Consider the following 55,644-nt stretch of genomic DNA (forward strand, 5'->3'; position numbering starts at 1 on the left):
AGGAACTGCTGGCCGGCAGCGGGCCGGAACTGGTGCCGATCCGGCCGCTCGTACTCGCCAACAACGCCCGGAACTGGGCGTGGTCGATCAGAACCGAACGGGTTGTCCGGCTCGTCCATCCCAGGTCCGTGTCCGCGCCGATCCACGAACGCGACATCGCGGAGGTCGCGCTCGCGGCACTGTCCGGGGCCGATCCGCGGGAGGTTTCCGCGCTGCTCACGGGAGCGGAGCCGCTGACGCTGCGCGACCAGGTCGGGCTGATCGCCGCGGCGGTCGGGGAGCCGATCGCCGTCGAGGAGATCGACGAAGCGCGGGCCCGGGAGATGTTCGGGGTGGGGGAGCCCGAGACCGTCGACGCGATCCTGCACTTCGTCCGCCGCGGCACCGAGGAGGGCGGCTGGTACCGGACCGGCACGGCGGAGCGGGTCCTCGGGAGGGCGCCGGTACCGTTCGCGGCGTGGGCGCGGGACCACGCCGCGGACTTCCGCTGATCGGGCGGTCGGGGTGAACAGACGGTCACCACCGACCGTGACGCCACTCTGACCGGGCTGTGACCAACGCCCCGGGGCGGGGATTTGGAATCTCGGACGTCGAACCGTCAGAATGGTTGCGGAGAAGGGGAGTATTCCTTCGCGGCGGCATCGTCATCACGGTCAGGGTTCGTCCCACGGCCCGGTGCCCCCGGTCTCACCGATCACACACGGTGAGGCGGAAGAGACCTTCGGAGTGGATGTTTCGTCTGAGCTCCGGAGGATTCTTGTGCACGTAGCTGACTATGTCTGGTACATCACCGTCGGCCTGCTGCTCGCGCTGCTGGCATTCGACGTGTTCATCATCGGCCGCCGGCCGCACGAGCCGAGCACCCGCGAGTCCGCGACCGCGATCGCGTTCTATATCGGTCTCGCGGTGGTGTTCGGGCTCGGCGTCTGGTGGTTCTCCGGCGGGCAGTACGCGGGGGAGTTCTTCGCCGGGTGGCTGACGGAGTACAGCCTGAGCGTCGACAACCTGTTCATCTTCCTGATCATCATGGCCAGGTTCCAGGTGCCACGGAAGTACCAGCAGACCGCGTTGCTGGTCGGGATCATCCTGGCGCTGGTGTTCCGCGGGGTGTTCATCGCGGTCGGCGCGGCGGCGATCAACCAGTTCTCGTGGATCTTCTACATCTTCGGCGCGTTCCTGGTCTACACCGCGCTCCACCTCGCGAAGCAGGGTGAGAACGACGACGAGGACTTCAAGGAGAACGCGGTCATCCGGTTCGCGAAGAAGCGGCTGAACGCGACCGACGAGTACAACGGCGTCAAGCTGACGCTGGTGAAGAACGGCAAGCGGTTCGTCACCCCGATGGCGATCGTGATCATCGCGCTCGGTACGACGGACCTGCTGTTCGCGCTGGACTCGATCCCGGCGATCTACGGGCTGACGCAGGAGCCGTTCCTGGTGTTCACCGCGAACGTGTTCGCGCTGATGGGGCTACGGCAGCTGTACTTCCTCCTCGGCGACCTGCTGAGGCGGCTGGTCTACCTGTCGCTCGGCCTGTCGGTGGTGCTGGCGTTCATCGGCGTGAAGCTGGTCCTGCACGCGATGCACGTGAACGAACTCCCGTTCATCAACGGAGGCCACCACATCACCTGGGCCCCGGAAATCCCCATCTGGTTCTCCCTCGGCTTCATCATCATCACCCTGGGCATCACCACCGTCGCCAGCCTCGCCAAGTCCCGCAAAACCCCCACAGACCACCCGGAACTCCACCCCAAGGAGTCCTGACTAAAAAGCCCGCCCCTCGCTCCGCTCGGGGCGGGGAAGGAAGCGGTGCCCCACACCTAGCTCGGGTGGGACAACCACCCACGTTCGGCGTGGGGCTGCCACCCGCCTGCTAGCTTCTCGGGGCGGGGAGGTGGTGTGGTCCGGCGGCGGGTTCGGGTGTGGACCGGCGCTCACGAGGGCGTCGCGCACTCTCCTCCGCACGGGGTGTCCCGCGCTCTCCTCCGCGCGGGGGTGTTCTGCCCTCTCCTTCGGTTGGGGTGGGTGGGAGGGCGGGGTGTCGCGCGCTCGGTGTGGGGTTAGAAGCGGGCGGCGGTGACGAGGGTGGAGCGGCGGTCTTCGGTGAGGGGGGCGTTTTCGAGGAGTTTGCCGGTTTCGGAGGCGTGGAGCATGCCGGTGGGGGAGACGAAACCTACGTGGTGGATGGGGTTGTTGTTGCGGGCGAAGAAGTACAAGTCGCCGGGGTGGGCCTCGTCGAGCGGGATGTTGGGGAGGTCGGCGGCCTGGTCGTGGGCGTCGCGGGGGGTGCGGAGGCCGAGGACGCGGCTGACCGCGTGCACCAGACCGGAGCAGTCCAGCCCGTACGCCGACGTACCGCCCCACAGGTACTCCAGCCCGAGGAACTGCTCGCCCAGCCGCAACCGCTCGTCCATGTCCGACGGCTCCGACACAGACCGCAGTACGGCGTCCCGCAGCCAGCCAGATCCGCCGTCGGGCGTCGCCACCCGCGTGTAACCGTCGGCATGCTCAACCGACGCGAGCACCGTCGCGAACGACAGCTCGGCGACCGGCCGGCCACCGGGCTCGGCCAGCAGTTCAGCGGTCGGTACGGCGATCGCGACCGGGTCAGAGGCGGCGGCCGGCAGCTCGCCCAGGTGGCTCGACGGGACCCATCCCGGGTACCCGAGCTCGTCCTGCGACGACGGCTGCCACGGCGCGAGGACTTCCGACCAGCCGTCGCGTTCGGAGCGCACCAGTACGGGCTCGGCGAACAGCAGCTGGGTCAGCGTCCGGCCATGCAGGCCGAGGCGGGTCTCGGTATCCATCGACTTCGCCCATGCGGCGACGTCGGGGTGTTCGGCGGTGGCCGGTGCGTCGATGTCACGCGGCGCGTCCGGAGAGGTCCAGACCGTGCTGACCGGGACCTTGGTGGCGGCTAACTTCATGCCCTCAAGCCTGTCACGCCCAGTCCAGCGGCAGAAGGCAGGTGGATCAGCGAGCCCTCGTACCGGATCCCACCGACCACTGCCGGCTCGCGCAACCACCACGCGGCGTCCAGGTCGTTGACCGCGGTCGTTGGGTACGCCGACACCAGCGCGGCCGCCGCGCCGACGCCGACGTGGCCCTCCATCATGCAGCCGACGATCGCGCCCAGCCCGTGCTCGCGGGCCAGTTCGAGCAGCGTCCGCGCGGGACCCAGCCCACCGCATTTCGCCAGCTTCACGTTCACCAGATCGGCCGCGCCCCGCTGGATCACGGCGACCAGGTCGCGTACGCCGTACACCGACTCGTCGGCGAGGATCGGCGTACCGACGCGATCCGTCACCCACGCCATACCGTCCAGGTCAGCGGCGGCGACCGGCTGCTCGACCAGCTCGATCGCGCAGCCGGCGTCCTCCAGCGCCCGGATGACGGTGACCGCGTCGCGGCGGGTCCACCCCTGGTTGGCGTCCAGCCGCAGCTGCGGCTCCGGCCCGATCGCGTCCCGCACCCGCCGGACCCGCTCGACGTCCCCGGCCGCGTCCGTACCGACCTTGATCTTGAGTACGTCGAACCCGTCCGCGATCCGCGCCTTCGCCGCATCGGCCAGCGCGTCCGGATCGCCGACCGACAGCGTCATGTCGGTCCGTACGACGTCGACGGTCGAGCCGAGGAACCCGTGCAGCGTCTGCCCGCGCCGCCGCGCCGCGAGATCGTGCAGCGCGACGTCGACCGCGTCCTTGGCGCCGAAGTTCCCGACCGCGGCACCCTGTACCCGGCGGAGCGCCTCGGTGAGGTCGTCCGGGCCGAGCCCGTCGAGCGCGGTGGTGATCGGTCCTTCGATGCAGGCCTTCGATCCGGCGAGCGAGTCGCCGGTCACCTTCCAGACCTGCGGTGCCTCGCCCCAGCCGCTCTGCTCGCCGTCGCTGATCTCGACCAGCAGCGACTCGGCGTGGGTCGCCGTACGCAAGGCGGTGATGAACGGCGTGTGCAGCGGCGCCGACACCAGGTGGGTCGTGAGCTTCACCGCACCGCCCCCAGGTCGTGCCGGTGGTTCCACGCCTCGAGCGCGATCGACGCGATCAGTTGCTGCGCTTCGCTGTCCGGCAGGTCGGACGTCGTGCACACCACCAGAACGAACGGATCCGCGTCGGCCGGGCGGACGATGCCGCCGTCGTGCCGGATCCGGGTGTCCCAGCCGTTCTTGTGCTCGACCCGGGTACCAGCCGGCAGCTTCGCGGGGATCTCGCCGTTCCACTGGTTGCCGGCCAGCAGGTCGCGCAGGTAGTCGCCGGAGGCACCTTCCTGATTGCCCACCGCAACGAGCACACCGGCCAGCCCGGCGGGGCTCATCAGATTGCTGATCCCGGCCCGCTGCGCGGCCGAGTCGTCGATCCCGCGCTGGATCTTGGAGGCCGGCTCCGGGGAGGACTTCAGCGTGGACTCGGCGAGGATCGCGTGGGCCGCGCCGGCGCCGACCTGTTCCAGGACCAGGTCGGTGGCGAGGTTGCTGGAGCGGGTGATCATCTCGGTGGCGAGCCAGCCGAGCGGGACCTGCTCGCCCATCCGCGACCAGGTGGCGGGTGCCTCGTCCTCGTCCGGGTTCACCCCGAACCGGCTGCCGGCCGCGGACGCGAAGTCGTTGTGCACGGTCACCGGCTGGTCGAGCGCGAGCTCGCCGGCCTCGACCTTGCGCATCATCGCCATCGCCACCGGCAGCTTCATCGTGCTCGCGGAGTAATGCGGCCGCTCCGCCTCGTGCACGAACACCGGTACGCCGTCCAGCCGGCCCAGCCAGACCCCGAACTCCCCGCTCCCGTCCACCTGCGAGAGCAGCTCCGCGATTCCCATGCGGTCACCCAATCACAGCCGCCCACCTGGCAGACTTCCCAGGGTGTCCAGCACAAACACCAGGGCTCTCGGCATCCTCCTGGGCTTCACCGCCGACCGCTTCCTGGGCGACCCGCGCCGGTACCACCCGGTCGCCGGCTTCGGCCGTACGGCGTCCCGCCTCGAAACCCGGGTGTACGCCGACTCACGCATCAACGGAGCGGCCTACACGGCGATCCTCGTAGGTAGCACCGCAGTCCTGGGTCTCGCGGTCGAGCGACTCACCCGCACGCATCCGCTCCTCCACACCGCGGCAACCGCCGCCGCCACCTGGACCGTCCTCGGCGCCCGCAGCCTCGAACGCGAAGCCGAAACCATGGCGACCCTGCTGGAGGAGAAGGACATCCCCGGCGCCCGCGACCGCCTCAGCCACCTCTGCGCGCGCGACGCGACGGACCTGGAGGCCGACGAGCTGGCCCGCGCCACGGTGGAATCGATCGCCGAGAACACGTCGGACGCGTGCGTGGCGCCGCTGCTGTGGGGCGGGATCGTCGGCGTGCCGGGGCTGCTCGCGTACCGCGCGGCGAACACGTTGGACGCGATGGTCGGGTACCACTCGCCCAAGTACGAGAACTTCGGGTGGGCGGCGGCGCGGCTGGACGACGTACTCAACCTCCTGCCTGCCCGGGCATGCGCCCTGCTGACCGGCCTCATGTCCGGGCGCCCCGCAGAAACCGTCCGCGTCTGGCGGCGAGACGCTCCCAAACACCCGAGCCCGAACGCCGGCCCGGTCGAGGCGGCCTTCGCCGGAGCCCTCGGCCTGACGCTGGGCGGCACCAACGACTACGGAACGTACGTCGAGAACCGCGGCACGCTCGGCGACGGCCCGCCTCCCGCCGTCCCCGACATCCGCCGCACAGCACACCTCGCCAGACGAGTCGGCCTGGCAGCCACCGCCGTCGCAGCCTTCATGTCCTGGAGGAAGAGATGGGTCTGAGCCATCGGCCGTTGCGGATCGTGCTGGTTCGGCACGGCGAGTCCGAGGCGAACCTCGACAAGACTGTGTACGAGCGCACCCCGGACCACGCGGTGCCGTTGACCGCGGTGGGGCATGAACAGGCGGCCAAGACGGGGCGGGAGCTGCGGGAGCTGTTCGAGAACGAGCCTGCGCGTGTGTACGTGTCGCCGTACCTGCGGACGCGGCAGACGCTGGAGTCGCTCGGGCTGGACGACCTGATCGGCGTACCGCGGGAGGAACCGCGCCTGCGGGAGCAGGACTGGGCCAACCTGCAGGACACCGAGGACATCGAGCAGCAGGAGCAGCTGCGGAACTCGTTCGGGCATTTCTTCTACCGGTTCACGCACGGTGAGTCCGGCGCCGACGTGTATGACCGGGTCTCCACGTTTCTCGAGACGATGCACCGCGACTTCGAGAGTGCGGACGCGCCGAAGAACGTGCTGCTGGTGTCGCACGGTCTCACCATGCGGCTGTTTTGCATGCGCTGGTTCCACTGGTCGGTGCGGTTCTTCGAGTCGCTGCGGAACCCAGCCAACGCGGGAACACGCGTCCTGCTGCGCCAGCCCGATTTCCGGTACAAGCTGGACCGGCCGTTCGAACAATGGACCACGTACGAACCCACGGAACAGGAGCGATCGGCATGGTTGTAGAGCAGACGCGGGACGCCGTACTGGATCTCCTGGCGAGCCTGTCGCCCGCACAGCTCGACAAGATCAAGGCACCGTTCGACACACCCGACCACAAGGAGTGGACGTACCTGCCTGGTGATCGGGCCGGGCTGCCGCTGTCGGAGCTCACATCGGCTCAGCAGTTGCTGGCCAAGCGCCTGGTCGAGCTTGGCTGCAGTGAACGCGGTGCAGCCGACTCCTGGGCCGTGTTGGACGCAGAGGTCATCCTGCGCGGCATCCCGGCGCTGCCGGCGTCAGGAGACTGGGAGGGCTCGGTTCTTGGCGGTCGGTTCTTCCTACGGATCCTCGGCGACCCGGCTGGCACCGGCCCGTGGGCCTGGCGCCTCAACGGGCACCACCTGGCACTGCATGTGGCTGTTATCGACGGGGCGATCGCGTTCACCCCACAGTTCATCGGGTCGAACCCGGCACAGGTACTGACCGGTCCTGAGACCGGACGGCGGTTCCTGGTCGCAGAGCAGGACCTGGGCTTCGAGCTGCTGCACGCACTGGAGCCTGGCCAGCTAGAGGTAGCCCTGGTCTCTCCTGACGCCCCCGACGACCTCCTGACCCGTCACGACCCGGTCGCTGACGCGTCGCTCCTGCACCGCGGCCTGCCGTACGGCGACATGGACGAACGGCAACGCCAGCTCCTGAGCTTGCTGATCGGCCAGTACGTCGGCCGCGCCGCCGGGCCGATCGGCCTGCAGACGTGGCAGGACATCACCGAGAACGGCATCGAGCACCTGACGTTCGCGTGGGCCGGCGAGACGACTCCCGGCATTGGCCACCGCCACTACTACTCGATCGCCGGGCCGACGTTCCTCGCGGAGTACGACAACACCCAGGACAACGCGAACCACATCCACTCGGTGTGGCGTGATCTTCGCAACGACTGGGGCACCGACCTGCTGGCTGCCCACTACGCGATGCACAGATAGAGTCAGCAGCGTCAACCGACGGCATCAGCAGGAACCCGGTGTGAATCCGGGACGGTCCCGCCACTGTGACCCGCGTAGGGGGAGTCAGGAACTGCCGCCGTCGTACCTGTAGCTGGGGCGTGGATACCCCGGGAAGGACTGTGCTGTCGTGGCTGCGAATCTTCTGCTGCTGTCTACTGCTGATACCGACCTGCTGGCCGCAGCGGAGGCAGGTGCGGGCTGGGCGGTGGCCAATCCGGCGCGGCTCGCCCCCGAAGCCCTGGCCCCGCTGCTCGACGACGCAGCCGTCGTTGTCGTGCGGCTGCTCGGTGGGCGCCGCGCATGGGAGGAAGGGCTGGACGCCGTACTGGCCTCTGGGAAGCCTGCTGTCGTCGTGAGTGGTGAGGCGGCGCCGGATGCCGAGCTGATGTCGCTGTCGACCGTGCCGGCCGGTGCGGTCACCGAGGCGCTCGCCTACCTGCGCGAGGGCGGCGCGGACAACCTCCGCAACCTGGCCGGGTTCCTGCGCGACACCCTGCTGCTGACCGGCGACGAGTTCGAGCCGCCGCGCGCGCTCCCGGCGTACGGCGTTCGTGGGACGTACGTCGAGGACGACCGGCCCGTCGTCGGGATCGTCTACTACCGCGCGCACGAGATCTCCGGGAACACCGCGTTCGTCGACGCCCTGGCCAGGGCGGTCGCGGACGCCGGGGCGCAGCCGTTGCCGGTGTACTGCGGGACGCTGCGCGGACTCGACCCGACGAGCGACGAGAACGCGGGGCTGTTCGACCTGCTCCGGAAGTGCGACGTACTCGTGACGACGCTGCTTGCCGCAGGCGGATCGGTCGCGGCGGACGCGAGTGCCGGCGGGGCGGACGACGCCTGGGACGCGGGTGCGCTCGCGTCGCTCGACATCCCGTTGATCCAGGGGCTGGCGCTGACCTCGACCCGTGAGCAGTGGCTGGACAGCGACGCGGCGGTGAGTCCGCTGGACGCGGCGACGCAGGTCGCGATCCCGGAGTTCGACGGGCGGCTGATCTCGGTGCCGTTCTCGTTCAAGTCGTACGATGCCGACGGGCTCGCGCGGTACGCGCCGGACCCGGAGCGGTGCGCGCGGCTCGCGGGGATCGCGGTCGCGCACGCCCGCCTGCGGCACGTGCCGCCGGCCGAGAAGCGGCTCGCGCTGGTGCTCTCGTCGTACCCGACGAAGCATGCGCGGATCGGGAACGCGGTCGGTCTCGACACCCCGGCGTCGGCGGTCGTGCTGCTCGGCGAGCTGGCGGCGGCCGGGTACGACCTCGGCGGGCTCGACCTGAGCGAGCTGCAGGGCGCGGACGGCGCCGACGGGCTGATCCACCGGCTGATCGCCGCGGGTGGGCACGACGCCGACTGGCTGACCGACGAGCAGCTCGAGAACGCGGTCGCGAAGGTGCCGCTGCCGACGTACGCGCAGTGGTTCGGGCGTACGCCGGAATCGTTGCAGGCGGCAATGATCGGGGCGTGGGGCGCGGCCCCCGGCGAGCTGTACGTCGACCGCTCGGGCGCCGAGCCCGCGATCGCGCTGGCCGCGTTGCGGTTCGGGAACGTGGTGCTGATGATCCAGCCGCCGCGCGGGTTCGGGGAGAACCCGGTGGCGATCTACCACGACCCGGACATGGCGCCGTCGCACCACTACCTGGCGGCGTACCGGTGGCTGGAGGCGGCTCCGGAGCAGGGTGGTTTCGGGGCGCACGCCGTCGTACACCTGGGCAAGCACGGGACGCTGGAATGGCTGCCGGGCAAGGGGATCGGGATGGCGGCCGGCTGCGCGCCGGACGCCGTTCTCGGGAACCTTCCGATGGTGTACCCGTTCATCGTCAACGACCCCGGCGAGGGCACGCAGGCGAAGCGGCGGGCGCACGCGACGGTCGTCGACCACCTGGTGCCGCCGATGGCACGGGCCGAGACGTACGGCGACATGGCGAAGCTCGAGTACCTGCTGGACGAGTACGCGACCGTGTCGGCGCTGGATCCGGAGAAGGTGCCGACGTTGCGGGCGCAGATCTGGACGCTGATCCAGGCGGCGCAACTGCACCATGACCTGCACACGTCGGACAAGCCGTCGGACGAGGAGTTCGACGAGTTCGTGCTGCATCTCGACGGGTATCTGTGCGAGATCAAGGACGTGCAGATCCGGGACGGGTTGCATGTCCTCGGCGGCGCGCCGACCGGCGAAGCACGCGTCAATCTGGTGCTTGCCGTACTGCGGGCTCGACAGCTGTGGGGTGGTTCGTACGCGATCCCTGGGCTGCGGACCGCGCTCGGGAACGCTTTCGGCGTCGACGAGGCCGCCCTGCTCGCCAGTCCTGGGTCCGCGGCTGATCTCGCTGATCTCGCAACACTCGTCGACCTGCCGGCGGTGACTGCCGCTGACGGGGTGGACATCTTGGAGGCGGTCGCGCGGAAGCTCGTACTCGGGATGGAGACGCTCGGGTGGGACGAGACGAAGGTCCCGGTCGTCGTCAGCGAGGTGTTGGCCCGGGACTGGGTCGAAGGAAAGGCGGGGGAGCCCAACGCCGATGGCGCGGGTGTGGCGGGGGAGCCGGGTGTGGGTGGGGTGGTGGCTTCGTTGCGGTTTGCGGCGGGGGAGGTTGTGCCTCGGTTGGGGCGGACGGGGGACGAGCTGGCGAACGTGCTGCGGGCGTTGGACGGGCGGTTCGTTGAGGCGGGGCCGTCCGGGTCGCCTACCCGGGGGCTGGTGAATGTGCTGCCGACCGGGCGGAACTTCTACGCGGTGGACCCGAAGGCGATTCCCAGCCGGAATGCCTGGGACGTGGGGGTTGCGCTGGCCGACTCGCTGCTGGCGCGGCATCAGGCGGAGACGGGGGAGTACCCGCGCTCGGTCGGGCTGACGATCTGGGGTACGTCGGCGATGCGGACGCAGGGTGACGACCTGGCCGAGGTGTTGTGGCTGCTCGGCTGCCGGCCGGTGTGGGACGAGGCGTCCCGGCGGGTGACCAGCTTCGAGGTCGTGGGCCTGGAGGAGCTCGGCCGGCCGCGGATCGACGTGACGATCCGGATCTCCGGCTTCTTCCGGGACGCGTTCCCGCACGTGGTCGCGCTGCTCGACGAAGCCGTGCGTACCGTAGCCGCCCTGGACGAGTCTCGCGAAGACAACTACTTGAAGGCCCACGTCGACGAGGATGTTGCCGCGGGCAACGACGTACGGCAGGCGACGGCCCGCGTGTTCGGCTCCAAGCCCGGCTCGTACGGCGCCGGGCTGCTGCCGCTGGTCGACGCCCGGAACTGGCGGACCGACGCGGAGCTCGCCGAGGTGTACGCCGTCTGGGGCGGGTACGCGTACGGCCAGGACCTCGACGGCGCGGAGGCCCGCGGCTCGATGGAACGCGCGTACGCCCGGATCCAGGTCGCGGCCAAGAACGCCGACACCCGCGAGCACGACATCATGGACTCCGACGACTACTTCCAGTACCACGGCGGCATGATCGCGATGGTCCGGCATCTCACCGGCGCGAATCCGAAGGCGTACGTCGGCGACTCCGCCGTTCCCGCCCAGGTGAAGACGCGCACGCTGGAGGAGGAGGCGAAGCGGGTGTTCCGCGCGCGGGTGGTGAACCCGCGGTGGATGGCGGCGATGCGGCGGCACGGGTACAAGGGCGCGTTCGAGATGGCGGCGACCGTGGACTACCTGTTCGGGTACGACGCGACCGCCGGCGTGGTCGACGACTGGATGTACGAGTCGCTGACCAGCGAGTACGTCGCAGATCCGGAGATGGCGGAGTTCTTCCGGAAGTCGAACCCGTGGGCCCGGCACGGGATCGCGGAACGGCTGCTCGAGGCGGCGCAGCGCGGCCTCTGGGCGGAGCCGTCCGACGAGGCGCTGGAGACGCTGCGGAGCGCGGTCCTTGAGACGGAGGGTGACATCGAGGACCGCGCCTGATTGGGTAAACGTATGCCACGAGTGTTGATCACCAACGACGACGGTTACCTCGCGCCCGGGATTCGGGCGCTCGCGCCGGCGATCGCCGGGCTCGGGTACGACGTCCAGGTGGTCGCGCCGCTGCTCGACGAGAGCGGCGTCGGCTCGGCCCGCGCCGGGATGGTCGGCCGCCCGATCCGGACCGTGTCCGACGAGGAGAACGGCGTCACGTACGTCGGGATCGAGGGGACGCCCGCGGGCGCGGTCACGCTGGCGTGCCTCGGCGCGCTCGGGCCGGCGCCCGATCTGGTGCTGTCGGGCATCAACCGCGGGCTCAACATCGGTGTCTCGATCTTCCACTCCGGCACCGTCGCGGCGGCCCTGACCGCGGCCGGTTTCGGCACGTCGGCGGTTGCCGTGAGCCTCGACTCCGAGGATCCGCAGTACTGGCCGACCGCCGCGACCGTCGCGGGCGAGGCACTCGGCTGGATCGAGTCAGAGCCGGCCGGTACGGTCCTGACGATCAACGTGCCGGACCGCCCGCTGGAGCAGCTGGCCGGCGTCCGGCACGCGTCGCTGAACCCGGCGAAACGCTCCCGGCTGGTCGGTACCACCGCGCCGACCGGCGAGCCGATGATCGCGCTGGAACCGCCCCGCCCGAACCCGATCCCCGGCACCGACGAGGCCCTGCTGGCCGCGGGATTCGTCACCGTCACCCCGATCGTCGGCATCCGCGAGGTCCGCGACGACACCGCCGCCACCGCCCTCGCCAAGCGCCTCACCCGTTGAGCGACCGATGAAGCTCAGCACCGCGGAGTACGGCGCCCCGGACGCGCCGCCGCTGCTGTTCATCCACGGCCACGGCGGCGGCTACCACTACCAGCGTTGCCAGGCCGACCTGCTCGCTCACGACCTGCGGCTGATCGCGCCGGATCAGCGCGGCGTACTGCGGACGCCGCTGCCGCCCGGTGAGACCGTGAGCCTCGACCTGCTGATCGAGGACTTCGAGGAACTGCGGTCGGATCTGGGCATCGAGCGGTGGACGATCCTCGGCCACTCGGCCGGCGGCAACTACGCGGTCGAGTACGCGATCCGGCATCCGGACGCGGTGAACGCCGTGGTCTTCGACTGCCCGTGCTGGGACTTCGACGCGAACGATCGTCATCGGCTGCCGATCTTCGCCCGGTTGTACGACGAGCTCGGCAACACCGAGGCGGCGCGGCGGTGCCGCGAGTTGGCCGCCGTACCGCGGCGACTCACCGCGGCCGACGGCTCCGTCGAGCTGGCGTTCGGGCTGGGTGAGCGGTTCCAGGAGCTGTCGTTCCACGATCCGTCGCGGCGAGCGGAGTTCTTCGCGCTCGGGGAGCAGGGTGGGTTCAGCGACGAGGAGTGGGCGCGCGGGAACAGCCACCTGGTCACGCTCGACGAGCTGTACACCTCCAAGCTCGAGCGGCTGGCGCGGATGCCGCAGCCGAGTCTGCTGATCGAGGGCGTGGACGACCTGGCCACCGACCCGGTCTCCGTCCGGACTTATCGCGAGACGGTCGCGCGCGGGCGAACCGTCACCTTCGAGCGCTCCGCACACTTCCCACACTTCGAAGAAGCAGTCAGGTACGCCGCGGTGGTGCGGGCCTTTGTCCTGGAGGTCACACAGCGCGCGTGACGGTCACGTGGCATGATCGGGGCGACTGTTGTGGAGGAACACCGGTGTGAGTCCGGGGCGGTCCCGCCACTGTGACCAGGGCTGCGCAGTTTGACAGCGCCTGGAAGCCAGGACATCCGCAGCCGTCCGCCGGACCCGCATGTTGCGGTCCCGGCGTACCAGCCGTAGCGGGCGTGGACACCCGCTCGACGAAAGGGCGACCGCTGATGCGGGCTGCAGTGCCGAACTCCTTCCCCTTCACCGCGGTCGTCGGGATGGACGAGCTCCAGCTCGCGCTGGTCCTGGCCGCGATCTCGCCGGCCATCGGCGGCGTGCTGATCCGCGGCGAGAAGGGCACCGCGAAGTCGACGGCGGTCCGTGCGCTGACCGAGATCCTGCCGCCGGTGGACGTCGTACCCGGCTGCCGCTTCTCCTGCGACCCGGAGCGGCCCGATCCCACGTGCCCCGATGGTCCGCACGCGGAGGCGTCCGCGACCGCGCAGGACGCGAGCAGCGCGGCCAGTGGACGGGTTGTGCGTCCCGCGCGACTAGTGGAGTTGCCGGTGGGGGCCACCGAGGACCGGGTGCTCGGGTCGTTGCATCTGGAGAAGGCGCTCGCGGAGGGCATCACGGCGTACGAGCCGGGGCTGCTGGCAGCCGCGCATCGGGGGCTGCTGTACGTCGACGAGGTCAACCTACTGCACGACCACCTGGTCGATGTACTGCTGGACGCCGCCGCGATGGGCCGGGCGACCGTGGAGCGGGACGGGGTGTCGGTCACGCATCCGGCGCGGTTCGTGCTGGTCGGCACGATGAACCCGGAGGAGGGCGAGCTGCGGCCGCAGCTGCTCGACCGGTTCGGGCTGACCGTGGACGTGGTGGCCAGCCGGGATCCGGCGGTACGGGTCGAGGTGATGCGGGCGCGGCTCGGGTACGAGGCGGATCCGGACGGGTTCGTGGCACGGTACGACGGGGCGCAGCGGGAGCTGGCCGAACGGATCGTGAAGGCGCGGGACCTGGTGTCCGAGGTGATCCTGACGGACGCGGCGCTGCGGCAGATCGCGGAGATCTGCGCGTCGTTCGACGTGGACGGGATGCGCGCGGACCTCGTCACCGCGCGTACGGCGGTGGCGCATGCCGCCTGGTCCGGTCGTACGGTCGTCGAGGTCGAGGACGTCCGCGCCGCCGCCAAGCTCGCTCTCCCACACCGCCGCCGCCGAAACCCGTTCGACGCGCCCGGCCTCGACCAAGAACAACTGGAAGAAGCCATCAACAACAGCACCCCACCCGAAGAAGACCCGGACCCCGACGGCCCGGACGGCCCCGGTGGAGGCGTCCCCGAGAGCGGTGACACTCCTACTCCTTCTGATGGGCCTGCTGCTCCTGGTGGGGAAGGTGCAGCTCCGAGCGGCGACGTCGCGGGCAGCACCCAGCCGTACAAGGCTCGGTTGTTGAGTGTTTCTACTGCTGGGGCCGGTGTGGCTGGGCGGCGGTCTCGGGCTTTGACTGAAGTAGGGCGGGTTGTGGGGGAGCGGGCCCGCGTCGGGCGGGAGGCGGGGCGGCCGCATGTGTTGGGGACGGTGCGGAGTGCGGCGCCGTACCAGAAAGCTCGTGGACGCAGCGGGCCGGGACTGGTGGTACGTGCGGACGATGTACGGCTCGCAGTGCGTGAAGGACGCGAAGGCAATCTCGTGCTGTTCTGCGTCGACGCGTCCGGGTCGATGGGGACGAAGAAGCGCATGGTCGAGGTGAAGACCGCGATCGTCTCGCTCCTGCTCGACGCGTACCAGCGCCGCGACACCGTCGGCCTCGTCACGTTCGCCGGCCCCGCCGCGACGGTCGCGCTCCCGCCGACGGGCAGCGTCGAGACCGCCGTACGGCGCCTCGAAATCCTCCCCACCGGCGGCCGTACGCCGCTCGCCGAAGGCCTCCTGCAAGCCTCCGACGTACTGCGGATCGCCGCCATCCGGGACCCCCGCCGACGTCCGCTCCTGGTGCTCGTCACCGACGGCCGCGCGACGTACGGCGACAACGCGTTCGCCCGCGCCCGCCAGGCCGCCGGCCAGCTCGCGCAGCGCGGGGTCGCCACCGTCGTGGTCGACTGCGAACCGCGCCGCGGCGTCCGGCTCGGCCTCGCCGCGGAGCTCGCCGCCGACCTGGGCGCGGAGTACCTCGACCTCGGAGACGTTGCTGCCGGCAACCTCATCCGGACGGTCACCGAGCGGAAGGCGGCCTGAGATGCCGAAGGGACAGCCGGCCGCCGTACCGGACGACGGCCTGACCACCCGGCAGCGCCGCAACCGTCCGCTGCTGATGGTGCACACCGGCGAGATGAAGGGGAAGTCGACCGCCGCGTTCGGGATGGCGCTGCGAGCGTGGAACCAGGGCTGGAACCTCGGGGTCTTCCAGTTCGTGAAGAGCGCGAAGTGGAAGGTAGGCGAGGAGACCGCGTTCAAGGCGCTCGGCGAACTGCACGAGACGACCGGGCAGGGCGGGCCGGTCGAGTGGCACAAGATGGGCGAGGGCTGGAGCTGGTCCCGCAAGGCCGGCACCGAGGAGGACCACGCCGCCGACGCGCTCGAGGGCTGGCGCGAGATCCAGCGCCGGCTGGCCGCGGAGACGCACGACCTGTACGTGCTGGACGAGTTCACGTACCCGATGAAGTGGGGCTGGATCGACGTCGACGAGGTCGTCGAGACGCTGACCGGCCGGCCGGGACATCAGTACGTCGTGATCACCGGCCGGGACGCGCATCCGAAGCTGCTCGCAGCCGCGGATCTCGCCGCCGAGATGACGAAGCTCAAGCACCCGATGGACACCGGCCAGAAGGGCCAGAAGGGCATCGAGTGGTGATCCCGCGGGTGGTGGTCGCCGCACCGTCGTCGGGCGCGGGGAAGACGACGGTCGCGGTCGGGCTGATGGCGGCGCTCCGGCGGGCCGGGCATACCGTCGCCGGGTTCAAGGTCGGGCCGGACTACATCGATCCCGGCTTCCACGCGATCGCCACCGGTCGGCCGGGGCGCAACCTCGATCCGATGCTGTCGGGGGAGGAGCGCATCGCGCCGCTGTTCGCGCATGGTTCGGCCGGCGCGGACCTGGCGGTTGTAGAGGGCGTGATGGGGCTGTACGACGGTGCGCTCGGGACGGACGGTTTCTCGTCCACCGCGCACGTCGCGAAGCTGCTCAAGGCGCCGGTGATCCTGGTGGTCGACGCGTCCGCGGCCGGGCGCAGCGTCGGCGCGGTCGTGCAGGGGTTTGTTGCCTACGACACCGAAGTACGCATCGTCGGCGTCATCCTCAACAAGGTCGGCTCCGACCGCCACGAGGCCGAAGTACGCGCGGGTGTCGCACCCACCGGCGTACCCGTCCTGGGCGTCCTCCGCCGGGACACCCGCCTGACCGTCCCCAGCCGTCACCTGGGCCTGATCCCCGCCAACGAACAGCAATCCCAAGCAGAAGACGCGGTAGCCGCCGCAGCAGAACTGGTCCACCAGGGCGTAGACCTCCAAGCAGTAGCAGCCGCCGCCCAAGCCGCCCCACCCACGGAAGCCATCGCGTGGCACCCACCAACCACAGTTCTCGGCGAGCGGCCGGTGATTGCTGTGGCGGGAGGTCCGGTCTTCTCCTTCCACTACACCGAGACAACCGAGCTCCTGACCGCAGCAGGCGCCGAGGTCGTGACCTTCGACCCTCTGGCCGACAAGTTGCCTGAAGCAACCGCCGGCCTGTACCTCGGCGGCGGCTTCCCCGAACTCCACGCCGAAGCCCTCTCCGCGAACCACGAACTACGGAAACAAGTAGCAACCCTGGTATCAACCGGCCTCCCCGTCGTCGCGGAGTGCGCCGGCCTCCTCTACCTCTGCCGCGAACTCGACGGCCACCAGATGACCGGCGTACTCCCCGCAACCGCGACCATGACCCCTCGCCTCACCCTCGGCTACCGTACGGCGGTCGCCGCGACCACGACCGCGTTCTTCGACGAGGGCCGCCGGGTCCACGGTCACGAGTTCCACCGCACCGCGATCACGCTCGACCACGACGTACGTCCCGCCTGGCACCTCCCCGGCGGTGTCGAAGGCATCACCCTCCCGCACGTGCACGCGTCGTACCTGCACCTGCACTGGACCGCGACTCCGGACGTCCCGGCCCGCTTTGTCGCCGCCGCCCGCGAGTACGCCGGATGAGCCTCGTCGTCGGGGTAGGCCTCCGATCCGGTACGCCGTACGCCGAACTCGCCGCCGCCGTCGCATCCGCCGTACAGGACGTCCCCGGCCACATCCGCCTCCTCGTCACCCTCACCGGCCGCGAGTCCGAGCCCGCCCTGCGACAACTGGCCGACCACCTCCACGCGCAGCTGCGCACCTTCACAGCAGCCGAGCTGTCCGCCCAGCCCGCGCCGACTCCGAGCGCCCAGGTCGCCCACCTCAAGCACACCCCCAGCGTCGCCGAAGCAGCAGTACTGGCCACTGGCGCCGAACTCCTGCTCCCCAAGCACAAGACCCCCAACACGACAGTTGCCGTAGGTCGTCGCGTCCCAGCCAATGGGTATGAAGTGCAGGACCGCGAGGTCGTCCAGCGGGTGATCGCGCAGCGCCGAGACGTACGACGAGGCTTCCTGGATGTGCCGATCGACGACGATGCGCTGATGCGGGTGCTGGAGGCGGCGCATCGTGCGCCGAGTGTGGGGCTCAGCCAGCCGTGGGACTTCCTGCTGATCCGGGACATCGCGACCCGGCGCAAGGTGCACGAGCTGGCGAGCCGGCAGCGGGACGCGTTCGCGCGATCCCTGCCAGAGCAGCGCCGGCAGAAGTTCGACGGCCTCAAGATCGAGGCGATCCTCGACACCCCGCTGAACATCGCGGTGACCTGCGACCCGGGCCGCGGCGGCCGGCACGTCCTCGGCCGGCACGCCGACCCGCGCACCACCTGGTTCTCCGCCGCGATCGCGATCCAGAACCTCTGGCTCGCCGCCCGCGCCGAAGGGATCGGCGTCGGCTGGGTCTCGTTCTTCGGCCCGGACGAGGTCGCGCAAGTACTCGGCTTGCCACCCCACGTCGAGCTGGTCGGCTACCTCTGCGTCGGGTACGTCGACCAGTTCGCGCCGGCGCCCGAACTGATCCGGTCCGGCTGGGCCGAACGCCGCCCGCTCTCCTGGGCGGTCCACTACGACGAATGGGGCCACCGCGACACCTCGATCGTCGACGACGCCGAGCACGCCGCACAGAACGCCGTACGCGCAACCGGCCAACGCATCCACGTGATCGTCGGCGGCGACACGACGGACCTCCGACAGCAGGAGTCCTTGGTCATCGACCTCGGCACCACCAGACCGGACCACGACTTCGGCGTACTCTGGCGCCCCGCCCGCACCCCCGCGGAAGCCGAGGAGTACGGCGTCGAGATCGCGCGCGACCTCGCCCTCCAAGGCGCCGGCCACCTCCACATACAACTGGCAGCAGACGACCCCAAGGCGAAAGCACTGGCGGAAGGCCTCAGAGCCGGTGCGTCGGCCTCCGGCCTGAGACAATCCGGCGCATGAGCGACCCGATGTACATCCCCGCGTTCTCGATGAAGCAGCGGATCACGATGATGGCGAACAAGTACGAGCTCATCGCCACCAACCCGGACGGGAGCGACGGGCCGCTGCTCGCGTTCGCGCAGCAGAAGCGGATGGCGTTCAAGGAGCAGGTGACGTTCTACACCGACGACACCAAGTCCCAGCCGGTGTTCTCGTTCAAGGCCCGCAAGACCATCGACCTCGGCTCCGGGTACGACGTGTACGACGCGAGCGGGCAGGCGATCGGCTGGTTCAAGAAGGAGTTCGGGAAGAGCCTGTTCAGGTCGAGCTGGCAGCTCAGCGCGCCGGGCGTGGACGCGGACGGCACCGAGCGGAACCCGACGATCGCGGTCGTACGGCGGGTCTGGGAGTTCGTCCCGATCGTGGGGGAGATCCCGCTGCCGTTCATCTTTCATTTCGACTTCACCGCCCGGGACACGCGGCAGCCGGTGCTGTCGGTGGAGCGGAAGATCTCGGTCCGGGACCGCTACCGGATCACCGTGCAGGACCAGCGGCTGGATTTCCGGTCGCGGCCGCGATGACGGTGGCGCTGGACGCTTTGCAGTCCCGCTGAGACGTTTCTGAGGCTCGTCTGAGGCTGACGTACTACCAGGGTCGTACATGCGTCTCACTCTTTCGGGTGAACCTGCCCTGAGGGGCCTTGGTTCCGTCGGCACGCGGTGCGAGGCTGTATCCATGGGCGTAGCGCAGCGCAACAGACGATGGTTGGTTCCGGTCACGGCGGTCGCCGTGGTGGCGGGAGTGGGGGCACTCGGTCCGGTGGTCGCGGACGCCTCGCCGAAGCTGCCCAGTATCACCGCGCAGGATCTGCTCACCAAGGTGCAGACCGCGAAGGTGGACGGCTTGAGTGGCACAGTCAGTTCGACAGCGGATCTGGGGCTCCCGGCGATCCCGGGGATGTCCGGCCGCGGCAGCAGCAGCCAGATCACCGAGATGCTCAGCGGGCAGCACACCGCGCGGGTCGCGTTCGCGACCCCGGACAAGGCCCGGGTGTCGGTGCTCGACAACCAGGCCGAGCGGGTCTGGACGACCGACGGCACGTCCGCCTGGGCGTACGACTCGGCCAAGCGTGAGGCGACCAAGCTGACGCTGCCCGCGCACCAGAACGGCAAGCCCGAGAAGGCGCCCGAGAAGACGACGCCGCAGAACTACAACCCGCAGGACGTGGCCAAGCAGTTCCTGGCCGCGATCGACCCGACCACCACGGTCCAGGTCAGCGGCACCGAGAAGGTCGCCGGCCGGGACGCGTACAAGCTGCGCCTGGTGCCGAAGACCGACAAGACGACGGTCGGCTCGGTGACGCTGGCGATCGACTCCAAGACGTGGGTCCCGCTGGACGTGACCGTGATGCCGCGCAGCGGTGGCAACCCGGCGGTCGAGCTGGGCTTCACCTCGGTCTCGTTCGACGTACCGTCCGCGAGCACGTTCACGTTCACCCCGCCGAAGGGTGTGAAGGTCACCGACGAGAAGGCGCCGGCCAAGATCGCGCCGAAGCAGATCGCGCCGAAGCAGGTCGAGCCGCCGCGGAAGGTGCTGCCGCGCAAGTCCGGTACGCCGGCTGACAAGCCGACCGTGATCGGGACCGGCTGGGACAGCGTCGTGATGCTGAAGGGCGGCGCGCAGACCGCCGGCCTGACCGGGAGCGGTCAGCTCGCGCAGCTGCTGGCGAAGGCGCCGACCGTGCAGGGCTCGTGGGGTAAGGGCAAGGTGCTGACCAGCAAGATGGTGAGCGTGCTGATCACCGATGACGGCCGGGTGTTCGCCGGTCTGGTCACGCCGGACACCCTGCAGGCTGCCGCGGCGAAAGCCCCGCGCTGAGCATGACGAGTGGCGCGCCGGTCGTCACCCACGGGTTGACCAAGCGGTTCCGTAGCGGCCAGGTCGCGGTGGACGCCGTCGACCTGGAGGTGCCGGCCGGCAGTGTGTTCGGCTTCCTCGGCCCGAACGGGTCGGGGAAGACCACCACGATCCGGATGTTGCTCGGGCTGATCGCGCCGACCTCCGGGTCGGTCGAGCTGCTCGGCGAGTCGATGCCGAAGGCGCACCTGCGGGTGCTGCCGCGGGTCGGCGCGCTGGTCGAGGGCCCGGCGTTCTACCCCTTCTGGACCGGTCAGGCGAACCTGCTGCGCTTCGACGCCGCGGACAGGACGGCAGACCCGAAGACCCGCAAGGCGCGCGCCGGGGAGGCGCTGGAGCGGGTCGGCCTGTCGAACGCGGCCGGCAAGAAGGTCCGCGCGTACTCGCTCGGCATGCGCCAGCGGCTGGCGATCGCGGTCGCGCTGATGCAGCGCCGCGAGCTGCTGGTGCTGGACGAGCCGACGAACGGCCTGGACCCGCAAGGCACCCGCGAGGTCCGGCACCTGATCCGCGAGCTGGCCCATGACGGTACGACGGTGTTCACGTCGACGCACCTGCTGGCCGAGGTCGAGCAGGTCTGTACGCACGCCGCGGTGATGAGCCGCGGCAAACTGCTCCGGCAGTCCACCGTGGCGGATCTCCGCGCGGAGCTCCGGCCGCGGCTGGTGGTCCGTACGCCGGATCTCACCCAGGCGGCGGACACGCTGCAGGGGCTCGGCGTCACGGACCTGAAGACCAACGAGGAGACCGTCGAGGGTGACCCCGGCGAGCTCCCGATCGAGAAGTTCGCGGCCGCACTGGTCGCGGCCGACGTACGGATCCACGGCTTCGGCCTGGAACGCCCGAGCCTGGAGGACGCGTTCGTGGCACTCACCGGGGAGGGCTTCGATGTCGCCGAGTGAAGCGGTCGCGGAGACCGTTGTCGTGCAACGGCCGAGCGCCGGGCGGCACACGCTCGCGTTGTTCCGGTCCGAGCTGCGGCTCGTGTTCGCCCGGACCCGCACGCAGGTCGGCCTCGGCGTGCTGGCCGCCGTACCGCTGCTGATCGGCATCGCGATCAAGATCGCCGACAGCAACGGTGGCACCGACGGGTTCCTCGGGCAGATCGCCGGCAACGGGCTGTTCCTGATCGTCGGCAGCCTCGGGCTGTCGATGCCGTTCTTCCTGCCGACCGCGGTAACGGTGATCTCGGGGGAGTCGCTGGCCGGCGAGGCCAGCCTCGGTACCCTCCGCAATCTCCTGGTCGCACCGGCCGGCCGGTCGCGGCTGCTCGCCGCGAAGATGGTCGCGCTGATCGTGTTCTGTTTCGCGGCGACGATGACGATCTGGATCTCCGGTTTCATCGTCGGGTTCATCCTGTTCCCGGTCGGCGACGTGCTGCTGCTGTCCGGTTCGACCGTCTCGCTCGGCGACGGCCTGCTCCGGGCGCTCGGGATCGCGGTCGTGATCGCGCTGTCGCTGCTCGGGCTGGCCGCGATCGGCCTGTTCGTGTCGTCGCTGACCTCGACGCCGCTGGCCGCGATGGCCGCGACGTTCGGCACGTTCGTCATCCTCGGGATCCTGACCGCGATCCCGCAGCTGCACGCGATCCACCCGTGGCTGCTGATCTACCGCTGGCAGTCGTTCGCCGACCTGCTCCGAGATCCGCCGTACTACCACGACATCCTCCGCAACCTGCTGCTGCAGGCCGGGTACGTCGTGGTCTTCTACGCGGCCGCCTGGGCAAGGATCACGAGCCGGGACATAACTTAGTGTCCCGCACACGGTGTAGGTCGGCGCTATCGGCGCCCAGGCACGCACCTCGCGGCACTTGGCCAGCGCCCACGATGCTCCGCATCGAGGCCACTGACCAAGCACCACGATGCACGCACCTGGACACCGCTATCGCTCGACCTACACCGTGTGCGGGACACTAGGCCCGGTGGAACCAGACCTCGTCGCCGTACTGCGTTGCCCGGTGTGTGCGGAACCGCTCGCACTGGCCGACCGTACGGCGCGCTGCCCGCGCGGGCATGCGTACGACCTGGCCAAGCAGGGGTACCTGAACCTGTTGCCCGCGGCCTCGAACGGGATCGAGGGCGACTCGGCCGCGATGGTCGGCGCGCGCACGGTCTTCCTCGGCACCGGGCACTACGCACCGATCCGGGACGCGCTGATCCTCGCGGCCGGGCTGGGCGAGGACGACCTGGTGGTCGAGGTCGGCGCCGGTACGGCGTACTACCTGTCCGGCGTCCTCGGCCTGTCCGGGCGCCGCCGCGGCATCGCCCTGGACGTGTCGAAGTACGCCGCCCGCCGGGCCGCGAAGGTCGATCCGCGGATCGCGTCCGTGGTGTGCGACGCGTGGCGGGAGCTGCCGCTCGTGGACGGGTCCGCGCAGCTGATGCTGAACGTGTTCGCGCCCCGTAACGCGCGGGAGATGGCGCGCGTCCTCGCACCGGACGGCCGGCTGCTGGTGGTTACGCCGAACCAGCGGCACCTCGCCGAACTGGTCGACGTACTCGGGATGGTCAGCGTCGACGAGGACAAAGAACGCCGCCTGGAGGACTCGCTGAACGGCGAGTTCACCCGCACCGACAGCGAGGTGGTCGAGGAGGTCATGTCGCTCGACCGGACAGCCGTGGAGCAGTTGGTGCTGATGACGCCGAGTGCCCGGCACCTGAACTACCGCGAACTGCTGCAGCGGATCGCGGTACTGCCGGAGCCCTCGGTCGTCACCTTGTCGGTCACGCTGTCGACCTGGCAGCCCTAGCTCAGGCCGCGTGGCCGATCAGCTCGCGGGCCACCACGGCGCCGTGCTTGTCGGCCTCGACGTGGGCCTCGGCCTCGGACACCTTGGAGGCGTCGATCAGCTCCTCCATGCCCGGGGTGACCGGGGCCAGGGTGAGCTCGGCGGCCGCGGTCCGGATGTTCATGCCGTACACGTCGCCGAAGATGCGCTCGAGGTACGGCGTGGCGTGGTCCCAGCCGTGCTTCGGCGTACCGGGGCCGTAGCCGCCGCCACGGGCCAGCGCGAAGATCGCCGGGCGTCCCTTCAGCTGGCCGCTGCCGCCCAGTTCGCGGTCGATCAGCAGCACGTCGATCCAGGTCTTGATGTTCTGCGCGATGCCGTAGTTGTAGAGCGGTACGGCGAGCAGGACGGCGTCGGCGTCCCGGATCTCGGCGGACAGTTCGGCGGCGATCGCCTGCGCGTCCGCGAGCGGCATCCGGTCGGCGTCCGCGGCCGGCTCCTGGCCGAGCTGGGCGGCGACCAGCGTCGGCCACAGGGTCGAGGGGAGCGGGTGCTGACCGACGTCACGCCGTACGACGACACCGTCCGGGTGCTCCGCCTTCCAGGCGGCCTCGGCGCTGTCCGCCAGCGCGCGGGACACCGAACCGTCCAGCCGGACGCTGGCGTCGACGCGTAGCAGGGTGCTCATAGGTTCTGTCTCCATCGAGTGTGAGGGGGGCCTCGTTTGGGCTGCTTCGAAGATAATCTGTGAAGCAGAACATATTCAAGTCAGAACGTATTCCGAGTGGCCTACACCACGTACGATGGGGACATGTCCAGTACTTCGCCCGACGTCGCCACCCGTGGTGCGCGAGGGGTCGCGCCCCAGAGCGCCGGTGGTGCGCCGGTCGAGGCCGATCTCGGCTGGGCGCTGGGCGTCGTCTTCCGGCAGTACGCGAAGGCGTCCGCGGCGGCCCTGGAGGGCCTGCCCGGTGGCCCGCGCGGGTATCAGGTGCTGGCGACGACCAGTTCCGAGGGCCCGAAGCGGCAGCTGGACCTGGCCGCGCAGCTCGGCGTCGACCGGACCGTGATGACCTACCTGCTCGACGACCTGGAGCGGGCCGGCCTGGTGCAGCGCCGCCCGGACCCGGCCGACCGCCGGGCGCGGCTGATCGCGCCGACCGAGCAGGGGTACGAGGTGATGTGCGACCTCGAGCGGCGGCTGCGGGCGACCGAGGACCAGCTGCTCGGCATCCTCGACGAGTCCGAGCGGGCCAGCTTCCGGATGCTGCTGCAGCGGCTCGCGATGAAGGCCAACGCCATCGACCCGCTGCACAACGCCTGCACCCTGGCCGAGGCCGACGACCCTGCCAAAACCTAGTGGAGCGGGACGAAGCCTGACTCGTACGCGCGGATCACGGCCTGCGTGCGGTCCCGGGCGTTCAGCTTGGAGAGCACGTTCGCGACGTGCGTCTTGACGGTCTGCAGGCCGAGGATCAGCTCGGCGGCGATCTCGGCGTTCGACAGCCCGCGCGCCATCAGCCGCAGCACCTCCTGCTCGCGCTCGGTCAGCTGGTACTCGTCGAGCCCGGTCGGCGCCGGTGTACCGGCGTGGGCGAGCGCGAGGGCGCGGATCGCCTCCGGGAACAGCAGTGACTCGCTGTGCGCGACCGTCCGGATCGCCGCGACGATGTCGTCCGGCGGCGTCCGCTTCAGCAGGAACCCGGACGCGCCCGCGCGGAGCGCGTCGTACACGTAGTCGTCGTTCTCGAACGTGGTGACGACCAGCACCCGCGGCGCCGGGTCGAGGCTGTCGAGCAACAGCCGGGTCGCCTGGATGCCGTCCACCGCGGGCATCCGGACGTCCATCAGCACCACGTCGGCCCCGGTACGGCGGACCAGCGGCAGCACCTCCGCGCCGTCGCCCGCCTCGCCGACGACCGTGAGGTCCGCCTCGGCGTTGATGATGGCGCGCAGCCCGCTGCGGATCAGCGGCTCGTCGTCGACGACGACCACGGACAGGTTCATCTCATCCCTTCGTCACGTTCACCGGCAGCCGTACGGCGAGCTTCCAGCCGGCGCCGTCGGGACGGCTGACCGGCCCGGCGTCGACGGTGCCGCGCAGTACGGCGACTCTTTCACGGATCCCGGCCAGGCCGCGGCCGCCGCCCGAATGGTCGGACCGCCCGCTGACCGGGTTCGCCACGATCAGCTCGAGCCCGGACCCGTCCAGGCAGATGGAGATCTGTACGGCGAGCTCGCCCGCCGGGCGGCCCGCGTGCCGGATCGCGTTGGTCAGGCCCTCCTGGACGATCCGGTACGCCTCCCGGGACACCGCCGCGGGCAGCTGCTCGAGGTCGCCGCGGTGCTCGACCTCGACAGTGATGCCGCCGGCCCGGGTCGCCTCGACCAGGCGGTCCAGGCCGCCGAGGGTGGCCTGCGGCGTCGTCCGCGAACCGGGACGGCGGTCGTCGCGGAGCAGCCCGAGGACGTGGTCGAGGTCCGCCAGCGCCGCCCGCGCGGACGTCTCCATCGCGGCCAGCGCGGTCTCGGCGAACTCCGGGTCGCTGGCCAGCACGCGCCGGGCGGCGGCCGCCTGGATGGTGACCAGACTGAGCGCGTGCCCGACGCTGTCGTGCAGCTCGCGGGCCAGACGGTTGCGCTCGGCAAGTGTCGCGGTCTGCTGCTCCAGCAGCTCGATGCGCTCCGCGGCGGTCGGGCCGAGGACGCGCGGCGCCAGGTAGGCGAGCAGGGCGCCGACCGCGGACGAGAGCAGGAACAGCCCGGCGAGGCTGCCGATCGCGGCCGCCGGCATCCACAGGTCGGTCCAGTTGCCACGGATCTGGTACGTCCAGCCGGGGACGACGTCGTGCGGGCCGGCGGAACGGAACGGGGCCGCCAGCCAGATCGCCCCGAAGCCGAACACAATCGTGCTGAGGATGCCGACCGCGCCACCGGCCACCAGGTGCAGGCAGAACCAGGCCGTCGTACGGCGGCGTTGCGCCCACGTCCGCGCCGGGCCGAGCGGCCGCTCCTCGAAGCGCACCGCGAGCAGCGACTCGACCGCGATGCCCTCCACCTCGCGGACCGCGGGCAGCAGACCGAGCACCAGCGGCGGCACCAGCCCGAGCACGACGTAGAGGGTGCCGGTGGCAACCTTCGGCAGCCCGAGGTCCGACACCACCGCACCGAGCGCGCTGTCGACCAGGATGAACGCCAGCACCAGCGCGGCGCCGAGCAGCAGGTAGACCCAGCGGAGGTACGTCGACGGACGCCACAGGCAACCGATCGCCTGCCACACCCACCGCGCCGTCGTACTCACTGTCACATCGTGTCAAAGCCAGTGGAGCGCCACCTCCCTCCCCGGAGTGAGCGCACGGGAAACCGGACGCCGACGTGGGCTGGGTCACCCGGAAAGTTGAGGGTTTACGCAAATTTGACGCAATGCCGCCGGGTTCGGTCCTCGCGGGCGTCGCGATCTGCTGCCCAGGCAGGTACGGTCTGTGGTCGGGGCGGGTGCCCGTCCGGTTACGGACAGGCATGGGGGAGCTCCAGGAACGGGTGGCCGGCAGGATGCGAGGACCCGGTGCGGCGGACGTTAAGTCCCCGTGAAGTCCGCGCGGACCGATTGACCACCTTTCTGCATTTGATGTTTGATCAAATATCGGGACGAGAGAGGTCGATATGAGGTTGAGGCGTTCCGTCATCGCCCTGATGGCGGTCCTGGGGCTCGCCGTGGTGAGTGCGTGTGGCGGCGGTGACGACAAGGCGTCGAGCGGCGGTGACAACGGCCTGCAGAAGGTCAGTTACCTGACGTCGTTCAACACCTTCGGTCGCGAGGCGTACGCGTACGTCGCGCTCGAGAAGGGCTATTTCAAGGACGCCGGTTTCGACGTCAAGATCTCGCCCGGCAGCGGGACCGTCGACGTGATGAAGCTGGTGGCCGGCGGACAGGCCGACTACGGCATCGGTGACTTCACCGCGTTCGCGATCACCCTGGCCAAGCAGAAGCTCCCGGTCACCTCGGTGGGCATGATCCACCAGCGGTCGATGGCGGCGATCATGACGCTGCAGGGTCTGGGCATCAACGGCCCGCAGGACATGCCGGGCAAGACCATCGGCGACCAGCCGGGCTCCACCAACACGGTGATGTTCCCGGTCTACGCGAAGGCTGTCGGGATCGACCCGAAGTCGGTCACCTTCCTGCCGTCGCCGCCGCCCGGGCTGCCGGCCCTGCTGGCGTCCGGCAAGGTGCAGGGCATCGGCCAGTTCGTGGTCGGCGAGCCGCTGATCGCGAAGGCGGACAACCAGCACCGCAAGGTGATCACGCTGCCGTACGGCGAGAAGCTCCCGGCACTGTACGGGAACACGATCATCACCCGCTCGGACCTGGCCAAGGACCACCCGGACCAGGTGAAGAAGTTCACCAACGCCCTGCTGAAGGGCCTGCAGGACACCGTGAACGACCCGGCCGGGGCGGCCGCGATCCTGAAGAAGTACGTGCCGAACACCGATCTGGACGTTGCCACCAAGGAACTCGAGATCATGAAGAAGTACGTGAAGCCGGACACCTTCAAGGGTCCGCTCGGTGAGGTCACGCAGGAGCGGGTGCAGACGATCATCTCGCAGCTCGAGGACGCGGGGGCGATCGGCAAGGGCTCGATCAAGCCCGACGACATCGTGACGATGAACCTGGCACCGAAGAGCTGACGACAGGAGTACTGGAACCGGATGATTCGCCTGGACGGTGTGGGGCAGGTCTTCGACGGACGCGAGGGCCGGGTGACCGCCCTGGAGGAGATCGACCTGCACGTTCGCGGCGGTGAGTTCGTCACGTTGATCGGCCGGTCCGGCTGTGGCAAGTCCACGCTGCTCCGGCTGATCGCGGGACTGCTGCCGCCGACGTCCGGTGCGGTCCAGGTGGCGGGGGAACCCGTCACCGGACCCCGCCGGGACGTCTCGTTCATGTTCCAGCGGCCGGCCCTGCTGCCGTGGCGGTCCGTGCTGTCGAACGTGATGCTGCCGGTGGAGATCGACAAGGGCGCCGGTACCAAGGCGGCGTACCTGAAGCGGGCCCACGAGCTGCTCGAGCTGGTGGGCCTGCAGGGGTTCGAACGGCGGCTGCCGCACGAGCTGTCCGGCGGCATGCAGCAGCGGGTGTCGCTGTGCCGGTCGCTGATCCGGGACCCGCAGGTGATGCTGATGGACGAGCCGTTCTCCGCGCTCGACGCGCTCACCCGGACAGAGCTGTCCGAGGAGCTGCAGCGGATCAAGATGGAGCTGTCCACCACGATCGTGTTCGTCACGCACTCGATCGAGGAGGCCGTCGTGCTCGCCGACCGGGTGGTGGTGCTGACGCCGCGCCCCGGCCGGATGCGGGAGGTCGTCGAGATCGGCATCCCGCGGCCGCGCAGCCTCGGCCAGAACGCGCACCTCACCGAGGTCGCGGAGATCAGCGGGCGGTTGCACGCGCTGCTTGCCGAAAAAGAAGTACAGGACGTGCGGCCGTGACGAACAGACCCTCCTGGCTGACCACCTCACCGGTCTCGGCCGTCGTACTGCCGATCGTCGGTCTGCTGGCCGCGATCGGGCTCTGGTGGGGCGCGACGGTCGTGTTCGCGATCCAGCCGTTCCTGCTGCCGAGCCCGTGGGCGGTGCTGCAGAAGTTCTTCGAGCAGCCCGGACAGCTGCTGTCCGAGACCGGTACGTCGCTGGCCGAGACGATCGAGGGCTTCCTGCTGGCGATCGTGATCGGCGTACCGATCGCGCTGGTGATCGTCCGCTCGGTGGTGCTCGAGCGGCTGGTGTACCCGCTGCTGCTGATGGTGAACGCGATCCCGAAGGTGGCGGTGGCGCCGCTGCTGGTGATCTGGATGGGCTTCGGGCAGTGGCCGAAGGTCGTGATGGTGCTGCTGCTGTGTTTCTTCCCGATCGTGATCTCGACCGCGGAGGGGATGAAGTCGACCCCGACCGAGCTGGTCGAGCTGATGCGGTCGCTGAACGCGAGCCGGGTGCAGGAGTTCTTCAAGCTCCGGCTGCGGTACGCGATGCCGCAGATCTTCACCGGGCTCAAGGTGGCGATCTCGCTCGCGGTGATCGGCTCGGTGATCTCCGAGTTCGTCGGTGCCACCAAGGGCCTGGGGTACGTCATCCAGCAGTCCGGCGCGAGCGCCGACACCACCCTGGCGTTCGCCGCGATCATGCTGCTGAGCGTGATGAGCATCGTCCTCTTCTACGGCCTGACTTTGCTGGAGCACCTGCTTCTGCCTTGGGCCCAGGAGAAGCGATGACGGCACAGGCTTCCGACGCGGACCGTAGGGTCCTGGTCCGGCCGGAGTGGCTCGAGGCCACCGTGGCGGCCGTGTTCAGCGCGCTCGGGTTCGAGTCCGCGGATGCCGGCGACATCGCGTCCGCGCTGGTGGAGGCGGACCTGCGCGGCGTCAGTTCGCACGGCGTGATGCTGGTCCCGATGTACGTCGAACGGCTGAACGCCGGCGGTGTCACCCGGGAGCGCGAGCTCGACGTCCTGTTCGACGCCGGCGCCGCGATGGTGGTGGACGCCCGCGGCGGCATGGGGCAGCTGACCAGCCCGCAGGCGATGAGCCACGCCGTGGAGCGCGCCGGGCGGTACGGGATCGGCATCGTGTCGGTGCGGAACGCGCACCACTTCGGCGCCGCGAGCCGCTGGGCGATGCAGGCCGGCGAAGCCGGGTGTATCGGTATCGCAATGTCGAACACGACCCCGCTGATGCCCGCTCCGGGCGGCGCGGAGCGGCTGGTCGGCAACAACCCGCTGGCGATCGCCGTACCGACCACGGCCGGCGTCGAGATCGTGCTGGACATGGCGTTGTCGGCGGTTGCCCTGGGCAAGATCCGGCTGGCCGCGTCGGCCGGGCGGACGATCCCGGACAGCTGGGCGACGGACCGCGACGGTACGCCGACCACCGACCCGGACGAGGCCGTCCTGGGCATGCTGCTGCCGGCCGCGGGCCACAAGGGCTTCGGGCTGGCGCTGATGATCGACGTGCTCACCGGCGTCCTCAGCGGCGGCGGCTGGGGCGACCAGGTCCGCCCGCTGTACCGCGAGCCGGACCGGCCGAACGACTGCGCGCACCTGTTCCTGGCGATCGACCCGGAGCTGATGGGCGGCGTCGAGGACTTCAAGCGCCGCTCGTCCGGGCTGGCGGCGCGGGTCCGCGGCAGTGCGACCGCGCCCGGAGTGAACCGGCTGTACCTGCCGGGGGAGATAGAGGCCGAACGCGCCGGGCAGCAACGGCGCAACGGCGTACTGATCGAGAGGTCGGGACTCGACGGGCTGCTCGCCGCTGCGCGCGCGGTCGGTGCCGTCGTACCGGCGGGAGGGGTGCTGGACTGATGCCGAAAACACAGGTTTCCACCGCGGCGCTGCGCAGCCCGAACGGGGTGTTCTCGCAGGCCACCACGGTCGAGGCGACCGGGCGGTTGGTGTTCGTCTCCGGGATGACCGCACGGACGCCGGACGGCGGTATCGCCGGCGTCGGGGACGTCCGGGAGCAGACCAGGCAGGTGTGCGAGAACGTGAAGGCGGCCGTCGAGGCGGCCGGCGGCACGCTCGCGGACGTCTGCCGGGTCGACGTGTATGTCCGCAACATGGAGGACTTCGCCAAGATCCACGAGGTCCGGGCGCAGTACTTCACCGAACCCTTGCCGGCCTCGACGATGGTCGAGGTCAGCAAGCTCGCCAATCCTGACTATCTGATCGAGATCAACGCGATCGCGGTGGTCTCATAACCGGGGGTGATGTTGTGCGCGGCGTCGAGTGGACCTGAGATGAGATATGTGATGGTCGAGCACGCCGGGGCGGTCGTCCCCGGCGTGCTCGAAGAGAACTCCGTAAAGTTGCTTGATGCAACGGATCTGACCGAGGTGATCGAGGCCACGGCCGCGGTTGTGGACGAGATCCCTTACCGGCAAGAGGATCTGCGGGCGCCGCTGCGGCGGTTCCGGCGGGACATCCTGTGCACGGGGTGGAACTACTGGGACCACTTCGAGGAGAGCAAGGGCAAGCGCGAGGGCCAGGACGTGGACCGGCCGTTGCACCCGACGTTCTTCACCAAAGGCCCGGACGTGGTGATCGGGCCGTACGACGACATCGCCTGGGACCCGGCGATCTCCGCCAAGTGGGACTACGAGGCCGAGGTCGCGCTGGTGATCGGCAAGACCGGCAAGAACATCCCCGTGGCCGAGGCGCTCGACCATGTCTGGGGCTACACGCTCGCGAACGACGTGTCGCAGCGGGACCTGCAGCGCGCGCACGGCGGGCAGTGGCTGAAGGGCAAGAGCATCGACGACACGATGCCGCTCGGCCCGTGGATCGTGACCGCCGACGAGCTGGGCGATCCGCAGGACATCCACCTGCAGTGCCTGGTGAACGACGAGGTACGCCAGGACGCGTCGACGCGGCAGATGGCGTTCGACGTGGCCACGCTGATCAGTGAGCTGTCGTTCGGTATGACGCTGCGCCCGGGTGACCTGTTGCTGACGGGTACGCCCGCCGGCATCGGCAACGCCCGTGAGCCGCAGGTATTCCTGCAGGACGGCGACGTGGTCGTCACGCGCTCCGACAAGCTGGGAGAGCTGCGGAACAAGGTGGCACGCGCATGAGTGGTCCGTTGGAGCTGCTGCCCGGTGGCGGCAAGGGCGGTCGTCGTACGCTCGCCGAGCATGCGGCCGCCGAGCTGCATCAGCTGATCCTGTCCGGTGAGCTGCCCAGCGGTACGCCGCTGCGCTTGGTGGAGCTGGCCAGCCGGCTGGAGATGAGCCAGATGCCCGTACGCGAAGGCCTTCGCCGGCTGGAGGCGCTCGGGCTGGTGGAGATCATCCCGCACCGTGGCGCGTGGGTCCGTGACCTGTCGCTGTCCGATCTGCGGGACACGCACGAGACCCGGCTGGCGTTGGAGAGTCTCGCCGTACGGGCCGCTGCTGCTCGTTTCACCGAAGAGGACCTGTCGAAGGCGGCTGCTGCGCTGGCCGAGCACTTGCGGTTGTCGCGTGCCGAGGACTCTGCGGGTGCCCGGGACGCGCATGCGGACTTCCACTTCACGATCTACCGCGCCAGCGGGTCGCAGTGGTTGCCGCGGGCAATCGAGCCGGTGTGGCAGAACAGCGAGCGTTACCGGTTCGGGAGCCGTCCTACGGCGTTCCTGATCGAGAAGAGCCGTCAGGAGCACCAGGCGATCCTGGACGCGTGCGTGGCGCGTGATCCGGACGCGGCTGAGCTGGCGTTGCGCAGTCACCTGGCTGGTGCGTTCCAGCGGATCACCGAAACCATGACGTCGAAGCAGAAGGACATGCCATGAAGGCGAGCTTCGACGCGACCGGTGAGGTCGTACTGATCACCGGCGGCGCCCAGGGCATCGGTGCTGCGCTGGCCAAGGCGGTGAACGCTGCCGGCGGTACGGCGGTCGTCCTTGATGTCACCGCACCACCTGAGGGCGTGGGTTTCCTGCAGGTGGACGTTGCCGACCGGTCTGCAGTAGTGGCGGCGGTCGATGAGGTGCTGGGGCTGCACGGGCGGATCGACGGGCTCGTAGCCGGGGCGGCCGTGCAGCCGCGGTCGACCGTGCTGGAGCTGGACGCGGCCGAGTGGACCAGGACACTGCAGGTGAACCTGGACGGCGTGGTGTGGGCGTGCCAGGCCGTCGTACCGCACATGGTCAAGCAGCAGGCCGGCTCGGTCGTGGTGTTCACGTCCGGGATGGCGTCCAGCGGGTACCCGGGCGCCGCGGCGTACGCGGCGAGCAAGGCGGCGCTGGTGGCGTTCGCGAAGACGCTGGCGGCGGAGGTGGCCGCGGACCGGGTCCGGGTGAACGTGGTCTCGCCGGGCGTGATCGACACCGAACAGTTCCGGGGAGCGAACGCCGGTGCGGACCGGGAGCACTGGCAGGACACCATAGGGATCGGCGACCCCGACGACGTGGTCGGGCCGTTGCTGTTCCTGCTGTCGGACGCCGCTGCCATGACCGGGTCGGTGTTGACCAGGGAACGTGCCTTTGCCAAGCTCACGAGCTTTGTGGAGTGAATCTGTGACTGAACAGCTTCCTGTGGCAGTAGTGGGAGCCGGACCGATCGGTCTGACCACCGCGCTCGGCCTGCAGCACTACGGCATCCCGTACGTGCTGCTGGAGGAGGACGCCACGCTCTCCTCCGACACCAAGGCCGGTACGACGCTCAGCCGGACGCTGGAGATCTGGAACCGGTACGGCGCGGTCGACCGGATCCTCGGCGCCGCGCTGCGGATCGACGAGATCGGCGACATCGACCGGGCCACCAACACACCGCGCGCCTCGGTGCAGCTGGCCGAGCTGGTCAACGACACCCAGTTCCCGTTCGTGATCAACCTGCCGCAGCAGAAGATGGAGCCCTTGCTCGCGGCGGCGCTCACGGAGCCGGTCCGGACGCAGCACCGGATGACGTCGTTCGAGATCCGCGACGACCGCGTCGTACTCCAGCTGGAGACGCCGGACGGGCCGCAGGAGCTGGAGGCGTCGTACCTGCTGGCCTGTGACGGCGGGCGGTCTCGGGTCCGCGACGCGCTCGGCGTGAAGGTCGTAGGGGAGACCCTGCCCGAGCGGTACATGCTGATCGACGTCGTGGTGGACCTGGACGTCGACAACGCCCGCGACTACCCGTACCTCGCGTACTTCGCGGACAAGTCCGAGTGGATGGTGCTGATCCGGCAACCGGACAACTGGCGGTTCCTGTTCCCGCTGGCGGCGGGCGCCGACGCGCCGGGCGACGAGGACCTGCTGGTGAAGGTGAAGCAGTTCATCGGCGAGGTGGATCGGATCGAGCTGATGGGCTCGGTCGTGTACAACGTGCACCACCGGGTCGCGGAGCAGTGGACCGCCGACCGCAAGGTCTTCCTGATGGGCGACGCGGCGCACCTGATCACGCCGATGTGGGCACTCGGGCTGAACACCGGTGCGTTGGACGCGTCCAACCTGCCGTGGCGGCTGGCCTGGGTACTGCGCGGCTGGGCCTCGCCTGAGTTGTTGGACGGTTACGAGCAGGAGCAGCGGCCGGTGGCGATCGAGGGCTCGGGCGAGATGGCCGAGGCGGCCCGGAAGTACATGTCGTTCCAGCGCGGTGCTGTCACGGAGAACACCGGCGCGTGGGCCACGGCGTACAACCGGACGCTGTTGAGCGTGCGGCTCGACGTTGAGGGTGTGGGCGATTGGTCGATGGTGGCCACGTCCGCCGCGCCGCCCGCGGTCCGTGCGGGCGACAGGGCGCCGGACCTGGTGCTGCAGAGTCCTACGGGTCGTACGACGATCCACGACCTGTGCAAGGACTCGTTCGTGGCGCTGTACTTCACCGACGTACGCCGTCGCCCGGAGATCCCGGTCAACGGCTCGCCCGCGTTGCAGCACTACGCGGTGTCCCGGTGGGACGCGCCGCACGACTCCGGGCTGCGTGACCGGGCGCTGTTCGACCCGGGCAGCGTCGCCACCAACAGGTACGGCGTACCGGCTGAGAGCGTCGTACTGATCCGGCCGGACGGCCACATCGCCGCCGTAGCTCCGATGGGTACCGGTGTGGCCGAAGAGCTCTACAAGCACGTAACGGGCCGGGAGGTGCCATGAGTTTCGACGAACCGCTGCGGGAGATCTTGCTGCAGACGGACGACCTGGAGTGGGTGGAGAAGTCGCTGGACGGCCTTTCCCACAAGATGCTCTGGCGGGACCCGGAGACCGAGGCGTCGATCGCCCTGGTGCGGTTCGAGAAGGGTTCCGGCATCCCGTCGGAGCACAAGCACGCGTCGAACCAGTTCATGTTCTGCCTGTCCGGCCGGTACGTGTACCTGCCGACCGGGACCACCCTCACCAAGGGCAGCTTCTACTGGAACCCGAAGGGCGTCGTCCACGGACCGACCCGGGCGGAGGAGACGTCCGTGCTGCTCGAGGTGTACGACGGTCCGCACTACCCGGAGCGTCCGGACTTCTATGACAACGACGAGGACGCTCGCTGACATGGCCGGCTGGGACGTCCACACGCACCTGATCCCGCCGACCGTGCTGGCCGCGGCGCATCGGGGCGAGTTCGGGCTGTCCGTCGACAACGGTTCGCTGGTCGTCGACGGCAGCCGTCTGCCACTCCGGCGGCTCGCCGACCCGGCGGCCCTGCTGCACTGGATCGCCTCGCAGGACCTGGACGGCGCTGTGGTCTCGGTGCCGCCGCCTCTGTTCCGGTACGACGCGGGTCCCGAGTGGGCCGAGCTGGTGAACCAGGGCCTCCGGGAGCTCGCCACACCGCAGCTCCGCGTGCTGGCACACCTGCCACTGCTCGACCAGGCCGCTCCGTCGGTAGCAGCTCGGGTCGCCGGTGAGGGCGTCTTCAGCGGCTTCGCCATCGGTACGCCGAGCTACGCCGGGCTGGACCCGGTGTGGCGGGTGCTGGACGCCGCCGAGGCGTTCACGCTGATTCACCCGGGTGCCAGTGACGACAAGCGGCTTGATTCGTTTTACCTGTCGAACCTGTTGGGGAATCCGTACGAGACCGGAGTGGCGGCGGCTTCGCTCGTCTTCGCGGACGTGCCGGGGCGGTTTCCGGGGATCCGGTTCTGTCTGTGTCATGGGGGTGGTGTGACGGCGGCCGTCGCGGGACGGTGGCAGCGCGGGATCGACCAGCACCGGCCGGGAATCGAGCCGGTGTCCCTGCCGGTGGCCGAGGCGCTGCGCCGGTTCTACGTGGACGATCTGGTGCACGACGACGCCGTACTGGACCTACTGCGTTCGACGTTCGGTGCCGAGCGGGTGCTGGCCGGGAGCGACTGGCCGTTCCCGATGGGCAGCGACGAGGTGTCCACCGTGCGGGCCACCGGGCGGGCGGCGACGGCCGAGGTGCTGACACGGCCGCTCGCGACGGAGGTTGCCGCGGAGTGAGACGGGTTTTCAGTCTGGTCGTGGTTGTGATCAGATATCAAATCGTGGGGAACGGGGTAGCGGCGTGAGTACACGGGGGACTGTGCTGCACAGTCACGGACCAGGGGAGCAGTTGAAGGCCGACGACGTCGAGCTGACCGTCGGTCCGGGTGAGACGTTGGTCGAGATGCGGCTGGCCGCGGTGACCCCGCTGGACCGGTCGACGCTGGCGGGCAAGCAGCCGTGCTCGCCGTTCGTCCCGGGCTCCGAAGGTACGGGCGTGGTGCTGAGCTCGGACGTGGCGCCCGCCGGCGCGACCGTCGTGGTGCGCGGCGAGGGCGTCGGCGTGACGCGGAACGGCGTGTGGGGGCGGTACGCCGTCGTACCCAACGCCGCCGTACACGCTGTGCCGTCGTCGCTGGAGCCGGCTGCTGCGTTGGCGTTGCTGACGCCTGTGTTGACTGCGCATACCGCGGTACGGCGGGTGGCCGACGTACAGCAGGGTGAGACCGTCGTCGTCACCGGTGTGACCGGGCTGATCGGGCGGATGTGTGCTGCGATCGCACGCGCGGCCGGAGCGGCCAGGGTGATCGGGCTGGTGTCGCTGGACGATCCTGCGGACACGGTCGGCGGGCTGGTCGACAAGATCGTCCGTGTGGACGGGCTGGGGCAAGTAGGCCGGGAGTTGCCGTGGTGTGACGCGGTCGTCGACACCATGGGCGGTCCGGTGACCGGTGGAGTGCTCGGCCACGTCTCACCGGGCGGACGGATCGCTGTGCTCGGCTACAAGGCCGGCGAGTTCACCACGATCGACCTGCACCAGCTGATCGGGCGGGACCTGCGGCTGCTGCCGGTGAACCTGCAGCGCACCACGCTGGCCCCGGACGCGGTCGGTCAGGCGTTGGCGGACATCGCGTCGGTGCCGTGGCGGGCGGACTACGACGTCGTACCGGCAGACCGGATCAGCGACGTACTGGAGCGGCCGGCGGGCCGGGTGCTGCTGGACCTGTCCGGGCTCTCGGTGGGCTAGACCACTTGTATTTGCTGGGCAATCTGTCGTCGAACGCCGCCAGAAACCCGGTGGGCGGCTACCGTACCCTCCAGAGCTGAATTGGAGAGAGGCAGTCCGCTACTGATGATCCGACGACTCGAGCTTACGCCTGGGGGGCCGACCGGCCGTCGTACGCTCGCCGAGGAAGCCGCCGCCGAGCTGCACGAGCTGATCCTGTCCGGCGAGCTGCCCAGCGGTACGGCGCTCCGGCTCGAGGAGCTCGCCAAGCGCCTGGACATGAGCCAGATGCCGATCCGTGAAGGGCTGCGGCGGATGGCGGCGCTCGGGCTGGTCGAGATCGTCCCGCACAAGGGTGCCTGGGTCCGCGAGCTGTCGATGGAGGACCTGCGCGACACCCACGAGACCCGGCTGGCGCTGGAGTCGCTGGCGGTCCGGGCGGCCGCCACCCGGTTCTCGGACGCGGACGCGGCGGCGGCCCGGAAGGCGCTGGCCGAGCACGTCCGGCTGTCGAAGCTCGGCGACAACATCGCCTCCCGGCAGGCGCACACCGAGTTCCACTTCTCGATCTACCGGGCCGGCGGCTCGCGCTGGTTGCCACGGGCGATCGAGCCGGTCTGGCAGAACAGCGAGCGCTACCGGTTCGGCTCCCGGCAGACCAAGGCCCGGATCGAGCAGACCCGGCGCGAGCACCAGGCGATCCTCGACGCGTGCCTGGCCCACGACGAGGAAGGTGCCGAGGCGGCGCTGCGGCAGCACCTCGAAGGGGCCATGCAGCGCATCACCGAGACGATGGAGCGTCGCTCGAAGCAGTAAGCTCCTCGAACCGGTCCTGCTGCCGGCCGGCCGCGTCGAACACCTCCTCGTCGGGATGGGCGTGGACGACCAGGGCGGTCCGCATCAATCGGCGAGCCGGGCCGGGAAGCCGCCGGTGGCGATCGGGCTCCAGCGCTCCGGGGTGATCCGGATCAGGCACTTGCCCTGCTGCACCATCGCCTCGCGGTACTCGTCCCAGTCCGGGTGCTCGCCGGAGATCGCCCGGAAGTAGTCGACCAGCGGCTCCACCGCGTCCGGCAACTCGATCACCTCGCCGCTGCCGTCCACCTGGACCCACGCGCCGTTCCACTCGTCCGAGAGCACGACCACGCTCGCCTTGCCGGCTCGCTTGACGTTGCGGCTCTTCGCCCGCTCCGGGTACGACGAGATGACGATCCGGCCCTGCTCGTCCACCCCACCGGACACCGGCGACGCCTGCACGGTGCCGTCCGCTCTCGTTGTCAGAAGCAACATGTGGTGCCGCGGCCGGACGAACTCCAGCAGCCCGTCCAGCTCGGTCTTCGTGTTGGTGGCAATAGTCCTAGGCATGCCTCTTACCCTAAGTCCGCCGGGGTGATGAGGCACTCCAGCTCGTCGTCGGTGAGCTGGTTGACGAGATGCTTGGCGTGCTGTGCCTGGGCGGTGGTGGGAAGCTGCCCGGCGAGCAGGTCGGGGAGGAGCAGCTCGTAGCCGGCGCGGGCGCGCGGCGTGTAGCGGTGGCGGGTGCGGGCGACAGCCGAGGATACCCGGATCGCATGCTCGTTCCCGGGCGGTACGGCGGGCCGGTCCGTCTCCCGCGCCGCGAACCGGAACCCGTTCGCCAGGTCGCAGCTCCGGCAGCCGAGCTCACCCGCGCCGAGCTGGGCACCACACTCCGGACAGACCAGCTGCTTCAGTGCACCGTCCACCACCCGCCAGTCGAACTCGGACGTGTCCTGCAGCACGACCTCGGCCAGCTCACCGGCGTCCTCCGGGGCGACTCCGGAGGCGACGCGGAAACTGTCCCAGGCGGCGTCGATACTGTCCTCTACCTGCTGTACGGCGGAGGTGAACCGAGGGTGATCGACACGTCGCATGCCCCGGACTCTACCCAGCTCCGGCCCTGTGGACGACCGGATTGACTTGTTCGAACAGGTGTTCGAACATGGAGGTATGACGGGGACCGCGGCACCGGAAAGTCGAGTCACACCACTCGACCAGACCCGCACACCCCAACCCGAATCCCAGCAGGCCGCAGTTGGTCCTGCTGCCGGGTGGGAGGACTCTCCGCCTGACGACCTGCCCACCGGACCGGTGCGGTTGGCGAGTGTGGCGAGTTTCGACCCGGATCTCGTCCACCAGCCTGACCCCGGGGCGGGAGAGCGGCTGACCGCGGTCGACGGGGGACGGATGTCCTCGGCCGCCTGGGCGCAGCGGGCATCAGCCGCGGCGAGGGGACAGCGGGAGTCGGATGCAGCCCGGGGGCAGCGGGCATCGGATGCGGCGCGGATGCAGGAGGCGTTGGCCACGCAGCGGGGGCAGCGTGGATGGGACACGGCGCGGGGACAGCAGGGGCCGGATGCAGCCCGGGCACAGGGGCCGGATGCAGCCCAGGCGCAGGTGTCGGATGCAGCCCGGGCGCAGGTGTCGGATGCAGCCCGGGCGCAGGTGTCGGATGCGGCGCGGGGGCAGCGGGGGGCGGAGGTGGCGCGGCTGCGGGAGGTGTTGGATGCGGCGCGGGCTCGGCGGGTGGCGGACGTGCCGCGGGTGGCGGATGCGGCGCGGGTGGCGGATGCGGCGCGGGGGCAGCAGGCGTTGGATGCGGCGCGGGCTCGGCGGGTGGTGGATGTGCCGCGGGTCGTGGATGTGGCGCGGGTGCAGCAGGCGTTGGATACGGCGGGGGTGGGGCGGGAGCTGCCTACGCATCCGGCGGTGCGGGAGTTGCTGGCGGGGGCCGGGTTGCGTGGGGGGTCGGCGTACTCGGTGCGGGGGAGTGCGGCGTTGGTGATGGCGTTGATGGCGGGGCCGTCCGCGGATGGGGCCTGGTGTGGGGTTGTCGGGGTGCCGTCGTTCGGGGCGGAGGCGGCGCGTGGGCTGGGGGTGGATCTGGAGCGGCTGGTGCTGGTTCCGGATCCGGGGCGCGAGTGGCTCAGCGTGGTCGCGGCGCTGGTGGACGCGCTGACCGTGGTGGTGGTGCGTCCGCCCGGCGAGGTGACGCCGGGGGAGGCGTCCCGGTTGGCGGCGCGACTCCGCACCCGCGGCGCGATGCTGATCGCGTACGGTTCCTGGCCCGGCAGCGAGGCCCGCTTCGAGATCGAGAACAGCACCTGGACCGGCCTGGGTGAAGGCGAAGGCCTACTCACCGCACGCCAGGCAACGGTCGCCGTAACCGGCCGGCGCGCCGCAGTACACGCCCGCAAACACACCCTCTGGCTCCCGGCGGCCGATGGCGAGATCCGCCCGGTGGAACCGGCCGCGGAGAGCCCCGGCGGGTGGACGGAGACAGCCCGCACAGCTCAGCAGGCGGAAGCCCGCCGGGCGGAGCCGGCGCACCTGCCCGAGTGGGCCGAGCAGATCGAGGCGGTGGGGTGATGCACGGGCGGGGACCGGCTCGGTCGGTGGTCTGGGGTTGGGGTGGTTGGCGGTGGTGGGGGTGAGTGGGCGGGGGCTGACTCGGTCGATGGTGATCTGGGTGCCCGACTGGCCGGTGGCGGCTGCTGCTGGGGCGAGTGGGCGGGGGGTGGGGGAGCCGATCGCGGTGCTGGAGAAGGGCAAGGTGCTGGCCACGTCGGCGGCCGCGCGGGCCGAGGGAGTGCGTCGTGGGCAGCGGGCGCGGGATGCGCAGTCGCGGTGTCCGGAGTTGGTGGTGCTGAAGTACGATCCGGCGCTCGACGCCCGTGCGTTCGACCCGGTGATCTCCTGCCTGGAGGCGATCACCCCGGGCGTGCAGGTGATCCGCCCGGGGATGTGTGCGTTGAAGGCGCGCGGACCGGCGCGGTTCTACGGCAGCGAGGAGGCGGCCGCGGAAAAACTTCTCGACCGGCTGGAGACGTACGACGTGCAGGGCAGCCGGATCGGGATCGCCGACGGGCCGTTCGCCGCGGAGCAGGCGGCCCGGGCGAGCTCCGCGCGGACCCGGGTGCACGTGGTGCCGCCGGGTGGTTCGCGGGAGTTCCTCGCGCCGCTGTCGGTGGACCTGCTCGAGCAGCCGGCGCTCACCGACCTGCTGCGCCGGCTGGGGCTGCGGTCGCTGGGCGCGTTCGCGGAGCTGTCCGGCACCGAGGTGCTGACCCGCTTCGGCCCGGACGGCGCGTTCGCGCACCGGCTGGCCCGCGGCGCCGACGACCGTCCGGTGACCGGCCGGGAGATCCCGCCGGAGCTCACCCGGACGCTCGACTTCGAGCCGTCCGTGGACCGCGTCGACCAGGTGGCGTTCGCGGTCCGGTCGATCGCCGACGAGCTGGTCGCCCGGCTGACCGAGCTCGGCCTGGTGTGTACGACGCTGCGGGTCGAGGTCGGCACCGAGTCCGGCCGGGTCCACGAGCGGGAGTGGCTGCACCCGCGCTGGTTCACCGCGGCGGACGTGGTGGACCGGGTGCGCTGGCAACTGCAGGGCAGCGGTACGGCGACCAGTGAGCTGACCTCTCCCGTGGTCCGGGTGCGGCTGATCCCGGGCCAGGCGGATCCGGTCGGCGCGCATGCCGACGGGCTGTGGGGCGGCGGGCCGGACGAGCGGATCCACCGGGCGCTGTCGCGGGTGCAGAGCATGCTCGGGCACGGCGCGGTGGTGTCGGTGGTGATCGGCGGCGGGCGCGGGTTCGCCGAGCGGCAGACGCTGGTGCCGTGGGGCGACCCGCCGGTGCCGGCCAGGCCGCCGGACCAGCCGTGGCCGGGGTCGATCACCGCCGCGGACCCGCAGCGCTGGCCGACCCTGGCCCCGACCACGATCTTCCCGGAGCCGATCCCCGCGAAGGTGTTCGCCGCCGACGGCACCCTGGTCTCGGTCACCGCCCGCGGCGAACTCACCGGCGCCCCCGTCGCCTTCACCCTGCGCCCGTCGGGCGGCCCCGGCCCCGGTCCCGCCGGCGTTCAAGTTGCCGACAGCAACAAGATCCACCCGATCAGCTCCTGGGCCGGTCCCTGGCTGACCACCGACCGCTGGTGGGACCCGGCCACCGAGTCCCGTCAGGCCCGCTTCCAGTTCCAGACCGCCGACACCCGCGCCTGGCTCTTCACCCTCACCCAGGGCGCCTGGCGCGCCCAGGCTACGTACGACTGAAGTCGATGCGCATGACGGTACGGCGCAGGGTCGGGTGGGTGACCTGATGGAAGCCGGCTTCCTCGAAGGCCTGGTGCGGGCCGACGTGCAGCTCGCCCCAGGTGATGGTCTTGCCCGCCTGGGTCAGCATCGGGTAGGCCTCCAGCGCGCGGGCGCCGCGGCTGCGCGCGTGGTCGATCGTGGCGCGCGCGAGGTGGTACGTGAGGCCCCGGCCGCGGAAGCCCTTGCGGACCACCAGGCAGGTCACGGACCAGACCCGGTCGTCGTCCTTGTCCTCGTTCCGGTCGGTCCACGGCACCCGGGAGGTGCGCAGCTTCGGGTACGCCGTTCGCGGTTCGACCGCGGCCCACCCGGCCGGTTCGCCGTCGACGTACGCGATCAAGCCGGTCGTCGACGGGGCGTCCGGGGTGCCGCACGCGGTCTGGTCCTGCAGGCGGGTCATCCGCTCGTCGAGGGTGGAGTCCCGCCAGATCCATCCGCGGATCTTGAATCGCTGGCATTGGCACTGTCCCGCGTCCGCCGTACCGAAGACTGCCTGCAAGTCCTCCCACGGAGCCTCGTTGGCAGGTACGACGCGTACTTGTGTCTCCTCGATCGCCTGCATGACCAGCACGGTAAACCCGGTACCGGACGACCACCGTCCGGAACTAGGTTGATCCGTATGCATCGCAGCCGCGTCTCCACCTTCCTCATCGACACCCCCACAGACGACGTGGACGCGGCCACCGCGTTCTGGTCGAAGGCCCTCGGTGTCCGTACGTCGTCCCCGGACGGCGAGCCCCAGTTCATCTCGCTGCACAACGCCGTCCCGGGCTACGTGACCGCGATCCAGTCCGTCGACGACGAGGCCCGGTACCACCTGGACATCGAGACCGACGACGTACCGGCCGAGGTCGCCCGGCTGACCGGTCTCGGCGCGGTGGAAGTCGCGGAGTGGCAGGGCTGCCACACGCTGCGCGCACCGGGCGGCCATCTGCTGTGCGTGATCCCGGTGCACAGCGACCCGCAGGAGTTCGAGCAGCAGGCAAAGGTCTGGGAGAGCGAATGACCGTGACAGTGCGGGACCTGGTGCCGGCGTACCTCGACTACCGGGCGGGCGGGAACTGGGACGAGTACGTCGAGAAGTGCCCGGAGGTGCTGAACGACCTGACGAGATCCGGGCGGACGCTGCAGCCGGCCCAACGGGAGAAGGCGTTCGCCGCGTACGAGCGGTACGCCGAACGCATCCCCGCCAACGCGCCGCATGGCACCCGGTGGATCGAGCAGGCGGCCGCTCGCGTCGTACCACTTCTCGACGCCGCCCACGTCGACATCGACGGCGTCGTGATGGTCGGCCTTGCCACCTCCAACGGCTGGGTCGCCGACGGCACGCTGTACCTGGCGGTCGAGCTCATCCCCGACGAACGCGCAGCCGAGATCCTCGCCGCCCACGAGATCGCCCATGCTCTGCAGGCACCGCTACCCGCGCAGCCATGGCCCGACGAGGGGCCGCTCGGGCAGAACATCTACAGCGAGGGCTTCGCCACCGCGCTGACGGCCGAACTCTTTCCGCGGTACTCGATCGCCGAGCACCTCTGGTTCGGCCCCGGGTACGACGACTGGCTCCTGGACTGCCGACGACACGAAGCCGCCGCGCGTGCCGACATCCTCGCGAACCTCGGCTCCGAGGCGGACGAGGTGGTCCGCCGCTTCCTCACGCTGAGCCACGACTCCGAGTTCCCGCAGCGCATCGGCTACTACGTCGGCATGCAGTTCATCCAGCACCTGCGCAAGCAGTACGGGTGGCCCGACCTGGCCCGCTGGTCGACGGACCAGGCCTTGAAGGAACTCCGCATCTGGTTGACGGACTAGCTCAGGCGACCGGAGCGGTGGATGGTTCGGCGCGGCTGAACAGACGGTCGAACACCGCAACCCGGTCGAACGACAACGCGTGTTCCCGTGCGCGCTGCTCGGCTGCGATCCGCTGTTCGTACGTCCAGTCGCAGACGACCTCGTCGAGCACGGTCCGCAGCGTGGCCGGGTCACGTTGGGGCACCAGCAGGGCCGTGTCACCGACCGCTTCGGGGACGCCGCCGGTCGCGCAGGTGATGATCGGCCCGCCGCCGGCGAGCGCCTTCTCGACCAGCGCGATCCCGAACGTCTCGACGAACTCCGGCTGCTCGCGGGTCGGCAGCACGAACGCCGCGCTCCCGGCCATCAACGCCGGCTTCTCCGTGTCGTCCACGTCGGTCAGCACCCGTACCCGTTCGCCGAGGCCGGTGGCCGCCACCCGCGCCACCACCGCGTCCTCGTGCGGTCCGCGCCCGGCCAGGACCAGCTGCACCCGCTCGGCCGACCGTGAGCCCACGTAGGCGTCGATCAGGTCGTCGACGCCCTTCGCCGACGCGATCCGGGACAGGAACAGCACGTACCCGTCCCGCGAAAGCCCACGCCGGGCAAGGGTTCCGGCGATCCGGTCGTCGGTGAGCGAGACGTAGGGCCAGGAGTCCACAGCCGGGTAGGAGATCGCGATCCGATCCCGACACTGCTGGGCGAACGTCGTACCGTGCAGGTCGTCGAGCGCCGCCGCCGACGCCACGATCAGGTCCTTCGTGTACTCCGAGACCGCGACGCAGTGGTCGGCCGCCAGGTAGACCGACAAGATGTGCGCGGCCGCCCCGAACCGGCCGTCGGCCACGCATTCGCGGACGACGTTGGTGATGTCGGAGCCCACCGCCTCGGCCACCGTGGTGACCCGTGCGGGACCGATCCGCCGCGCCACCTGGGCGGCCTCGTGGACGGCGATCGTGTGCGGGCTCAGGTACAGCGACATCGCGACCGTCGGCACCCCGTCGCTGAACAGTTCGACCAGCCGCCCGATCAGCCCGGACAGGTAGCGCCCGTCCGGGACCCGGTAGTCGCCGACGGGACCGGGCCGTTCCACGGTGATGCCGGGGCTGTACGGCAGGACGCGATCGAGTGGCTTCATCGGCAACCCGGCCGCCTCCAGCGCGTCCAGCGGCCAGGTCACGATCCGTACGTCGTCGAACCCGCGGGTGAGCGCCACCTCCGCGAGGCACCGTGCCTCACCGGAGTGCCCGCAGATCACCGGGTCGGCGCGGACGACGATCACCAAGCGCCGCGTCGACAGGGACGGGACGAGCGCGTTCATGCTTCACCCCCAGTGGGATCGGATGTGGACGGCGGCCGGATCCGGGTGCCCCAGCCGGAGGGCCGCGGACCGAGCTCGATGTGCAGGTTGCGGATCCGCCGCAGTTCCCGGCCGGAGATCCACGGGCGGTCGAGGGTCTTGCCGTCCGCCGCGACGGACTGGACGTACGAGACCGGTCCGCCGGCCTCGACCGGTTCGAAGCCGGTCGTGGTGATCGACAGGTCGCCCGACGGCAGCCGGGTCGTGGACTCGGCCACGGCCGGCGCGCTCAGCAGGAACAGGTTCTGGCCGGCCACCGGGAACAGCCCGAGCGTTGCCCACACGTACCACGCGGACAGCCCGCCGGAGTCGTCGTTGCCGGGCAGCCCGCCGCGGCCGGTGCCGAACTGGTTGGCGACCGCGGCCTGCACCACCTCGGCGGTGCGGTCCGGCCGTCCGGCGTAGTGGTACGACCAGGGCGCCTCGTAGTCCGGCTCGTTGTTCAGCCCCTCGAACCGGCACAGGCCGTACCCGGCGTCCATCTCGGCGACGCTGGGCGCCACCCCCGGCTGGGTGACCGGAGCGGCGTCGTACCCGAAGAACCGGTCGAGCAGGCCGACGAACGCCTCGTCGCCGCCGGCCAGCGCGATCCGGGCCCGCATGTCGTGCAGCAGCCGGAACGAGTAGTTCCACCGGCCGCCCTCGTAGAACGTCGAGTCACGCAGCAGACCGGTGCCCGGGTCGTACGCCGCCCGCCAGCCGTGGGCGAGGTCGCGCAGCTGCTTGGCCAGCGGCCGGTCGCGCACCTTGCGGGCGATCTCGGCGGTGCAGTGGTACGCGTACGCCAGGTCGAGGGTGTGGCTGATCGGGTGCGCCACACCGTGCACCAGGTAGTCCTCGCCGTACGTTCGGCGCAGGTCCGCCTCCAGGTGCACCATGGCCCAGTCCCAGTCGATCCCTGGCAGATCCAGTTGGCACAGGTCGGCGAGGAAGGTGTGCGCGAGCGCGCTGCCCTGCCGGGAGAACCGGTCGGCGCCCTTGGCCATCCGGTAGCCGATCGGCAGGTTGCCCTCCTGCTCGCAGATCGACAGCAGCGCGCCGGCGAGCGCGACCGAACGCTCCGGGAAGAGCGTGGTCATCAGCGGAAGCTGCGTCCGGTAGATGTCCCACATGGTGCAGATGTCGAACGCGTACGGGCCTTCGGTCGTCCACGACGGGCTCTCGTCCGGGGCGAAGCACGGCTTGACCAGCGAGTGGTAGAGCGTCGTACCGAAGACTGTTGCCTGGTCGTCGGACCCGGCGTCGATCTCGACCTTGCCGAGGTGGTCGCGCCAGCTGGATGCCGTCCGCGCACGCCGGTCGGTGAAGGCGGCCACGTCCTGACGCAGGTTGTCACGGGCCGTCGTACACCCGCGCAGCGAGAACCCCAGCCGTACTTCGACGGTCTGCTCGGCGCGCGAAGGACCCATGAAGATCAGCCCGAACGGGCGCAACGTGGTCGGCCGGATGTAGTCGAAGTCGAGGCGGGTGCCGCCGGGCATCAGCCGCCGGTCGTACCACAGCAGCTGCCGCCAGCCCGGGGCGTCGACCTCGAGGTGGACGGCCAGCGGTACGCCTTCGACGTGGATCTCGCCCTGGGCCACCCCTGGCTCCAGCAGCGTCAGGTGTGCCTTCAGCGGCACCGTCCGGCTGTGCGGGATCGCGAGGCCGCCGGTCGAGGCGTCGATGACGATCCGGGCGGTGTCGTTCGCCGGGAACGTGTACCGGTGGACGGCCGACTTGGGACCGACCGTCAGCTCGCAGCGCACTCCCGAGCTCAGCGTCGCCGCGTAGTAGCCGGGCTCGGCGACCTCGTCCAGCAGGTCCCACGTGGTGCCCAGGTCGTCGAGCGGGCCGAGCATCGGCGTGACCCGGAAGTAGTTGTAGTACTTGCGGATCGCGCCCGTACCGGACTGCTGGAAGTGGGTGAAGCCGGACGCGACCTGGCGGTCGTACAACAGGTTCGGAACGCCCTCGGTGTTGAAGTCGTACAGGCCGTAGCCGGTCGGGTAGGCGCCGGAGTACGGGCAGGCCGACACCATGCCGAAGGGATGTACGGCGCCCGGGTGGGTGTTGCCGACCTGCGGCTTGGGCCACCACCAGGTCGCGGCCAGGCCCTTCGGCGCGGGCAGGTCGGTGGCACCGGTCCCGATGAACGGGTCGACGCGCTCGTACAGAGGGCTCACTGCCTCAAAGTAGGAAGCGGATGTTTCCGCCGCGTGGACCGGAGGAGACGTGCGGATTACGTCGGCCGACAGCAGAAACCGGGACCGTACGGCGCGACCCGGCCTAGGCTCCAGGGCATGACCGAACTCGCGGCGACGTTCAAGCAGCAGGCAGTGGCGGAGGCCTACCAGCACCGGCCGCCGTACCCGGACGAGGTGTTCGACCGGCTCGAGGACCTGATCACCGACGCCCCGCGCCGGGTGCTCGACATCGGCGCCGGCGAGGGCGCGATCGCCCGGCCGCTGGCGCCGCGGGTCGAGCACGTCGACGCGATCGACTTCTCACAGCCGATGATCGACGCCGGCCGGCAGCGCCCCGGCGGCGACCACCCGAACCTCCGGTGGCAGGTGAACCCGATCGAGGCCGCCGACCTCGACGGCCCGTACGCACTGGTGACCGCCGGCGCGAGCATCCACTGGATGCCGTGGGAGGAGACGTTCGCGCGGATCCGCCCGCACCTGACCCCGAACGCCCAGCTCGTCGTGATCGACCACGGCCCGGTCGACGAGCCGTGGATGGCCGACGTGGTCCCGGTGATCGTGCGGCATTCCCGCAAGAAGAACCACGACCCGAAGTTCAACGTCGTCGACGCGATCGTCGAACGCGGCCTCCTCGACCTCACCGGTACGGCGCGGACGACACGCGTCGCGTACCGGCAGACAGTCGCCGACTACATCGAGCGGCTGCACTCGACGTCGAGCCTGGCGCGCGACCTGATGCCGGCCGACGAGGCCGCCGCGTTCGACGCGGACGTCGCGGAAGCGCTCCGGCCGTACGCGAAGGACGGCGCACTGGACCTGACGATCGAGGCCGAGCTCAGCTGGGGGCGCCCAAGGTAGCCGCGCGACCCAGCAGATATACCTGCTCGGGAGTGCTCTGCGTGCGTCGTGCGGCCAGCTCGTACGCCTCCCGCGCGGCCGTGGCATCGCCCGCCAGTTCGAGCAGATGCGCGCGTACGGCCGCCAGCCGGTGATGGTCACGCAGCGCCGGATCCACGTCGTCGATCAGTGCCAGCCCGGCGTCCGGGCCGTGCACCATCGCGACCGCGACGATCCGGTTCAGCGTCACCATCGGCCCGGGTGCCGTCGACTCCAGGAGTTCGTACAGCATCAGGATCTCCCGCCAGTCGGTCTCGCCGGCGTCCGCGGCCGCGTCGTGCACGGCCGCGATCGCCGCCTGCAACTGGTACGGCCCGACCGGCGCCGAGCGCAGCGTCGACTCGACCAGTTCGGTGCCCTCGGCAATCGACGCCGCGTCCCACAACGACCGGTCCTGCTCGGGCAACGGCACCAACGCGCCCGCGGCCGTCGTCCGGGCGGGCCGCCGCGCATCCGTCAGCAGCATCAGCGCCAGCAGCCCCGCCACTTCGCCCTCGGCCGGCAACAGGGCCAGCAGCTGACGTGTCAGCCGGATCGCCTCCGCGGACAGCTCGACCCGGTGCAGCGACGTACCGGACGACGCCGTGTAGCCCTCGTTGAAGATCAGGTACAGCACATGCAGTACGGCGGCCAGCCGCTCGGGCTGCTCCGACGCGGGCGGCATCGCGAACCGGGCACCCTGGAGCTTCGCCTTCGCCCGGCTGATCCGCTGCCCGATCGTTGCCTCCGGCACCAGAAACGCCCGGGCGATCTCGCCGGTCGTCAACCCGCCGACCGCGCGCAGCGTGAGCGCCACCTGCGACTGCGGCGTCAGCGCCGGATGACAGCACAGCATCAGCAACGTCAGCGAGTCGTCCTCCGCCGGCGCCGGCTCCGGGGGAGTCCACGACGCCACGGTCTCCTCGCGGCGCGCCCGGGCCGCCGCGCTCCGCAGTACTTCGATCCGCCGCCGGGACGCGACCGTGATCAGCCAGCTCCGCGGATTCTCCGGTACGCCGTCGGCCGGCCACTGCAGCGACGCCGCGAGCAGTGCCTCCTGTACGGCGTCCTCGCACGCGTCGAAGTCGCCGTAGCGCCGGACCAGCGCGCCCAGGACCTGCGGCGCCTGCTCCCGCAGCAGTTCCTCGAGCATCAGCTGTACGCGCCGAGGTCCCGCACCGGGCGCACCTCGACGACGCTGAACGGCGCCTCCGGGATCCGCGCGACGATCTCCACCGCGCGGTCCATCGACTCGCAGTCCAGCAGGTAGAAGCCGGCCAGCTGTTCCTTCACCTCGGCGAACGGGCCGTCGGTGGTCAGCGGCCTGCCGTCGCGCACCAGCACCTGCTTGGTCAGGGCCGGGTCGTCGAGCGATTCGGACGCGACGAGCTCCTGGCGGGCGGCGAGCTCGGCGTGCAGAGCGGCGTACCCCGCCATGCCTTCCTTCTTCTGTTCGTCCGTCAACGAGTCCCAGACCGCGCGGGACTCCGGGTTGCCGTAGATCAGTACCAGGAACTTCATCTGCCCAGCGTAAGCATCACCGGGGGGTATCGATTGGGGCATGCCCCGGTACGCCGCGCGCAAACCTGTCGAAGCACCCCAGTAGAGTTACGACGGGTATCCAGGGTGGAGAGAGGGAGGGGTCGCGTGCCGGACTTGGAAGTGTCCGACCGGGTGTGGACGATCCCGAACGCGCTCAGCTTCCTGCGGTTGCTGGGGGTGCCACTCTTCCTGTGGCTGGTTCTGGGGCCGAAGGCGGACGGCTGGGCGCTGCTGGTGCTCGCGGTGTCCGGGTTCACCGACTGGGCGGACGGCCAGATCGCCCGCCGGATGAACCAGACCAGCCGGCTCGGGCAGATGCTCGACCCGGTCGCGGACCGGCTGTACATCTTCGCCACCGTGATCGGCCTGGCGCTGCGCGACATCATCCCGTGGTGGCTGGCGATCGCGCTGCCGCTGCGCGACGTGCTGCTCACCCTGACCTTGCCCGCGCTGCACCGCCGCGGCTTCAACGCGCTGCCGGTGCACTTCCTCGGCAAGTCCGCGACGTTCTGCCTGCTGTACGCGTTCCCGCTGCTCCTGCTCGGCGACGGCGACTCCACGCTGAACCTGCTGGCCCGGGTGATCGGCTGGGCGTTCGCGATCTGGGGCACCGGTCTGTACTACTGGGCCGGCGCGCTGTACTTCGCCCAGCTGCGGCACCTGGTCCAGACGGTGAAACCGATCAAGGACTCGGCCGGGTGACCCAGCAAGCCCCTCAGCAGACGACTCCTCGGCGCGTCGACGCGTCGATGTCACTGCTGAACAACCTGATGGCGCACCCGATCGACGAGGGGTACGCCGTCGCCGCCAGGACCCGGTCGAAACAGGGCGGCAACCCGGCCCGCTCCCGGCACCGCATGCTGCTCGTGGTGGCCGCCGCGGTCCTCGGCTTCCTGCTCGCGATGGCCGCCGCGCAGAACTACCGCAGCGCGCCGGAGGCGGAGAAGCAGCGCAAGGAACTGATCGACCGGATCAACCAGGCCGACAGCCGGCTGACCGATCTGCGCAACCACCAGTCCCAGCTGTCCGACGAGGTCCGGGGCCTGCAGGCCAGCGGGCTGAGCAACGACAGTACGGGCGCGGCGCTGCAGCAGAAGCTCGACGACCTCGAGCTGCAGACCGGCGCGATCGCGGTCACCGGGCCCGGGATCAAGGCCGTCATCGACGACGCGAAGAACGCCGACGCCAAGGAGGGCCGGCTGCTCGACGTCGACCTGCAGCAGCTGGTCAACGGGCTGTGGACGGCCGGCGCGGAGGCGATCTCGGTGAACGGCCACCGGCTCACGGCGCTGACCGCGATCCGCGGTGCGGGCAGCGCGATCACGGTTGACTACAGTTCGCTGACCCCGCCGTACACGGTGCTCGCCATCGGCGACACTGCGACGATGCCGGCCCGGTTCGCGCAGAGTTCCGGAGGGCAGTGGGTGCAGTACCTGGTCAGCAACTTCGGTGTCCGCAGCACGATCACGACGGAGGATTCCTTGCTGGTGCCGGCCGATGCGACGATCGCGTTGCGCTATGCGAAGGTGAGGCCGAGATGATCGCCGTACTCGGTCTCGTGATCGGGGTGGTGGTCGGCCTGCTGGTCGCCCCCGACGTCCCGGAGTGGGCGCAGCCCTACCTGCCGATCGCGGTGGTGGCCGCGCTGGACGCGGTGTTCGGCGCGCTCCGGGCGTTCCTGGACGGGATCTTCGACGACAAGGTGTTCGTCGTCTCGTTCGTGTCCAACGTGCTGATCGCGGCGCTGATCGTCTACCTGGGCGACCAGCTCGGCGTCGGCTCGCAGCTGTCGACCGGCGTGGTCGTCGTGCTCGGCATCCGCATCTTCACCAACATGGCCGCGATCCGCCGGCACATCTTCCGGGCCTGATCGCGATGACCGACCAGACCCCCGAGCCGGCGGCGCCGACCCCGATGCCGGCCCCGAAACCGAAGAAGCCGAAGACGCCGAACCTGGCGCTGCGCCGGCTGAAGGCCGGGTTCAAGCCGTCCCGCGGCCAGGCGATCGTGGCGATCGTGCTGGCGCTGGTCGGCTGCGTCGCGGTCGTCCAGGTCCGGGTGAACCGGGCCGACGACGGCTACCAGAACGCCCGCCGCGAGGACCTGATCGCGATCCTCGACGGCCTCGGCCAGAACACCCGGCGGCTAGAGAGCGAGATCGCCGACCTGGAGGCGAAGAAGAACACGCTGTCCTCCAGCGCCGACAAGGCGCAGACCGCGCGCGACCAGGCCGAGGCCCAGATCCGCACGCTCGGCATCCTGGCCGGCACCATGGCCGCGGTCGGGCAGGGGGTCCGGATCACGCTCAACGACCCGCAGGGCAAGATGACCTCGAGCAACCTGCTGGACGCGATCGAGGAACTGCGCGACGCCGGTGCCGAGGCGATCCAGCTCAACGGGTCGGTCCGCGTGGTGGCCAGTACGGACTTCGTGGACGACCCGCCGGGGATCCGGGCCGACGGCCAGAAGCTGACCTCGCCGTACGTCATCGAGGCGATCGGCGAGTCGCACAACCTGGCCGAGGCGGCCAACTTCCCGGGCGGACTGGTGAGCGAGGTGACCGGTCCGCAGATCGGCGGCACCGCCGAGGTGAACGAGTTGAGCAGCCTGTCGATCACCGCCTTGCACGCCCCGGAGGAGCATCGTTACGCTCGCCCGGCGCCCAGCCCGACGAAGTAGAAACGAGGACAAAGGTGTACCCCGAAGACCTGAAGTACACGGCCGAGCACGAGTGGGTGAAGGCCGGCGAGGACGGACCCGTGCGGGTCGGCATCACGGACTTCGCGCAGGACCAGCTCGGCGACATCGTGTACGTGCAACTGCCGGAGGTCGGCAGCACGGTGCGGGCCGGCGACGCCTGTGGGGAGCTGGAGTCGACGAAGAGCGTCAGCGACCTGTTCGCCCCGGTGAACGGCACCGTGACCGCCGTCAACGAGGCGCTCGCCGACCAGCCGGACCTGGTGAACAGCGACCCGTACGGCGAGGGCTGGCTGCTCGACATCGACGTCGAGGACGCCGCCGAGGTGGCCGCGCTGATGGACGCCGAGGCGTACCAGGGCCAGCTCGACCAGGGCTGACCGCGGACTGATAGCGTTACCGGACCTCAACTGCTGGTCGAGGGTTGAGGTCCCTCATCTTGTTCCAGCACGTCACACTGTCAATACGGGGTCTATCGAAAACGTCGCCGGACCACCGGCGATCGGGAGGATCACAGCATGCCGTTCTGCAACCAGTGCGGGCACGAGAACTCCGAGGGCAGCCGGTTCTGCTCGCAGTGCGGAGCGATGCTGCCTGGCGCGGACCGCCCGGCGGCAGCTCCGGCGTCCCAGCCCGTTCAGCCGGGTGTCACCGACACCGCGATGCTGACCCCGATCGGCGCCGAGCCGGAGCCGGAGCAGACCGGTGAGCCGCTGAACGCCGACGACCAGGCCGCCGTCGGCGCGCTGCCGGCCGGGTCCGCCCTGCTGATCGTCCAGCGCGGGCCGAACGCGGGCAGCCGGTTCCTGCTCGACGTCGACGTGGTCACCGCCGGCCGGCACCCGGACAGCGACATCTTCCTCGACGACGTGACGGTGTCCCGCCGGCACGCCGAGTTCCGCCGGGACGCGTACGGCGTGAAGGTCCGCGACGTCGGCAGCCTGAACGGCACGTACGTGAACCGGGACCGGATCGACGAGGTCCAGCTGAGCAACGGCGACGAGGTCCAGATCGGCAAGTACCGGCTGGTGTACTACGCCAGTGGCCAGGCCTGAGCCGTCCGGCGGCAGTCGCGGCATCGGTGAGGTGCTGCAGCTTCTGCAGGCCGAGTTCGCCGACGTCACGATCTCCAAGATCCGCTTCCTGGAGGCGGAGGGGCTGGTGACGCCGGCCCGGACCGCGTCCGGCTACCGGAAGTTCAGCGTCGCGGACGTGGACCGGCTGCGGTACGTGCTGACCGCGCAACGCGACCAGTACCTGCCGCTCAAGGTGATCAAGGAACACCTCGGCGCGATCGACCGCGGCCTGCGACCGGCGGCTGCCGGCCCGCCGGTCGCGCCCACGTCGTTGCCGCAGACCCCCGGCCAGCCGGTCGCCGACGACTTCGATGCCACCGGCACCGAACTGCGGCTGACCCGGGACGAGCTGCGGACCGCGGCCGGCGTACCGGACGGGCTGCTCGCCGAGCTGGAGAGCCACGGGCTGGTGGTGGCCACCGGCAACCACTACGGCGGCGACGCGATCGTGATCGCGAAGGTCGCGGCCGAGCTGGCGGCGTACGGCCTGGAGCCCCGGCACCTGCGGGCGTTCCGGACCGCGGCGGACCGCGAGGTCGGCCTGATCGAGCAGGTCACCGGACCTCGCCGGACCGAACAGACCGCCGAGCTGGCGGCCCTCACCGTGCGTCTGCACACGGCGCTGGTGCGGTCGCGGCTGCCGCGTCCGTAGGCCGAACCCCGTGAGCCTGCTAGGGGCTTCCCCTCGGAGTAGGCTGGTGGCGTGCGCGAAGTCGACGTGGTCGGAGTCCGGGTGGAGATGCCCTCGAGTCAGCCGATCGTGCTGCTCCGGGAAGTCGGAGGTGAGCGGTACCTGCCGATCTGGATCGGCGCGGCCGAGGCGAGTGCGATCGCTTTCGCCCAGCAGGGCATGGAGCCGCCGCGGCCGCTGACCCATGATCTGTTCGCGGAGACCATCCGGGTTCTCGGGCACACGCTCAGCCAGGTCCGGATCGTGAACCTGACCGACGGCATCTTCGAGGCGATCCTGGTGTTCGACGACCAGACCGAGATCTCGGCCCGGCCGTCGGACTCGATCGCGATCGCGCTGCGGACCGGTACGCCGGTGTTCTGCACCGAGGAGATCCTCGCCGAGGCCGGCATCCCGGTTCCGGAGAGTGAGGCGGACGGCACCGACGAGGTGCAGGAGGAAGAGGAGGTCGAGCGGTTCCGGGAGTTCCTCGACCAGGTGACCCCGGAAGACTTCGACAAGAGCTGAGCCGGACAAGACCACCTAGGTAACGATTCGTACGGCGGTCGCGACACGCTCCCGGCTCGACGCGGTTGTCGTTGACCCACCTCGGGCGGCGGCTTACCGTGAAGGAGTCGTGGGGTGCTGTCACTCCACGGAGATGACTCGTTCCAGTCGGTATCCAGGGAGGCTCAGGCGTGACACGCACCGGGGACACGGATCTGACGCAGTCGGCTTCCGACGCGCACGCCGAGGCGGCTGAGACTGCCGGCGTTCAGGGTCTGCTGTTCGACGACGACCTGCGGCCGATGCCGGAGGACGTCGGGTTCCGGGGTCCGACGGCCTGCGCCGCGGCCGGGATCACGTACCGGCAGCTCGACTACTGGGCCCGCACCGGCCTGGTCTCGCCGTCGGTCCGCCCGGCGACCGGCTCCGGCACGCAACGGCTGTACGGGTTCCGCGACGTACTGTTGCTGAAAGTGATCAAGCGGCTGCTGGACGCCGGGATCTCGCTGCAGCAGATCCGCACCGCGATCGCGCACCTCAGCAAGCGCGGATTCGACGACCTGACCCAGATCACGCTGATGAGCGACGGCGCGTCGGTGTACATGTGCACCTCGCCCGACGAGGTCATCGACCTGCTGGCCGGCGGCCAGGGCGTGTTCGGGATCGCGCTCGGCGGCGTCTGGCGGGAGGTCGAGGGCTCGCTGTCCGAGCTGCCGACCGAGCGTGCCGACGGCCACGACGACGAGGGCTCCGACGGCCACGCCGGCGACGAACTCGCCGCCCGGCGTCGCGCCCGGATGACCGGCTGACCTAGC

The 55,644-nt window shown here is 70.3% G+C and carries 58 protein-coding genes and 2 riboswitches (1 of these 60 running past the window's edge); of the genes, 45 read left to right on the top strand and 13 right to left on the bottom strand.

From position 1 onward, the window contains the following. Together ACFV9C_RS21235 and ACFV9C_RS21240 are read left to right on the top strand one after the other, a co-directional pair. Window positions 1-491, top strand: partial view of an SDR family oxidoreductase gene (locus ACFV9C_RS21235; RefSeq protein WP_380195939.1) — the 3' portion only. It extends 346 nt beyond the left edge of the window; the window shows 491 of its 837 coding nt (coding positions 347-837); the start codon falls outside the window, past its left edge; it ends in the stop codon at window positions 489-491. A gap of 268 nt (window positions 492-759) precedes the next feature. Beyond that, window positions 760-1,764 carry a TerC family protein gene (locus ACFV9C_RS21240; protein WP_380195940.1) on the top strand — a complete coding sequence of 335 codons (1,005 nt, stop codon included), beginning with the start codon at window positions 760-762 and terminating at the stop codon, window positions 1,762-1,764. Window positions 1,765-2,060: 296 nt separating this feature from the next. Here ACFV9C_RS21240 and ACFV9C_RS21245 read toward each other — a convergent pair whose 3' ends face one another. From ACFV9C_RS21245 to ACFV9C_RS21255, 3 genes are read right to left on the bottom strand one after another with little or no spacing between them, the layout of a single operon-like run. Continuing rightward, the gene (locus ACFV9C_RS21245; RefSeq protein ID WP_380195942.1) at window positions 2,061-2,927 is read right to left on the bottom strand and encodes a C40 family peptidase; all 867 of its coding nucleotides are present in this window, start codon (window positions 2,925-2,927) and stop codon (window positions 2,061-2,063) included. Further along, window positions 2,924-3,988, bottom strand: a complete 1,065-nt coding sequence (locus ACFV9C_RS21250; RefSeq protein ID WP_380195944.1) for a mandelate racemase/muconate lactonizing enzyme family protein — start codon at window positions 3,986-3,988, stop codon at window positions 2,924-2,926. The genes ACFV9C_RS21245 and ACFV9C_RS21250 overlap by 4 nt, the downstream gene beginning before the upstream one ends. Further along, a complete protein-coding gene (locus ACFV9C_RS21255) occupies window positions 3,985-4,812 on the bottom strand; it encodes a serine hydrolase (protein ID WP_380195946.1) in 828 nt (275 codons plus the stop codon). Before ACFV9C_RS21255 ends, ACFV9C_RS21250 begins: the two co-directional genes overlap by 4 nt. A gap of 43 nt (window positions 4,813-4,855) precedes the next feature. Here ACFV9C_RS21255 and ACFV9C_RS21260 point away from each other — a divergent pair, with 43 nt between their 5' ends. The 15 genes from ACFV9C_RS21260 (at window position 4,856) to ACFV9C_RS21330 (ending at window position 23,142) form a co-directional block, all read left to right on the top strand. Beyond that, window positions 4,856-5,788 carry a cobalamin biosynthesis protein gene (locus ACFV9C_RS21260; RefSeq protein WP_380195948.1) on the top strand — a complete coding sequence of 311 codons (933 nt, stop codon included), beginning with the start codon at window positions 4,856-4,858 and terminating at the stop codon, window positions 5,786-5,788. Further along, window positions 5,779-6,459 carry a phosphoglycerate mutase family protein gene (locus tag ACFV9C_RS21265; RefSeq protein ID WP_380195949.1) on the top strand — a complete coding sequence of 227 codons (681 nt, stop codon included), beginning with the start codon at window positions 5,779-5,781 and terminating at the stop codon, window positions 6,457-6,459. The genes ACFV9C_RS21260 and ACFV9C_RS21265 overlap by 10 nt, the downstream gene beginning before the upstream one ends. Beyond that, a complete protein-coding gene (locus tag ACFV9C_RS21270; RefSeq protein WP_380195951.1) occupies window positions 6,450-7,418 on the top strand; it encodes a DUF3500 domain-containing protein in 969 nt (322 codons plus the stop codon). Before ACFV9C_RS21265 ends, ACFV9C_RS21270 begins: the two co-directional genes overlap by 10 nt. Then, window positions 7,407-7,533, top strand: a riboswitch (cobalamin riboswitch). It overlaps the preceding gene by 12 nt. A 33-nt stretch (window positions 7,534-7,566) precedes the next feature. Continuing rightward, window positions 7,567-11,337: a cobaltochelatase subunit CobN gene (cobN, locus tag ACFV9C_RS21275; protein WP_380195953.1), complete on the top strand. Its 3,771-nt coding sequence runs from the start codon at window positions 7,567-7,569 to the stop codon at window positions 11,335-11,337. 12 nt (window positions 11,338-11,349) lie between these two features. After that, window positions 11,350-12,105, top strand: coding sequence for a 5'/3'-nucleotidase SurE (gene surE, locus ACFV9C_RS21280; RefSeq protein WP_380195954.1), 756 nt, complete (start codon window positions 11,350-11,352; stop codon window positions 12,103-12,105). Window positions 12,106-12,112: 7 nt separating this feature from the next. Next, a complete protein-coding gene (locus tag ACFV9C_RS21285; protein ID WP_380195955.1) occupies window positions 12,113-12,979 on the top strand; it encodes an alpha/beta fold hydrolase in 867 nt (288 codons plus the stop codon). Then, a riboswitch (cobalamin riboswitch) is annotated at window positions 12,963-13,121 on the top strand. Its footprint overlaps the gene before it by 17 nt. A gap of 64 nt (window positions 13,122-13,185) precedes the next feature. After that, on the top strand, window positions 13,186-15,195 hold the full coding sequence (locus tag ACFV9C_RS21290; RefSeq protein WP_380195957.1) for a magnesium chelatase subunit D family protein: 2,010 nt from the start codon (window positions 13,186-13,188) through the stop codon (window positions 15,193-15,195). 1 nt (window position 15,196) lies between these two features. Next, window positions 15,197-15,811: a cob(I)yrinic acid a,c-diamide adenosyltransferase gene (gene cobO, locus ACFV9C_RS21295; RefSeq protein ID WP_380195958.1), complete on the top strand. Its 615-nt coding sequence runs from the start codon at window positions 15,197-15,199 to the stop codon at window positions 15,809-15,811. Beyond that, complete coding sequence (locus tag ACFV9C_RS21300) at window positions 15,805-17,142, top strand: cobyrinate a,c-diamide synthase (protein WP_380195960.1); 1,338 nt, start codon at window positions 15,805-15,807, stop codon at window positions 17,140-17,142. Before cobO ends, ACFV9C_RS21300 begins: the two co-directional genes overlap by 7 nt. Beyond that, entirely contained in the window at window positions 17,139-18,497 is a 1,359-nt protein-coding gene (bluB, locus tag ACFV9C_RS21305; protein ID WP_380195962.1) for a 5,6-dimethylbenzimidazole synthase, read from the top strand. The genes ACFV9C_RS21300 and bluB overlap by 4 nt, the downstream gene beginning before the upstream one ends. Further along, complete coding sequence (locus ACFV9C_RS21310) at window positions 18,494-19,057, top strand: hypothetical protein (RefSeq protein ID WP_380195963.1); 564 nt, start codon at window positions 18,494-18,496, stop codon at window positions 19,055-19,057. Before bluB ends, ACFV9C_RS21310 begins: the two co-directional genes overlap by 4 nt. A 154-nt stretch (window positions 19,058-19,211) precedes the next feature. Next, on the top strand, window positions 19,212-20,354 hold the full coding sequence (locus ACFV9C_RS21315) for an outer membrane lipoprotein carrier protein LolA (RefSeq protein ID WP_380195964.1): 1,143 nt from the start codon (window positions 19,212-19,214) through the stop codon (window positions 20,352-20,354). A gap of 2 nt (window positions 20,355-20,356) precedes the next feature. Continuing rightward, the gene (locus ACFV9C_RS21320; protein WP_380195966.1) at window positions 20,357-21,295 is read left to right on the top strand and encodes an ATP-binding cassette domain-containing protein; all 939 of its coding nucleotides are present in this window, start codon (window positions 20,357-20,359) and stop codon (window positions 21,293-21,295) included. Then, a complete protein-coding gene (locus ACFV9C_RS21325; RefSeq protein ID WP_380195968.1) occupies window positions 21,282-22,145 on the top strand; it encodes an ABC transporter permease in 864 nt (287 codons plus the stop codon). Before ACFV9C_RS21320 ends, ACFV9C_RS21325 begins: the two co-directional genes overlap by 14 nt. A gap of 169 nt (window positions 22,146-22,314) precedes the next feature. Then, window positions 22,315-23,142 (top strand): putative RNA methyltransferase, encoded by an 828-nt coding sequence (locus tag ACFV9C_RS21330; protein ID WP_380195970.1) that lies wholly within the window; start codon window positions 22,315-22,317, stop codon window positions 23,140-23,142. A 1-nt stretch (window position 23,143) separates the two neighbouring features. Here the strand turns inward: ACFV9C_RS21330 and ACFV9C_RS21335 are convergent, their stop codons facing one another. After that, window positions 23,144-23,809: an FMN-dependent NADH-azoreductase gene (locus ACFV9C_RS21335; RefSeq protein ID WP_380195971.1), complete on the bottom strand. Its 666-nt coding sequence runs from the start codon at window positions 23,807-23,809 to the stop codon at window positions 23,144-23,146. A 123-nt stretch (window positions 23,810-23,932) separates the two neighbouring features. Here ACFV9C_RS21335 and ACFV9C_RS21340 point away from each other — a divergent pair, with 123 nt between their 5' ends. Further along, window positions 23,933-24,481: a MarR family winged helix-turn-helix transcriptional regulator gene (locus tag ACFV9C_RS21340; RefSeq protein ID WP_380195973.1), complete on the top strand. Its 549-nt coding sequence runs from the start codon at window positions 23,933-23,935 to the stop codon at window positions 24,479-24,481. Here the strand turns inward: ACFV9C_RS21340 and ACFV9C_RS21345 are convergent. After that, the gene (locus tag ACFV9C_RS21345) at window positions 24,478-25,128 is read right to left on the bottom strand and encodes a response regulator (RefSeq protein ID WP_380195975.1); all 651 of its coding nucleotides are present in this window, start codon (window positions 25,126-25,128) and stop codon (window positions 24,478-24,480) included. The genes ACFV9C_RS21340 and ACFV9C_RS21345 overlap by 4 nt on opposite strands. 1 nt (window position 25,129) lies before the next feature. Continuing rightward, window positions 25,130-26,422, bottom strand: a complete 1,293-nt coding sequence (locus tag ACFV9C_RS21350) for a sensor histidine kinase (RefSeq protein ID WP_380195976.1) — start codon at window positions 26,420-26,422, stop codon at window positions 25,130-25,132. A gap of 362 nt (window positions 26,423-26,784) precedes the next feature. Here ACFV9C_RS21350 and ACFV9C_RS21355 point away from each other — a divergent pair, with 362 nt between their 5' ends. From ACFV9C_RS21355 to ACFV9C_RS21415, 13 genes are all read left to right on the top strand, one after another. After that, window positions 26,785-27,810 carry an ABC transporter substrate-binding protein gene (locus tag ACFV9C_RS21355; protein WP_380195977.1) on the top strand — a complete coding sequence of 342 codons (1,026 nt, stop codon included), beginning with the start codon at window positions 26,785-26,787 and terminating at the stop codon, window positions 27,808-27,810. A 21-nt stretch (window positions 27,811-27,831) separates the two neighbouring features. After that, on the top strand, window positions 27,832-28,611 hold the full coding sequence (locus tag ACFV9C_RS21360; protein ID WP_380195979.1) for an ABC transporter ATP-binding protein: 780 nt from the start codon (window positions 27,832-27,834) through the stop codon (window positions 28,609-28,611). After that, on the top strand, window positions 28,608-29,390 hold the full coding sequence (locus ACFV9C_RS21365; protein ID WP_380195981.1) for an ABC transporter permease: 783 nt from the start codon (window positions 28,608-28,610) through the stop codon (window positions 29,388-29,390). Before ACFV9C_RS21360 ends, ACFV9C_RS21365 begins: the two co-directional genes overlap by 4 nt. After that, on the top strand, window positions 29,387-30,475 hold the full coding sequence (locus ACFV9C_RS21370; RefSeq protein ID WP_380195982.1) for an Ldh family oxidoreductase: 1,089 nt from the start codon (window positions 29,387-29,389) through the stop codon (window positions 30,473-30,475). Before ACFV9C_RS21365 ends, ACFV9C_RS21370 begins: the two co-directional genes overlap by 4 nt. Continuing rightward, window positions 30,475-30,870: a RidA family protein gene (locus tag ACFV9C_RS21375; protein WP_380195983.1), complete on the top strand. Its 396-nt coding sequence runs from the start codon at window positions 30,475-30,477 to the stop codon at window positions 30,868-30,870. Before ACFV9C_RS21370 ends, ACFV9C_RS21375 begins: the two co-directional genes overlap by 1 nt. A gap of 39 nt (window positions 30,871-30,909) precedes the next feature. After that, window positions 30,910-31,743: a fumarylacetoacetate hydrolase family protein gene (locus ACFV9C_RS21380; RefSeq protein WP_380195985.1), complete on the top strand. Its 834-nt coding sequence runs from the start codon at window positions 30,910-30,912 to the stop codon at window positions 31,741-31,743. Further along, window positions 31,740-32,438 (top strand): GntR family transcriptional regulator, encoded by a 699-nt coding sequence (locus ACFV9C_RS21385; protein ID WP_380195987.1) that lies wholly within the window; start codon window positions 31,740-31,742, stop codon window positions 32,436-32,438. Before ACFV9C_RS21380 ends, ACFV9C_RS21385 begins: the two co-directional genes overlap by 4 nt. Continuing rightward, a complete protein-coding gene (locus tag ACFV9C_RS21390; protein WP_380195989.1) occupies window positions 32,435-33,160 on the top strand; it encodes an SDR family NAD(P)-dependent oxidoreductase in 726 nt (241 codons plus the stop codon). Before ACFV9C_RS21385 ends, ACFV9C_RS21390 begins: the two co-directional genes overlap by 4 nt. 4 nt (window positions 33,161-33,164) lie before the next feature. Then, window positions 33,165-34,724 carry an FAD-dependent monooxygenase gene (locus ACFV9C_RS21395; protein WP_380195991.1) on the top strand — a complete coding sequence of 520 codons (1,560 nt, stop codon included), beginning with the start codon at window positions 33,165-33,167 and terminating at the stop codon, window positions 34,722-34,724. After that, entirely contained in the window at window positions 34,721-35,110 is a 390-nt protein-coding gene (locus ACFV9C_RS21400; protein WP_380195993.1) for a cupin domain-containing protein, read from the top strand. The genes ACFV9C_RS21395 and ACFV9C_RS21400 overlap by 4 nt, the downstream gene beginning before the upstream one ends. Window position 35,111: 1 nt before the next feature. Then, a complete protein-coding gene (locus ACFV9C_RS21405) occupies window positions 35,112-36,023 on the top strand; it encodes an amidohydrolase family protein (protein ID WP_380195995.1) in 912 nt (303 codons plus the stop codon). Between the two features lie 64 nt (window positions 36,024-36,087). Further along, a complete protein-coding gene (locus ACFV9C_RS21410; RefSeq protein ID WP_380195997.1) occupies window positions 36,088-37,032 on the top strand; it encodes an alcohol dehydrogenase catalytic domain-containing protein in 945 nt (314 codons plus the stop codon). 105 nt (window positions 37,033-37,137) lie between these two features. After that, window positions 37,138-37,827 (top strand): GntR family transcriptional regulator, encoded by a 690-nt coding sequence (locus ACFV9C_RS21415; RefSeq protein ID WP_380195999.1) that lies wholly within the window; start codon window positions 37,138-37,140, stop codon window positions 37,825-37,827. Window positions 37,828-37,911: 84 nt separating this feature from the next. Here ACFV9C_RS21415 and ACFV9C_RS21420 read toward each other — a convergent pair whose 3' ends face one another. Both ACFV9C_RS21420 and ACFV9C_RS21425 read right to left on the bottom strand, forming a co-directional pair. After that, window positions 37,912-38,376, bottom strand: a complete 465-nt coding sequence (locus ACFV9C_RS21420) for a PPOX class F420-dependent oxidoreductase (protein WP_380196001.1) — start codon at window positions 38,374-38,376, stop codon at window positions 37,912-37,914. A gap of 5 nt (window positions 38,377-38,381) precedes the next feature. Next, window positions 38,382-38,903, bottom strand: coding sequence for a hypothetical protein (locus ACFV9C_RS21425; RefSeq protein ID WP_380196003.1), 522 nt, complete (start codon window positions 38,901-38,903; stop codon window positions 38,382-38,384). 232 nt (window positions 38,904-39,135) lie between these two features. Between ACFV9C_RS21425 and ACFV9C_RS21430 the strand changes: the two genes are divergently transcribed. Both ACFV9C_RS21430 and ACFV9C_RS21435 read left to right on the top strand, forming a co-directional pair. Continuing rightward, a complete protein-coding gene (locus ACFV9C_RS21430) occupies window positions 39,136-40,398 on the top strand; it encodes a hypothetical protein (RefSeq protein ID WP_380196005.1) in 1,263 nt (420 codons plus the stop codon). Window positions 40,399-40,486: 88 nt separating this feature from the next. Further along, window positions 40,487-42,085 (top strand): DNA polymerase Y family protein, encoded by a 1,599-nt coding sequence (locus tag ACFV9C_RS21435; RefSeq protein WP_380196007.1) that lies wholly within the window; start codon window positions 40,487-40,489, stop codon window positions 42,083-42,085. On the opposite strand, the gene ACFV9C_RS21440 is transcribed toward ACFV9C_RS21435, so the two are convergent. After that, the gene (locus ACFV9C_RS21440; RefSeq protein WP_380196009.1) at window positions 42,072-42,689 is read right to left on the bottom strand and encodes a GNAT family N-acetyltransferase; all 618 of its coding nucleotides are present in this window, start codon (window positions 42,687-42,689) and stop codon (window positions 42,072-42,074) included. The two genes, ACFV9C_RS21435 and ACFV9C_RS21440, sit on opposite strands and share 14 nt — an antisense overlap. 57 nt (window positions 42,690-42,746) lie before the next feature. Between ACFV9C_RS21440 and ACFV9C_RS21445 the strand changes: the two genes are divergently transcribed. Further along, window positions 42,747-43,133 carry a VOC family protein gene (locus tag ACFV9C_RS21445; protein ID WP_380196011.1) on the top strand — a complete coding sequence of 129 codons (387 nt, stop codon included), beginning with the start codon at window positions 42,747-42,749 and terminating at the stop codon, window positions 43,131-43,133. Beyond that, window positions 43,130-43,936: a hypothetical protein gene (locus tag ACFV9C_RS21450; RefSeq protein ID WP_380196012.1), complete on the top strand. Its 807-nt coding sequence runs from the start codon at window positions 43,130-43,132 to the stop codon at window positions 43,934-43,936. The genes ACFV9C_RS21445 and ACFV9C_RS21450 overlap by 4 nt, the downstream gene beginning before the upstream one ends. A gap of 1 nt (window position 43,937) precedes the next feature. On the opposite strand, the gene ACFV9C_RS21455 is transcribed toward ACFV9C_RS21450, so the two are convergent. Both ACFV9C_RS21455 and ACFV9C_RS21460 read right to left on the bottom strand, forming a co-directional pair. Continuing rightward, a complete protein-coding gene (locus ACFV9C_RS21455; RefSeq protein ID WP_380196014.1) occupies window positions 43,938-45,236 on the bottom strand; it encodes a glycosyltransferase in 1,299 nt (432 codons plus the stop codon). After that, window positions 45,233-47,440: a glycoside hydrolase domain-containing protein gene (locus ACFV9C_RS21460; RefSeq protein ID WP_380196015.1), complete on the bottom strand. Its 2,208-nt coding sequence runs from the start codon at window positions 47,438-47,440 to the stop codon at window positions 45,233-45,235. The genes ACFV9C_RS21455 and ACFV9C_RS21460 overlap by 4 nt, the downstream gene beginning before the upstream one ends. Before the next feature lie 117 nt (window positions 47,441-47,557). On the opposite strand from ACFV9C_RS21460, the gene ACFV9C_RS21465 reads away from it, so the two are divergent. Next, window positions 47,558-48,319, top strand: coding sequence for a class I SAM-dependent methyltransferase (locus ACFV9C_RS21465; protein WP_380196017.1), 762 nt, complete (start codon window positions 47,558-47,560; stop codon window positions 48,317-48,319). Here the strand turns inward: ACFV9C_RS21465 and ACFV9C_RS21470 are convergent. Both ACFV9C_RS21470 and ACFV9C_RS21475 read right to left on the bottom strand, forming a co-directional pair. Continuing rightward, complete coding sequence (locus ACFV9C_RS21470) at window positions 48,297-49,490, bottom strand: RNA polymerase sigma factor (protein WP_380196018.1); 1,194 nt, start codon at window positions 49,488-49,490, stop codon at window positions 48,297-48,299. The genes ACFV9C_RS21465 and ACFV9C_RS21470 overlap by 23 nt on opposite strands. Continuing rightward, a complete protein-coding gene (locus tag ACFV9C_RS21475) occupies window positions 49,490-49,858 on the bottom strand; it encodes a YciI family protein (protein WP_380196020.1) in 369 nt (122 codons plus the stop codon). Before ACFV9C_RS21475 ends, ACFV9C_RS21470 begins: the two co-directional genes overlap by 1 nt. Before the next feature lie 126 nt (window positions 49,859-49,984). Between ACFV9C_RS21475 and ACFV9C_RS21480 the strand changes: the two genes are divergently transcribed. From ACFV9C_RS21480 to ACFV9C_RS21520, 9 genes are all read left to right on the top strand, one after another. Then, window positions 49,985-50,581 (top strand): CDP-alcohol phosphatidyltransferase family protein, encoded by a 597-nt coding sequence (locus tag ACFV9C_RS21480; RefSeq protein ID WP_380196021.1) that lies wholly within the window; start codon window positions 49,985-49,987, stop codon window positions 50,579-50,581. Further along, a complete protein-coding gene (locus ACFV9C_RS21485; protein ID WP_380196023.1) occupies window positions 50,578-51,420 on the top strand; it encodes a DUF881 domain-containing protein in 843 nt (280 codons plus the stop codon). Before ACFV9C_RS21480 ends, ACFV9C_RS21485 begins: the two co-directional genes overlap by 4 nt. Then, the gene (locus ACFV9C_RS21490) at window positions 51,417-51,749 is read left to right on the top strand and encodes a small basic family protein (protein ID WP_132285273.1); all 333 of its coding nucleotides are present in this window, start codon (window positions 51,417-51,419) and stop codon (window positions 51,747-51,749) included. The genes ACFV9C_RS21485 and ACFV9C_RS21490 overlap by 4 nt, the downstream gene beginning before the upstream one ends. A gap of 5 nt (window positions 51,750-51,754) precedes the next feature. After that, complete coding sequence (locus ACFV9C_RS21495; RefSeq protein WP_380196024.1) at window positions 51,755-52,558, top strand: DUF881 domain-containing protein; 804 nt, start codon at window positions 51,755-51,757, stop codon at window positions 52,556-52,558. Between the two features lie 14 nt (window positions 52,559-52,572). Beyond that, complete coding sequence (gene gcvH, locus ACFV9C_RS21500) at window positions 52,573-52,956, top strand: glycine cleavage system protein GcvH (protein ID WP_380196026.1); 384 nt, start codon at window positions 52,573-52,575, stop codon at window positions 52,954-52,956. Window positions 52,957-53,094: 138 nt separating this feature from the next. Beyond that, window positions 53,095-53,631 carry an FHA domain-containing protein gene (locus tag ACFV9C_RS21505; protein ID WP_380196027.1) on the top strand — a complete coding sequence of 179 codons (537 nt, stop codon included), beginning with the start codon at window positions 53,095-53,097 and terminating at the stop codon, window positions 53,629-53,631. Next, a complete protein-coding gene (locus tag ACFV9C_RS21510) occupies window positions 53,618-54,304 on the top strand; it encodes a MerR family transcriptional regulator (protein WP_380196028.1) in 687 nt (228 codons plus the stop codon). Before ACFV9C_RS21505 ends, ACFV9C_RS21510 begins: the two co-directional genes overlap by 14 nt. Window positions 54,305-54,355: 51 nt before the next feature. After that, entirely contained in the window at window positions 54,356-54,850 is a 495-nt protein-coding gene (locus tag ACFV9C_RS21515) for a bifunctional nuclease family protein (protein ID WP_380196029.1), read from the top strand. Window positions 54,851-55,020: 170 nt separating this feature from the next. Next, a complete protein-coding gene (locus ACFV9C_RS21520) occupies window positions 55,021-55,638 on the top strand; it encodes a MerR family transcriptional regulator (RefSeq protein WP_380196031.1) in 618 nt (205 codons plus the stop codon). The last annotated feature ends 6 nt before the right edge of the window (window positions 55,639-55,644 follow it).

The organism is Kribbella sp. NPDC059898, assembly GCF_042730855.1.
Classification (GTDB): Bacteria; Actinomycetota; Actinomycetes; order Propionibacteriales; family Kribbellaceae; genus Kribbella.

Coding starts and splice junctions, on each gene's coding strand:
- ACFV9C_RS21245 (WP_380195942.1), bottom strand. CDS start 2,927: ATGAAGTTAGCCGCCACCAAGGTCCCGGTCAGCACGGTCTGGACCTCT.
- ACFV9C_RS21255 (WP_380195946.1), bottom strand. CDS start 4,812: ATGGGAATCGCGGAGCTGCTCTCGCAGGTGGACGGGAGCGGGGAGTTC.
- ACFV9C_RS21265 (WP_380195949.1), top strand. CDS start 5,779: ATGGGTCTGAGCCATCGGCCGTTGCGGATCGTGCTGGTTCGGCACGGC.
- ACFV9C_RS21270 (WP_380195951.1), top strand. CDS start 6,450: ATGGTTGTAGAGCAGACGCGGGACGCCGTACTGGATCTCCTGGCGAGC.
- surE (WP_380195954.1), top strand. CDS start 11,350: ATGCCACGAGTGTTGATCACCAACGACGACGGTTACCTCGCGCCCGGG.
- ACFV9C_RS21285 (WP_380195955.1), top strand. CDS start 12,113: ATGAAGCTCAGCACCGCGGAGTACGGCGCCCCGGACGCGCCGCCGCTG.
- ACFV9C_RS21290 (WP_380195957.1), top strand. CDS start 13,186: ATGCGGGCTGCAGTGCCGAACTCCTTCCCCTTCACCGCGGTCGTCGGG.
- cobO (WP_380195958.1), top strand. CDS start 15,197: ATGCCGAAGGGACAGCCGGCCGCCGTACCGGACGACGGCCTGACCACC.
- bluB (WP_380195962.1), top strand. CDS start 17,139: ATGAGCCTCGTCGTCGGGGTAGGCCTCCGATCCGGTACGCCGTACGCC.
- ACFV9C_RS21310 (WP_380195963.1), top strand. CDS start 18,494: ATGAGCGACCCGATGTACATCCCCGCGTTCTCGATGAAGCAGCGGATC.
- ACFV9C_RS21315 (WP_380195964.1), top strand. CDS start 19,212: ATGGGCGTAGCGCAGCGCAACAGACGATGGTTGGTTCCGGTCACGGCG.
- ACFV9C_RS21320 (WP_380195966.1), top strand. CDS start 20,357: ATGACGAGTGGCGCGCCGGTCGTCACCCACGGGTTGACCAAGCGGTTC.
- ACFV9C_RS21325 (WP_380195968.1), top strand. CDS start 21,282: ATGTCGCCGAGTGAAGCGGTCGCGGAGACCGTTGTCGTGCAACGGCCG.
- ACFV9C_RS21335 (WP_380195971.1), bottom strand. CDS start 23,809: ATGAGCACCCTGCTACGCGTCGACGCCAGCGTCCGGCTGGACGGTTCG.
- ACFV9C_RS21340 (WP_380195973.1), top strand. CDS start 23,933: ATGTCCAGTACTTCGCCCGACGTCGCCACCCGTGGTGCGCGAGGGGTC.
- ACFV9C_RS21345 (WP_380195975.1), bottom strand. CDS start 25,128: ATGAACCTGTCCGTGGTCGTCGTCGACGACGAGCCGCTGATCCGCAGC.
- ACFV9C_RS21355 (WP_380195977.1), top strand. CDS start 26,785: ATGAGGTTGAGGCGTTCCGTCATCGCCCTGATGGCGGTCCTGGGGCTC.
- ACFV9C_RS21360 (WP_380195979.1), top strand. CDS start 27,832: ATGATTCGCCTGGACGGTGTGGGGCAGGTCTTCGACGGACGCGAGGGC.
- ACFV9C_RS21370 (WP_380195982.1), top strand. CDS start 29,387: ATGACGGCACAGGCTTCCGACGCGGACCGTAGGGTCCTGGTCCGGCCG.
- ACFV9C_RS21375 (WP_380195983.1), top strand. CDS start 30,475: ATGCCGAAAACACAGGTTTCCACCGCGGCGCTGCGCAGCCCGAACGGG.
- ACFV9C_RS21380 (WP_380195985.1), top strand. CDS start 30,910: ATGAGATATGTGATGGTCGAGCACGCCGGGGCGGTCGTCCCCGGCGTG.
- ACFV9C_RS21385 (WP_380195987.1), top strand. CDS start 31,740: ATGAGTGGTCCGTTGGAGCTGCTGCCCGGTGGCGGCAAGGGCGGTCGT.
- ACFV9C_RS21390 (WP_380195989.1), top strand. CDS start 32,435: ATGAAGGCGAGCTTCGACGCGACCGGTGAGGTCGTACTGATCACCGGC.
- ACFV9C_RS21400 (WP_380195993.1), top strand. CDS start 34,721: ATGAGTTTCGACGAACCGCTGCGGGAGATCTTGCTGCAGACGGACGAC.
- ACFV9C_RS21405 (WP_380195995.1), top strand. CDS start 35,112: ATGGCCGGCTGGGACGTCCACACGCACCTGATCCCGCCGACCGTGCTG.
- ACFV9C_RS21415 (WP_380195999.1), top strand. CDS start 37,138: ATGATCCGACGACTCGAGCTTACGCCTGGGGGGCCGACCGGCCGTCGT.
- ACFV9C_RS21420 (WP_380196001.1), bottom strand. CDS start 38,376: ATGCCTAGGACTATTGCCACCAACACGAAGACCGAGCTGGACGGGCTG.
- ACFV9C_RS21425 (WP_380196003.1), bottom strand. CDS start 38,903: ATGCGACGTGTCGATCACCCTCGGTTCACCTCCGCCGTACAGCAGGTA.
- ACFV9C_RS21435 (WP_380196007.1), top strand. CDS start 40,487: ATGGTGATCTGGGTGCCCGACTGGCCGGTGGCGGCTGCTGCTGGGGCG.
- ACFV9C_RS21440 (WP_380196009.1), bottom strand. CDS start 42,689: ATGCAGGCGATCGAGGAGACACAAGTACGCGTCGTACCTGCCAACGAG.
- ACFV9C_RS21445 (WP_380196011.1), top strand. CDS start 42,747: ATGCATCGCAGCCGCGTCTCCACCTTCCTCATCGACACCCCCACAGAC.
- ACFV9C_RS21450 (WP_380196012.1), top strand. CDS start 43,130: ATGACCGTGACAGTGCGGGACCTGGTGCCGGCGTACCTCGACTACCGG.
- ACFV9C_RS21455 (WP_380196014.1), bottom strand. CDS start 45,236: ATGAACGCGCTCGTCCCGTCCCTGTCGACGCGGCGCTTGGTGATCGTC.
- ACFV9C_RS21465 (WP_380196017.1), top strand. CDS start 47,558: ATGACCGAACTCGCGGCGACGTTCAAGCAGCAGGCAGTGGCGGAGGCC.
- ACFV9C_RS21470 (WP_380196018.1), bottom strand. CDS start 49,490: ATGCTCGAGGAACTGCTGCGGGAGCAGGCGCCGCAGGTCCTGGGCGCG.
- ACFV9C_RS21475 (WP_380196020.1), bottom strand. CDS start 49,858: ATGAAGTTCCTGGTACTGATCTACGGCAACCCGGAGTCCCGCGCGGTC.
- ACFV9C_RS21490 (WP_132285273.1), top strand. CDS start 51,417: ATGATCGCCGTACTCGGTCTCGTGATCGGGGTGGTGGTCGGCCTGCTG.
- ACFV9C_RS21495 (WP_380196024.1), top strand. CDS start 51,755: ATGACCGACCAGACCCCCGAGCCGGCGGCGCCGACCCCGATGCCGGCC.
- ACFV9C_RS21505 (WP_380196027.1), top strand. CDS start 53,095: ATGCCGTTCTGCAACCAGTGCGGGCACGAGAACTCCGAGGGCAGCCGG.